This is a genomic window from Rhodococcus sp. Z13_19A (genome assembly GCF_058133575.1).
Genome location: NZ_JBYUNN010000001.1, coordinates 167,017 through 224,687, shown reverse-complemented (window position 1 = coordinate 224,687; position 57,671 = coordinate 167,017). Strand labels below are relative to the sequence as shown.

Genomic DNA, 57,671 nt, shown 5'->3' with positions numbered 1-57,671 from the left:
CTTCGGCGGCGTGGTGCCCGAGGTCGCCTCGCGGGCCCACCTGGAGGCGATGGCCCCCACCGTGCACCGCGCGCTGGCCCAGGCCGGCGTGCGGCGCCCGGACGCGGTGGCGGTGACCGCCGGCCCGGGCCTGGCCGGCGCGCTGCTGGTCGGCGTGGCCGCGGCCAAGGCCTACGCCGCCGCCTGGGACGTGCCCTTCTACGGCGTGAACCACCTGGGTTCGCACGTCGCGGTGGACACCCTCGAGCACGGCCCGCTGCCGCCCTGCCTGGCGCTGCTGGTCTCCGGCGGGCACTCCAGCATCCTGGAGGTCACCGACCTCGCCCAGCCGGTGCGCCCGCTCGGCTCCACAGTGGACGACGCCGCGGGGGAGGCCTTCGACAAGGTGGCCCGGCTGCTCGGCCTGGGCTTTCCCGGTGGGCCGGCCCTGGACCGGATGGCACGGGAGGGCAACCCCGACGCGGTGGCGTTCCCGCGGGCGATGATGGGCCCCCGCGACTCCCGCCACGACTTCTCCTTCTCCGGGCTGAAGACCGCGGTCGCCCGGCACGTGGAGGCCCTGGAGCGGGCCGGCACGCCGGTGCCGCGCGCCGACGTGGCCGCCTCCTTCCAGGAGGCGGTGGCCGACGTGCTGACCCGCAAGGCGATCCGGGCCGCCAGGGACGTCGGCGTGGACACGCTGATGATCGGCGGCGGCGTGGCCGCCAACTCCCGGCTGCGGGCGATGGCCGAGTCGCGCTGCGCCGATGCCGGCCTTCGGCTGCGGGTGCCCCGGCCGGGGCTGTGCACCGACAACGGCGCGATGGTCGCCGCGCTCGGCGCTCACCTGGTGGCGGCAGGCGCCCCGGCGTCGCGGCTGGACATCGCCACCGACCCTGCGCTGGCGGTCACCACCAGTCTGCGGTGAGCGAGCGGGGAGCAGTGGCCATCGCACGTGCGCCCAGCGGGTTGGGCACCAGCAGCTCGGTGTTGTGGTCCGCCGGCGCCCCCATGCGCTCGGGGTCGGCGTGGAGGTCGTTGAACGCCAGCTCCCGGTACAGCGAGGCCAGCCCCTGCGGGGAGCCGTCGGTGTAGCTGGCCTGGTACGGGCTCTCCGCCTCCACCAGCGTGGTGAAGAGGGACAGCGTGCCGTCGGCGTTGTCCACCACCTCCAGCAGGCGCGCGTGCTGCGGGTAGTCGATGTGCGAGGCGGTGTTGATCTCCCAGAAGCTGCGCTCGGGGTCCGGACCCCGCCGTGCGGTGATCAGGTTCTGGTGGCTGTGGCCGTTGACCCAGGCGAGCACGTTGGGGAAGCGCTGCAGCAGCGCCACCAGCTCCGCCCCGCTGTGGCGCGCCTCCAGGAGGTTCTCCGGGTCGGGCAGCAGGTTGTTCATGGTGGTCGAGGTGTGGTGGCTGAACAGCACGAAGTAGGTGTCGCTCACCGAGTGGCGGGTCTCGTTGCCCGCGGCGTCGAAGTAGCGGCTGCTGCCGGCGACCAGGGTCCGCTCGATCCAGCGCAGCTGTGCCTCCCCCAGGGACCCCTCGGTGAAGCCGATGCGGTTGGTCGAGTCCATCGTGATCCCCACGACGCCCGGGGCGATCTCGAACGTGTAGTAGGCGATGCCGCTGACGTCGCTGCCCGGGGTGAAGCCGTGCCCCACCGGGCCGTGCCGGCCGGCGTTGGCGGGGTCGAGGTGGGCCCGGATGTACTCCCGCGGGGTGAACGGCCGCCGCCGCGCGTCCGGAGTGACCGTGCGGACCAGGCCAGCGGTCTCCGGGACCATTCCGGCCACTGCCTGCGGGTCCGTCTCCATCGCGGACACCAGCTTCTGCGCCGCCGCCATGGAGCTGGGGCCCATGATCTTCTGGTTGCCGGTGAAGGCGTCGTCGAAGAACGGGATGCCGGGGGGCAGGGTGCCCTGCACGCTGTTGTCGTGGTTGCCGAACACGCTGTACCAGGGCAGGTCGATGCCCTCGGTGGTGAAGGGACGGATGGCGGCGTCGAGCAGCCCGGGCAGCTGGGGGAAGCCCTTGTCCTTGTAGAGGTCGGGTGACGGCGAGGCCGGGTTCCAGTACAGCGGCACCCCGGAGCTCTGCACGCCCTCGTAGCGGGTCAGGTCGCCAGTGGTGGGGGTGATGGTCCCGCCGTTGTAGGAGGTGAGGAACCAGTCCAGCTCCACCTGCTCGTAGTTGTCGGTGTTGTCCCCGGTGGACACCAGGCAGTCGAACGGGCGGCCGGTGAACGGGCCGCCGGTGCGCGCCAGCGAGTTGATCCGGCGGACCAGGGCCGAGGTGCCCTGAGTCCCCAGCGTCTCCTGTGGACGGTGGGCCGAGCCGTTGAAGGGGTGCACGTACTCGAAGCGCACCGGGCTCTCGGTGTCGATCACGTGCACGTCGGTCAGCTGCACGAAGGACGCCAGCGGAGTGCGGGCGTCGTCGCGGCCGGCGCCAGCGGGGGCCAGGTCCGTGCGCACCACCAGCGGCCAGCCAGGCCCGGCGGTCAGGCGGGTGTAGCCGGTGGCGGAGACCCGGGTGGCCACCGCCTCCAGGGTGGTGCCCGCGGTGGTCACCGCGCGCGCCGCGGTGCGCCGGACGGCGCGGTCGACGGCCTGGGCGGGGCCCGCTGTGCCGACCGCCCACAACGCCCCCGCTGCGCCCGCGGCACCGAGGAACTTTCTTCTGCTCCAGCCGTTCTGCCCGTGCTGACTCACCGCTGCTCCTCGTCCGACACCTGCGTCGTGCTGCTCCGCCGCCATCCTGCCCGCTGGCGCGCCGGATGTGGTGACGGACACAGCGGGCGACACGACGCTGCTGGGCGCACCGTTCACCGCCGCCCGCGCGGCTGTTGTTGAGGGCTGGCACTCGCACGTATAGAGTGCCAACCAACACCCGGCCGGCATCGGCTCCCGCGACGACGACGCCGTCGGGTTGTTGCACTGAGCTGTGATCACCCCAGTGCCGGGGATGGCCCCGGCACGTTTCGACCCCTGAAAGTGGAGGTCTACCGTGGCGAACATCAAGCCGCTCGAGGACAAGATCCTCGTCCAGGCCAACGAGGCTGAGACGACGACCGCCTCCGGCCTGGTCATCCCTGACACGGCCAAGGAGAAGCCCCAGGAGGGCACCGTCGTCGCAGTCGGCCCCGGCCGCATCAGCGAGAAGGGTGACCGCATCCCCGTGGACGTCGCCCCCGGCGACGTGGTCATCTACAGCAAGTACGGCGGCACCGAGATCAAGTACTCCGGCGAGGAGTACCTGATCCTCTCGGCCCGCGACGTGCTGGCCGTCGTCAGCAAGTAAGAAGCCTCCACGCCCCGCCCCGGCGGCCCGGTTCACTGAGCCGAGCCCCGGGGCGGAGCGCATTGATCACGTCACGCACGGATCTCCACCGGTGCGGGGTGGTCCCCGCACAGAATCCACCAGGCGCCAGCGGCGCCGAACTTCCCGGACAGGGAGCATAGGAACAACATGGCGAAAGAGATCGAGTTCAACGAGACCGTCCGCCGCGCGATGGAGCGCGGCGTCGACAAGCTCGCCGACGCAGTCAAGGTCACCCTCGGCCCGCGCGGCCGGCACGTGGTGCTGGCCAAGAGCTTCGGCGGACCGACGGTCACCAACGACGGTGTGACCATCGCTCGCGAGATCGACCTCGAGGACTCCTTCGAGAACCTCGGCGCGCAGCTGGTGAAGAGCGTCGCGACCAAGACCAACGACGTCGCCGGCGACGGCACCACCACCGCGACCGTGCTGGCCCAGGCCATGGTGCGGGCGGGGCTGCGCAACGTCGCTGCCGGTGCCAACCCGATGGCCATGGGCAAGGGCATCGAGGCCGCTGCGGCCAAGATCGCCGAGACCCTCATCGAGCGCGCCACCCCGGTGGTCGGCGCCGAGGCCATCGCCCAGGTCGCCACCGTCTCCTCGCGCGACGAGGGGATCGGCCACATGGTTGGCGAGGCCATGACCGTGGTCGGCGTGGACGGCGTCGTCACCGTGGAGGAGTCCTCCACCCTGGCCGACGAGCTCGTGGTGACCGAGGGCGTGCAGTTCGACAAGGGCTACATCTCGCCCTACTTCGTCACCGACACCGAGTCGATGCAGGCTGTGCTCGAGGACGCCTACATCCTGCTGCACCGCGAGAAGATCAGTGCCCTCGCCGACCTGCTCCCGCTGCTGGAGAAGATCGCCGAGAGCGGCAAGCCGGTCCTCATCATCGCCGAGGACATCGAGGGCGAGGCCCTGTCCACCCTGGTGGTCAACTCGATCCGCAAGACCGTCAAGGCCTGCGCGGTCAAGGCGCCGTTCTTCGGCGACCGCCGCAAGGCGTTCCTGGACGACCTGGCGGTCGTCACCGGCGGCACGGTCATCACCGCCGAGGTGGGCCTGACCCTCAAGGACGCCGGTCTGGACTCGCTGGGCCGCGCCCGCCGCATCGTGGTCACCAAGGACGACACCACCATCGTGGACGGTGCCGGCACCGAGGACGACATCGCCGGCCGGGTGGCGCAGCTGCGTCGCGAGGTCGAGGAGACCGACTCCGACTGGGACCGCGAGAAGCTCGAGGAGCGCCTCGCGAAGCTGGCCGGTGGCATCGCCGTGGTCAAGGTCGGTGCGGCCACCGAGACCGCGCTCAAGGAGCGCAAGCACCGCGTGGAGGACGCTGTCGCGGCCGCCAAGGCTGCGGTGGAGGAGGGCATCGTCCCCGGCGGCGGCTCCGCGCTGGTGCACGCCTCCCAGGTGCTGTCCGACAACCTCGGCTTCACCGGCGACGAGGCCACCGGCGTCGGCGTCGTGCGCACCGCGCTGTCGGCCCCGCTGTTCTGGATCGCCAGCAACGCCGGCGAGGAGGGCTCGGTCATCGTCAGCAAGGTCGCCGACCTGCCGCAGGGCCAGGGCTTCAACGCCGCCACCCTCACCTACGGCGACCTGATCGCCGACGGCGTGGTGGACCCGGTCAAGGTCACCCGCTCCGCCGTGATCAACGCCGCCTCCATCGCCAGGATGGTGCTCACCACCGAGAGCGCCGTCGTGGAGAAGAAGGAGCGCGAGCCCGAGGAGGCCGGCAACCACGGGCACGGCCACGGTCACGGTCACTGACCCACCGGGCACCAGATTCACCAGGTAGGCACTGACGGTGCCGACCAGAGGGCCGCTCTCCCGTCTCGGGGGAGCGGCCCTCGTCCGTCCGGTCGGACTTCGGCGACCTCGCGAGGACGGACGCCCGCACACCACCAGGCAGGGGACACAGTGGACAGCGTGATCGACAACCCGGACACCGTGCTGTGGCAGGCGGCCTTCGGCGGCTGCCCGGAGCGCGCCGTGCTCCCGGAGCCCTCCTCCCAGCACGGTCGGTGGTGGCGAGCGGTCGCGCTGGGCGGGCAGGGCCGGTACGCGGCTGCGGAGGCTGAGCTGCGGCTGGTGACCGCCGGGGCCGGCACCGACTCGTTGGCGTCCCTGGCCAGCAGCACCCGGGCGTCGCACCTGCGCCAGCTGGGCGGCCACACGGCGGCCAAGCCCTGGGACGGGCGTGCCCTGCTGCTGGCTGGGTCGGCACCGGAGTCCGCGGCCGCGCGCTGCGACGCGCTGCTGGGACTGGCCGCGGACGCCCTCGGCAGCGCTCAGGTACGAGTGTCTCAGCGGCTGCTCGCCCGCTGTCGGGACGAGCTGGACGTTGCCGAAGAGCTGGGTGCCGAGCTGGCCTCTGCCGAGGCGGGAGCAGGGTGGCGCGCCCGCCTGCGGTGGCACTGGGTGAGCGCCGAGACCGCGCTCTGCGCCGACGACACCGCCGGGGCCCGCGAGCACGGGGAGCTGGCCGACGCGCTGGCGCAGCGGTGCCCGTCGGTGCGGCACCAGGTGAAGTCGCGGCTGGTGCACGCCGCGGCGCGTGGCACGGACGGCGGTGCGCCGCTGGCCGCGGAGGTGCTCGCCCAAGCCCACCACCACGGGCTGCTGCCGCTGGAGTGGGCGGCCGGGATGCTGCTGCGGGCGCTGCAGCCGACCGGGTCGGCGCGCGCCGAGGCCCTGGGGGTGGACCTGGCCGCCGCCGAGCAGCGCCTGGCCCGTCGGGGCGGCCCGTTGCGCTGAGCCTCGCCGGTGCTTGTCTGGCCAAGGTCGTGATTCCGGAGGGCCCCAACGACTACGGTGTGAACAGCGGAGAAGATCCGGGCTCCGACCGCTGTCTCCACCACGTAGCGCGTGGAGGTGTAACGCTGGAGATAACAGACGCGATGGACATAGCGGGAGACAGGTTGGATGCCGACGCCTCCGCTGCCGCGCGCGGCGACCGGGTCGCTCTGGCTCGTCTCCTGGAAACGATCCGTCCCATTGTCGCCCGGTACTGCCGGGCGCGAGTGGGCTCTTCGCAACGGGGCTACGTCTCGGCGGATGACGTCGTCCAGGAGGTGTGTCTCGCCGTGATCACAGCGCTCCCGCGCTACCGCGACGAGGGCCGTCCGTTCTTGGCGTTCGTCTACGGGATCGCCTCGCACAAGGTCGCCGATGCTCACCGCGGCGTCGCTCGAAACAAGTCGGAACCGGTGGCCGACGTACCTGACACCCCGACTGAGCTGGACGGTCCGGAGCAGCGGGCACTGGACTCCGAGGCTGCCCGGCGGATGACGGTCCTGCTGGACACGCTTCCGGAGCGCCAGCGCGAGATACTGGTGTTGCGGCTGGTGGTGGGAATGTCCGCCGAGGAGACCGCGGCAGCGGTGGGCAGCACCGCCGGTGCGGTCCGCGTGGCCCAGCACCGAGGACTGGCCAAGCTCAAGACGACGCTAGCGGCAACGACGGAAGGAGATGACCTGCGATGAGCGACGAGCCACGACGCCCCGACGACTTCCAGGCATCGGACCTTCCGGTGCCCGAGAACCTTGCCGACCTGCAGGCGGACGAGGACCTGATCCAGTCCCTGCAGCGGTTCGAGACCCGACCCGGCGACGACACCCTGGCCCAGATGGTCCTCGCGTGGCGGCGCGACGTCGAGTCCGAGCCGCTGCCCGTGCAGCCTGACCTGTTCACCGCGGAGAGCGCGCTGGCCACGGTGCAGCGCCCGGCCCACCGCCGCCGGCTGCTCACTCCGGTCACCGCCGCTGCTGCAGTCGTGGGCATCGCCCTGTCCGGCGTGGCGCTGCTGGCCCACGACGCACGGCCCGGCGACACGTTGTGGGGCGTCACCCAGGTGGTCTACGCCGAGCACGCCAAGTCCGTGGTGGCGGCCGACCAGGCCCAGAGCGACCTGCAGGTCGCGGCCCGGGAGATCCGCGCCGGCTCACCCGCCGCCGCGGCGGAGGCGCTGAGTCGTGCCGGCGAGGCGCTGCGCTCGGTGGGTTCCGGAGAGGGCCGCGAGCTGCTCGCCACCCTCTACGTGGCACTGTCGGCGCAGGTGGCCCACACCGGTGCGCCGGCCGTCCCCGCCCCGGCACCGCCGAGCACCACCCCACCGAGCCCGGCCACCACCACCCCGCCGGACCCCACCACCAGCACCACACCGGGCGCAGGGTCCTCCACCACACCGCCCAGGACGACCACCGAGCCGACCGCCACCCGTGGCACCACCAGCCCGCCGTCGCCGTCGCCCTCGCCGGCCAGCCCCACCCTGACCGAGACGGTGGTCGTGCCGCCGCCGGCCACCGTGCCCCCGCCGGAGGTTGTGCCAGCTCCGGGGACCACCACCACCGAACCGCCGCTCCCGTCACCGCCTCCGCCGGTCACCACCGACGAGCCACTGCCGCCGTCGACGATCCTGGACACCCCGGCCGCGCCGGACACCAGCGAGCTCACCCCGAGCGGCGCCACGCCCAGCGGGATGACCTCCAGCAGCACCGCGACCACCGGCTTCACCACGGTCCAGCCCGGCGGTTGAGCGGCGGTTCGTGGCGATTCTGGTCACTCTGTGACGAGGTAGTCACTGAGCCGCGACAAGGCAGCACAGTGCGCCCCCACCCGCTGGGTGGGGGCGCACTGTCGTGGTGCTGGCAGCCCCGGACTGCTCCTCCGAGGGGAGCCGCCGGCTAGGAGCCGATCGGGTCGTTGCCGGTGACCGCGTCGGCGTAGCCGCGGCAGTAGTCCCAGGTGACGTAGGAGTCAGGCTGCGGATCGTAGGCGGGCTCGTGCGGGCGCACCGTGCCGTCCACGAGCAGCTGCAAGAGGTTGGCGCGCAGCATGTCCCAGTCGTGGTAGTGCTCCTGCTGGCAGTCCTCGCAGGAGACCACCAGGCCGCGCACGCCACGGTGGCCCAGCAGGGCCTCGTAGACGGCGAGGTCGGCGAGGTCCTCCTCCACCGCGTGGCGCTCCTCGTCGTCCAGCGGCTCGCCGGGCTCCAGCGCATCCAGGGCAGCAGAGGGGTCCGCCGGGTCGCCTGCGAAGGGGTCGGGCGGCAGTCCAGGAGGCAGTTGATCACGCACGCCTACACGGTACGCAGGAGAAGGCCCGAACTGCTAGCCGATACGATGCAGGTCTAGCACTTCGGCCCCGATGGGGCCGGCTGGGCGAGCGTGGGCAAAGCAGGAGGCCGAACTGATGAGCAGTGCAGCAGGACCCGTTCACACCGGGGGAGACGACCCGGGCAAGGTCGCGATGCTGGGGCTGACCTTCGACGACGTGCTGCTGCTGCCGGCAGCGTCGGAGATCATGCGCAACGAGGCGGACACCTCCACCCAGCTGACCAAGGGGATCCGGATCAGCGTCCCGCTGATCAGCTCGGCGATGGACACCGTCACCGAGTCGCGGATGGCCATCGCGATGGCCCGCGTTGGCGGCATGGGAGTGCTGCACCGCAACCTCTCGTGGCAGGACCAGGCCACCCAGGTGGAGACGGTCAAGCGCTCCGAGGCCGGCATGGTCACCGATCCGGTGACGTGCTCGCCCGAGGACACCCTGGCCACGGTCAACGCGATGTGTGCGCGCTTCCGCATCTCCGGGCTGCCCGTCACCGACGACGCCGGCGCGCTGGTCGGCATCATCACCAACCGCGACATGCGCTTCGAGCCCGACCAGAACCGCAAGGTCGGCGAGGTGATGACCCGGGCGCCGCTGATCACGGCGCAGGTCGGGGTCACCGCGGAGGCCGCGCTCGGCCTGCTGCGCCGGCACAAGCTGGAGAAGCTGCCGATCGTGGACGGTGACGGTGCGCTGCGCGGACTCATCACGGTCAAGGACTTCGTCAAGACCGAGAAGTACCCGGACGCCACCAAGGACCGCGACGGCCGCCTGCTCGTCGGTGCCGCGGTCGGCATCGGCGACGACGCCTGGCAGCGCTCGATGGCCCTGATCGACGCCGGGGTGGACGTGCTCGTGGTGGACACCGCGCACGGGCACAGCCGTCCGGTGCTGGACATGGTGGCCAAGCTGAAGTCCGAGGTCGGTGACCGCGTGCAGGTGATGGGCGGCAACGTCGCCACCCGCGAGGGCGCCGCAGCGCTGGTCGAGGCCGGCGCGGACGCGGTCAAGGTCGGGGTCGGTCCCGGCAGCATCTGCACCACCCGGGTGGTCGCTGGCGTGGGCGCCCCGCAGGTCACGGCCATCCTGGAGGCGGCTGCTGTGTGCCGGCCTGCTGGTGTGCCGGTGATCGCCGACGGTGGCCTGCAGTTCTCCGGCGACATCGCCAAGGCGCTCGCCGCCGGGGCGAGCAGCGTGATGCTCGGCTCCCTGCTGGCCGGCACCGCCGAGTCACCGGGTGAGCTGGTGCTGGTGGGCGGCAAGCAGTTCAAGACCTACCGAGGCATGGGCTCGCTGGGCGCCATGCAGAGCCGGGGGCAGACCCAGTCCTTCTCCAAGGACCGCTACTTCCAGGACGACGTGCTCTCCGAGGACAAGCTGGTTCCGGAGGGCATCGAGGGCCGAGTGCCCTTCCGGGGCCCGCTGGAGCAGGTGACGCACCAGCTCATCGGCGGTCTGCGCTCGGCCATGGGCTACACCGGCTCGGACACCATCGAGCAGCTGCAGCAGGCCCGCTTCGTGCAGATCACCGCAGCAGGGCTCAAGGAGAGCCACCCGCACGACGTCACCATGACCGTCGAGGCGCCCAACTACGCCAGCCGCTAGCCGGCCAGCCGCGCTGGACCGCCCGACGCTCGTCGGGCGGTCCACCTCCCTGAGCACCAGTCCCTGAGCACCACCTGACACCCCAGAAAGGGGCGCACGTGCGCGACCTCGTTGAGATCGGCATGGGCCGCACCGCCCAACGCACCTACGAGCTGAACGACGTCAACATCGTTCCCTCCCGCCGCACCCGCTCCTCCAAGGAGGTGTCGACGGCCTGGCAGCTCGACGCCTACCGGTTCGAGGTGCCCGTGCTGTCCCACCCCACCGACGCAGTGGTGTCGCCGGCGATGGCCATCGAGCTGGGTCGCCAGGGCGGGCTGGGGGTGCTCAACGCGGAGGGGCTGTGGGCCCGGCACGCCGACGTGGAGTCGCAGCTGGAGCGGGTCACCGACCTGGCCGCACGCGCCCACGACCCCTCGGAGGTCATCCGCCTGCTGCAGGAGCTGCACGCCGCGCCGCTGCAGCCGGACCTGCTGGCCGAGGCCATCGCCAAGGTGCGCGCCGCCGGGGTCACCACCGCGGTGCGGGTCAGCCCGCAGAACGCCGCGTCGCTGACCCCCACCCTGCTCGCCGCAGGAATCGACCTGCTGGTGGTGCAGGGCACCATCATCTCCGCCGAGCACGTGGGCCGGGAGTCCGGCAAGCCGGACGCGCTCAACCTCAAGACCTTCATCGCCGAGCTGGACATCCCCGTGGTGGCCGGCGGCGTGAGCGACCACCGCACCGCGCTGCACCTGATGCGCACGGGTGCCGCGGGCGTGATCGTCGGCTACGGCGCCTGCGAGGGTGCCACCACCACCGGTGACGTCCTGGGCATCGGCATCCCGATGGCCACCGCCATCGCCGACGCCGCCGCGGCGCGCCGGGACTACCTGGACGAGACCGGCGGGCGCTACGTGCACGTCATCGCCGACGGCGACATCTACGGCGCCGGGGACATGGCCAAGGCGATCGCCTGCGGTGCCGACGCCGTCATGCTGGGCGCTCCGCTGGCCGCGGCTGCCGAGGCGCCGGGAGCCGGCTGGTACTGGCCCTCCGCCGCCGCGCACCCCTCCATGCCCCGTGGCGCGGTCATGCCGGTGGCGGTGGCGCAGAACCGCCCCCCGCTGCAGCAGGTGCTCGCCGGCCCCTCGGACGACCCGTTCGGCACGGTCAACCTGGTCGGTGGACTGCGTCGCTCCATGGCCAAGGCCGGCTACTCCGACCTCAAGGAGTTCCAGCGGGTTGGGCTGTCCGTCCGGGCCTGACCCGGCTGCCGGACCTCCCGTGCCCTTCCGGACGAACGTTTCCGGTGGCCGGGTTAAGGTGACACCCGTTCACAGGTAACTGACGTTCGAGCGGGTAGGAGCACGGGTGAGCAAGCCACCGGGACAGCAGACGGACTACGACGTGCTGGTGGTCGGGTCCGGCTTCGGCGGCAGCGTCGCTGCCCTGCGGCTGACGGAGAAGGGCTACCGCGTCGGCGTGCTCGAGGCCGGCCGCCGCTTCGCCGACGAGGACTTCGCCACGACCTCCTGGGACCTGCGCAAGTACCTCTGGGCGCCCCGGCTCGGCTGCTTCGGCATCCAGCGGCTGCACCTGCTGCGTGACGTGCTCATCCTGGCCGGATCCGGTGTGGGCGGCGGATCGCTGGTCTACGCCAACACGCTGTACCAGCCGGGTGAGCCGTTCTTCCGGGACAAGCAGTGGGCGCACATCACCGACTGGCGGGCCGAGCTCACCCCGTTCTACGAGCAGGCGCAGCGGATGTTCGGCGTGATCTCCAGCCCGAACATGACGCCGTCGGACCACGTGATGAAGGCCGTCGCCGAGGAGATGGGGGTGGGCGACACCTTCGGCCCCACCCCGATCGGGGTCTTCTTCGACAAGCCCGGCGAGCGCACGGCCGATCCCTACTTCGGCGGCGTGGGACCGGAGCGCACCGGGTGCACCGAGTGCGGTGCCTGCATGACCGGCTGCCGGGTGGGCGCCAAGAACACCCTGGTGAAGAACTACCTGGGGCTGGCCGAGCGGGCCGGCGCCGAGGTGCTGCCGCTGACCACGGCGACCGCCGTGCAGCAGCGCGCCGACGGCACCTGGGCCGTCACCACCGAGCGCACCGGTGCCTGGGCCCGCAAGCACCGACGCACCATCACCGCTCAGCAGGTGGTGCTGGCGGCGGGCACCTGGGGCACCCAGAACCTGTTGTTCGCGATGAAGGACTCCGGCGTGCTGCCGAAGCTCTCGCCCAAGCTGGGTGAGCTCACCCGCACCAACTCCGAGTCGATCGTCGGTGCCGGGCGCTACACCGTCGACCCTGATCGCAACTTCAGCACCGGCGTGGCCATCACGTCCTCCTTCCACCCCGACGAGATGACCCACATCGAGCCGGTGCGCTACGGCAAGGGGTCCAACGTGATGGGCCTGCTGCAGACGCTGCAGACCGACGGTGGTGGCCGGGTGCCGCGGTGGGCGAAGTTCCTGGGCTCGGTGGCCCGCCACCCCGTCCTGTTGCTGAAGATGCTGCCGGTGAAGCGGTGGAGCGAGCGCACCATCATCGCGCTGGTGATGCAGAACCTGGACAACTCCATCACCACCTTCACCAAGCGGGGCCTGTTCGGCCGCAAGCTCAGCAGCAGGCAGGGCCACGGCGAGCCCAACCCCAGCTGGATCCCGGCCGGCAACGACGCCGTGCGCCGGATGGCCAAGCAGATCGACGGCATCCCGGGCGGCACCTGGGGGGAGATCTTCGACATCCCCCTGACCGCCCACTTCCTGGGCGGCTGCGCCATCTCCGACTCCCCGGAGAACGGCGTGATCGACCCGTATCACCGGGTGCACGGCTACCCGGGCCTGAGCATCGTCGACGGTGCCGCGATCTCGGCGAACCTCGGCGTGAACCCGTCGCTGAGCATCACCGCCCAGGCCGAGCGCGCCTTCTCGCTGTGGCCGAACAAGGGTGAGGTGGACCGCCGGCCGAGCCAGGCCGCGCCCTACCAGCGCCTGGCGCCGGTGGCTCCGGTGCGCCCGGTGGTGCCCGCCGACGCCCCCGCAGCCCTGCGGCTGCCGCTGACCGTGGTGAACCCGGCCACCAAGACCGACACGGCCGTGAAGGCGAGCTGAGCCGGTCTCTAGGCTGGGGCCCGTGCCCGAGAACTCCGAGAACCCCGAACAGCTGCTGGACGACGCCCACCCGGTGCTGGTGGTCGACTTCGGCGCCCAGTACGCGCAGCTGATCGCGCGCCGGGTCCGCGAGGCGCAGGTCTTCTCCGAGGTGATCCCGCACACCACCTCCGTGGCGGACATCATCGCCCGCAAGCCCGCGGCCGTGGTGCTCTCCGGCGGGCCCTCCAGCGTCTACGTCGAGGGCGCGCCGCAGCTGGACGCGGAGCTGTTCGACGCCGACATCCCGGTGTTCGGCATCTGCTACGGCTTCCAGGCCATGGCCGGCGCGCTGGGCGGCACCGTCGCCCACACCGGCACCCGGGAGTACGGCCGCACCGACCTGGCCGTGGCGCCCGAGCCCGGCCTGCTGCACGCCGGGCTGCCCACCACCCAGCCGGTGTGGATGAGCCACGGCGACGCCGTCACCGCCGCCCCGCCCGGCTTCACCGTCACCGCCACCAGCTCCGGCGCCCCGGTGGCCGCGTTCGAGGACCGGGCCCGGCGCCTGGCGGGCGTGCAGTACCACCCCGAGGTGCTGCACTCACCGTTCGGCCAGGAGGTGCTGCGGCGCTTCCTGGTGGACGTGGCCGGCATCGAGGCGTCCTGGACCCCGGCCAACATCGCCGACGCCCTGGTGGCCCAGGTGCGCGCCCAGGTGGGCGACAAGCGCGCCATCTGCGGTCTCTCCGGCGGGGTGGACTCGGCGGTGGCCGCCGCGCTGGTGCAGCGCGCCATCGGCGACCAGCTCACCTGCGTGTTCGTCGACCACGGCCTGCTGCGCGCCGGTGAGCGTGAGCAGGTGGAGAACGACTTCGTCGCTGCCACCGGCGCCAAGCTGGTGACCGTGGACGCGGTGGACACCTTCATGGCCGCCCTGGCCGGCACGTCCGACCCGGAGACCAAGCGCAAGGCCATCGGCCGGGAGTTCATCCGCAGCTTCGAGGGTGCCACCGCCGAGGTGCTCGGCGACGCCGCTGAGCACGGCGAGAGCGTGGACTTCCTGGTGCAGGGCACGCTGTACCCCGACGTGGTGGAGTCCGGCGGCGGTACCGGTGCTGCCACCATCAAGAGCCACCACAACGTGGGCGGGCTGCCCGACGACCTCGAGTTCCAGCTGGTGGAGCCGCTGCGCCTGCTGTTCAAGGACGAGGTGCGGGCGGTGGGCCGCGAGCTGGGCCTGCCCGAGGAGATCGTCTCCCGCCAGCCCTTCCCCGGGCCGGGCCTGGCCATCCGCATCGTCGGCGAGGTGACCCTGGACCGCCTGGAGACGCTGCGCGCGGCCGACCTGATCGCCCGCGAGGAGCTCACCGCGGCCGGGCTGGACAAGGAGATCTGGCAGTGCCCCGTGGTGCTGCTGGCCGACGTGCGCAGCGTCGGCGTGCAGGGCGACGGCCGCACCTACGGCCACCCCATCGTGCTGCGTCCGGTGAGCAGCGAGGACGCCATGACCGCGGACTGGACGCGCCTGCCCTACGACGTGCTGGAGCGCATCTCCACCCGCATCACCAACGAGGTGGCCGAGGTCAACCGGGTGGTCCTGGACGTGACCAGCAAGCCGCCGGGCACCATCGAGTGGGAGTGACACCCGGCCGCTGAGCCCTGGGCTCAGTGCTGGTGGTGCTTCTTGCGCATCGGCGCGGCCACCAGCAGCACACCGACGCCGACCACGACGGCGACGGCGACCCACCGGCCCACACCGGCGTCGGGGCGGTTCTCCAGCACCCAGGGAATGAGCCCGGTCAGCGCGGCCACGCTCACCAGCAGCGCCACGACACCCGCCAGCAGCAGCACCACCGACGGCCGGCGTGCCTCGGTGCCCACCTCGGTGGCGCTCGGGTCTGGCTGGTCCACGGTGTGCGCTCCTGGGTGGTCAGGGATCGGGTCAGTGGTGCTGGGCTCGACGGTCGGCAGCGGCTGTTCGGCCTCGCGGGGGAGCTGGTCGCCTGGGTAGTCCTCGTGCTCAGCCACGGTGCACCTCCACGTTGCCGATGCCGGAGCGGATGGAGACGTCCAGGGTCGGGCCCTGCAGGCCCTCGTTGGACGGGGTGTCGCAGCGGGTGTCGCCGATCCCGGACTCGCACGTCAGCGTCACCGGCACGTCGCGGGGCAGCAGCACCGTCACGTTGCCGATGCCGCCGCGGACGTTCACCTCGCTGTTGCCGGTCAAGGTCAGGCTGGTGAGGTCGAGCAGGGCGTTGCCCACCCCGAACTGGTAGCTGTCCTGCAGCTGCTCGGGCGTCTGCACCACCAGGTTCTGGTTGCCGACGCTGTGCAGCGGGCCCACGTGGTCCACCGCCGAGGCGATCACCACGAACGCGATCAGCGGCCCGGTCAGCGGCAGCAGCCCCCAGCCGCGGCGGCGGAATGCCCCGACCACCAGGCCGGCGCCGATCACCGCCAGGCCGATGGCCCCGATGCGCGCCGGAGTGAGCCACTCGGTGTCCGCGGCCAGCCGCACCGCGATGGCGGCGCCCACCAGGATCAGGGCGAGTCCCAGCGTCACCGGGGTGTGCCGGGAGCGCCGCCTGGGCGGTGCCGGGGGTGCGGGCTCGGGCAGGTCCCAGGCGAACGGCGCGGCCCCCAGCGGGTCCCAGCTGGGCGGCGCCTGTTGCCCGCTGCCCGCGGCCGCGGCCGGCTTGGTCAGGTCGACCTTGGGCGCGGGCGGTGGCGGCGGGACGGGCTGGCGGCGGTGCATCAGGCACAGCGCGCCGAGCATCAGGGCCAGGCCCAGCACGCCGCTGCCCCCCACGTCCTGCCAGAACGGCGCGCCCACCACCCCCGACCAGGTGAAGACGCAGGCGACGACCAGGACGATGGCGTGGTGGCGCGACATCGAGCTGCGCCCCTTGCCGGCCATCGCCTCGGCCGCGGACACCTCGTCGCCGGCCGCGGGCAGCAGCAGCCACAGCGCCAGGTACAACGGGATGCCGGCGCTGCCGAAGAGGGCGGACACCACGAACGCCACCCGCACCAGGACCGGGTCGACGCCGTAGCGGTACCCGATGCCGGCGCAGACCCCGCCGATCTTCCCCTCGGCGCGCAGCCGGTGCGGACGGGTCCGCCACATCTCCTGCAGCAGCGAGCTCAGCTGGGGTGCCTGGGTGCCTGGTGTGGTCATGTCGGCAAGCGTGCGCGCTGGTGACCCCCCTGCACATCAGTGATCACCCTGAACTTCACCGCGCCAGATGTCGGGGCTGAGCCCGGGTCCCCACCCGGGGTGCCCGTGTGAGGATGGTGACGTGCCCACCGCCACCTCCACCTCCACCCCGGCGCTGCGCCGCCGCACCGGTGCGCGGGTGATCGGTGGTGTGGCGGGTGGGGTGGCTGAGCACCTGGGCGTGGACGTCTTCCGGGTGCGCGTGGTGTTCGTGCTGCTGGCTGCGCTGGGTGGGGCCGGCGTCGTCGGCTACGGCCTGCTCTGGATCTTCACCCGCCCTGGCGACGACGTGGCCCCCGCCCCGCCGGGGGAGCGGCGGCGGGCGCTGGGGCTCGCCGTCATCGGCCTCGCCCTGGCCGGCGTGATGTCCATGCTGCTCAGCGGCAGTGCCGGGGCACTGGCGCCACTGCTGGTGATCGCCGTCGGCGCGGCCCTGGTGTGGCAGGAGGCGGACGCGGGCCGGGGGTTGCGCACCCGCCCCAAGATGCTGACCCTGGCGCGGGTGGTCGCGGGCGTGACCCTGGTGGTGGTCGGGTTCGCGGTGGTGGTCCTGGGCCAGCTCGACCTGGGGGCGCTGCGTGCCGGCGTGCTGGCGGTGCTGGCGACGCTGCTCGGGGTGGCCCTGCTCAGCGTGCCGTTCTGGCTGCGGCTGGCCCGCGACCTCGCCGAGGAGCGCCGCGTGCGCATCCGCAGCGAGGAGCGCGCCGACATCGCCTCGCACCTGCACGACTCGGTGCTGCAGACGCTGGCCCTCATCCAGAAGCAGGCGCACAGCCCCACGGAGGTGAGCCGGCTGGCACGCGCCCAGGAGCGGGACCTGCGCAGCTGGCTGTTCAGCGAGGAGAGCTCCGACGACCCGGCCGCGCCCACCCTGGCGGCCTGCCTGCGCGCCGTCGCGGCCGAGGTGGAGGACGACCACGGCGTCACCATCCGACCGGTGCTCGTGGGCGACGCCGACCTCACCGCGGAGCTGCGCGCGCTGTGCGCCGCGGCCCGGGAGGCGATGGTGAACGCGGCCAAGCACGCCGGGGTCCAGGAGGTCGACGTGTTCGCAGAGGTGGAGGAGCAACGGGTGAGCGTGTTCGTCAGGGACCGGGGCAAGGGCTTCGACCCGGAGGCGGTGGCCGCCGACCGGCACGGCCTGCAGCGGTCGGTGCACGACCGGATGGTCCGCCACGGCGGCACCGCCGAGGTGATCAGCGCCCCCGGTCGCGGCACCGAGGTGCGCCTGGGCCTGCCGCTGGGGACCAGCGATGACTGAGGCGCCGCCGGCCAGCCGGCTCCGGGTGTTCCTGGTGGACGACCACGCGGTGTTCCGGGCCGGCGTGCGCGCCGAGCTGGGCGTGGAGCACGACCTGGAGGTGGTCGGCGAGGCCGGCACCGTGGCGGAGTCGGTCGCCGGCATCAACCGGTTGCGCCCGGACGTGGTGCTGCTGGACGTGCACCTGCCCGACGGCGGCGGGCAGGCCGTGCTGGCCGCGCTGGACCCCGGGCCGGTGTGCCTGGCGCTGAGCGTGTCCGACTCCGCCGAGGACGTGATCGCGGTGATCCGCGGCGGTGCCCGCGGCTACGTCACCAAGGTCATCTCCGGGGTGGAGCTCGCCGCGGCCGTGCGCCGGGTGGCCTCCGGCGACGCAGTGTTCAGCCCGCGGCTGGCCGGGTTCGTGCTGGACGCCTTCACCGGTGCCGCGCCCGAGCCCGCCACGGCCAGTGACCCGGAGCTGGACGCGCTCACCCCACGGGAGCGGGAGGTGCTGCGGCTGCTGGCGCGGGGCTACACCTACCGGGAGATCGCCGAGGAGCTGGTGATCTCGGTGAAGACGGTGGAGACGCACTCCTCCAACGTGCTGCGCAAGACCCAGCAGTCCAACCGCAACGCGCTGACGCGGTGGGCCCACCGCCGCAAGATCGTCTAGCTGGTCGGGGTCAGCGCCCGGAGCGGGAGCTGACCAGGGTGTCGCTGTCGATCACCGGGGCGCCGTCGGGCCCGGTGGACATCTGCAGCCGGTGCGTCTCGGCCACCGTGCTGCCGTTGGGGCGGGTGAACACCACGTCCACCAGCACGGTGGCGCCGTTGTCCGGGGAGCTCGCGGAGGTCAGCGAGATGTCGCGAAAGCCCTTCCAGAAGGAGTTGAAGGACCCGAAGCCCTGGGCCTGCAGCCCGGGACCGAGGCGGCTCCACGCTGCCTGGGTGTCGGCGGGCAGCATCCCGTAGTAGTCGCGCACCAGGGCCTGCGCCGCATCACCTGAGGCCGCTGCCGCCGCGGTGGTGGCCGGCGGTGGGGTGGTCGTCGGTGCCGGGGTGGTGGTCGTGGGCTCGGGCGTGGTGGTGGTCGGCGTGCTGGACTCGGCCGTCGTCGTGGCCGCCTTGGTCGCCGTGGTGGAGGTGGCCGGCACTGGGGCGGGCGGGGCTGAGGTGGCTGCGGCCGCGGGTGCTGCGGTGGGGGACGCGCCGGTGCTGGTGTCGTCGGAGCCCAGCGACACGGCGAGGGCCACCCCGGCAGCGACGAGCACGGCGGCCACGGCCACCCCCAGCACGCGCCGCCCGCGGCGGGGACCGGGCTGCGCGGAGGTGCGTCCGTCCTGCGGGTCGGTGCTCACCGGGGCGTAGCGCGCGGTGGGCGGCGGGGGACTGCTGGGTGCAGCCGCGACCGAGGTGCGGGCCGACAGCACCGAGCGGGTGTCGCCGCCGCGGCCGGCCGCCACCCGGGCGAGCTCGTCCCTGGCCTGGGGCATGGTCGGCCGGCGGGCGGGGTCGGGCTCGAGCATCCACAGCAGGGTGGACGTCATCGCCCCGGCGTGGTGCGGCTGGTCGATCTCGCCGGCGGCAACCCGGTGCAGCAGGGCCATCGGGTTGGGGTCCAGCCCGAACGGCGGGGTGCCCTCGACGGCGGTGAACAGCGTCGCCGCCAGGGCGAACACGTCGCTGGCCTCGGTGGGGTCGTGTCCGCGCGCGACCTCCGGCGCCAGGTAGGCCGGGGTGCCGTTGATGATCCCGGTCTGGGTGAGCGCCACGTCGCCGTGGGCCCGGGAGATGCCGAAGTCGGTGATCTTCACCGTGCCCTCCGCCGGTCCAGCGTCGGCGATGAGCACGTTGCCGGGCTTGACGTCGCGGTGCACGATCCCGGCGCCGTGCGCGGCAGCCAGGGCGTCGGCCAGCTGGGCGCCGATCTGGGCCACCTCGTCGGCGGGCAGGGTGGCGCCGTTGGCGAGCACGGTGGCGAGGCTGCGGGAGGGCAGGTACTCCATCACCAGCCAGGGCTCACCGGCCTCCACCGCCACGTCGTACATGGCGATGGCGTGCGGGTGGGTGAGCCGAGCGGCGATGCGGCCCTCGCGCAGGAAGCGCTGCTTCTGCTCCTCGGCCTGGGGCTGGCTGCTGCCCGGGGTGGGGGTGATCTGCTTGAGGGCGACCTCGCGGGCGAGCAGCTGGTCGTTGGCCAGCCACACCGAGCCCATGCCCCCGCTGCCGATCCGGCGCAGCAACCGGTAGCGGCCGGCGACGAGGTACCCCGGCGCCGCGCGCCGGTTGTCGCCACCGTTGCCAGACATGGTTGCTGAGGCTAGTCGACCGGCCCGACGGCGAGGGACGGGCGGCGCTCCCGGCGCCGCCGACCCACGGCGCGGATCAGTGACCGAGGCGGCCGCGGCCGAGGTTCAGCAGCAGCATGCCCAGCTTGCGGCCCTCGGGGCCCAGCTCGCCGAAGCGCTCCAGCACCGCCATCTCCCGGACGTGCACCAGCTTGGTGCCGCCGGAGGCCAGCCGCGCGGCGCCGATCTGGCGGGACACCTCGGTGCGGCGCTTCACGGCGTCCAGGATCTGCCGGTCCAGCTGGTCGATCTCCTTGCGGAGCTCGTCGATGTCCGCCTGCGCCATGGTGGTCTGGGTGCTGCCGTGCGGGGCGCTGCTCGGGTTGGTCATGTTCGTGCTCCTCATGTGGGGTCCAACCGCCGCGGTGCACCCGGTGCCGCGGGCCGCTCACGGAACGAGCCCCGGATCCGGATGCGGACCGCGGGGCTCGTGGTGGTCGTGCTCAGGCCACGGGCACCGGAGTCCGGTACCCGTAGAAAAATCGCCAGGCGCTGTGCACCAGGTCAGTCTGCCACGCGGGCGCACGGGGTGGAAGCCGGTGGTCCCGCTCACCGGCGCATCCCGTGGCAGGCCCACCAGCGGGGCGAGGGCTCAGGACTGTCGTGGTCCGCCGGTAACGTGGTCAGGCGATGAACACCGTGCCCGCACTGCCCACTGACGCCCCCGCCTCCACCGACGAGCTGCTGGCCGGGCTCAACGCCCCCCAGCGCGAGGCGGTGCTGCACTCCGGCTCCCCGCTGCTCATCGTGGCCGGCGCGGGGTCGGGCAAGACGGCGGTGCTCACCCGGCGCATCGCCCACCTGCTGGCCGAGCGCGGCGTGCACCCCGGCCAGGTGCTGGCCATCACCTTCACCAACAAGGCGGCCGCCGAGATGCGCGAGCGGGTCGCGGCGCTGGTGGGGACCCGGGCGCGGGCGATGTGGGTGTCCACCTTCCACTCCACCTGCGTGCGCATCCTGCGCCGCGAGGCCCAGCACCTGCCCGGCCTCACCTCGTCGTTCTCCATCTACGACTCCGACGACACCCGGCGGCTGATCACCCTGGTGGCGCGGGACCTGGACCTCGACCCCAAGCGCTACCCGGCCCGCAGCCTGGCCACCCAGATCTCCAACCTCAAGAACGAGCTGGTCGACCCCGACACCGCCGCCTCCGACGCCGCCGACGACATGCAGCGGCGGGTGGCCGAGGTGTACCGCGACTACCAGCGCCGGCTGCGTGCGGCCAACGCGCTGGACTTCGACGACCTGATCGGCGAGACGGTGGCGCTGCTGCAGGCGTTCCCGGACGTGGCCGAGCACTACCACCGGCGGTTCCGGCACGTGCTGGTGGACGAGTACCAGGACACCAACCACGCCCAGTACATGCTGGTGCGCGAGCTGACCAGGGCCAGCTCCCCCGGCGAGGCGCACGCGGTGCCGCCGGCCGAGCTGGTGGTCGTCGGTGACGCCGACCAGTCCATCTACGCCTTCCGCGGCGCCACCATCCGCAACATCGTGGAGTTCGAGCGGGACTACCCCGACGCGCGCACCATCCTGCTGGAGCAGAACTACCGCTCCACCCAGACCATCCTCAGCGCCGCCAACGCGGTGATCGCGCGCAACACCGAGCGCCGGGACAAGCGGCTGTGGACCGACGCCGGCGACGGCGAGCTCATCGTGGGCTACGTCGCCGACAACGAGCACGACGAGGCTGCGTTCGTGGCCAGCGAGATCGACCGCCTGGTGGACAACGGCGACGCGGTCTTCGGCGACATCGCGGTGTTCTACCGGACCAACAACTCCTCCCGGTCGCTGGAGGAGGTCTTCATCCGCCTCGGCCTGCCCTACAAGGTGGTGGGCGGGGTGCGCTTCTACGAGCGCAAGGAGGTCCGCGACATCGTGGCCTACCTGCGAGTGCTGGCCAACCCCGACGACGAGGCCAGCATGCGGCGCATCCTCAACACCCCGCGCCGCGGCATCGGCGACCGGGCCGAGGCCTGCGTGGCCGCGCACGCCGAGCGCAACCGGGTCAGCTTCGCCCAGGCCCTGCGCGACGGTGCCCGCGGCGACGTCGCGCTGCTGAACACCCGGTCCCAGCGGGCCATCGGCTCCTTCGTGGAGCTGCTGGACGGGCTGCGCACCCTGCTCAACGGCGACGGCAACACCCCCGGCGTGGACATCGCCGCGCTCACCGAGGCGGTCCTGGACCGCACCGGCTACCGGGCCGAGCTGGAGGCCAGCAGCGACCCGCAGGACGAGTCCCGGCTGGACAACCTCACCGAGCTGGTCAGCGTGGCCCGGGAGTTCGCCGAGGAGGCCGGCGGGGTGGACACCGTCGACCTGGCGGCCGCCGAGGAGGGGCTGCCGCAGCCTGGCTCGCTGGCCGCCTTCCTGGAGCGGGTGTCGCTGGTGGCCGACGCCGACCAGCTGCCGGAGTCCGGCGAGGGCGTGGTCACCCTGATGACGCTGCACACCGCCAAGGGCCTGGAGTTCCCCGTCGTGTTCGTCACCGGCTGGGAGGACGGGCAGTTCCCGCACATGCGGGCGCTCGGCGACCCGCAGGAGCTGTCCGAGGAGCGGCGGCTGGCCTACGTCGGCATCACCCGGGCCCGCCAGCGCCTGTACCTCTCGCGGGCGATGGTCCGCTCCGCCTGGGGCCAGCCGATGACCAACCCCGCCTCCCGCTTCCTGCAGGAGATCCCGGAGCACCTCATCGACTGGCGACGCCTGGAGCCGCAGCGCACCTCCTCGGGCCGCTCCCTGGGCGGCGACCGCACGGGCAGCGACTCCGCCCAGGCCGGGCTCTCGGCGCGCGGCATGCGCAGCACCGGGTTCAGCGGCTGGGGCAGTGGCGGGGGCGGCAGCAAGCAGGGTCTGGTGCTGGCCGTCGGCGACCGGGTCAGCCACGACAAGTACGGCCTGGGCACGGTGATCGCCGCCGACGGGGTGGGCCCGCGCGCCACCGCCACCATCGACTTCGGCACCTCGGGCACCGTCCGGCTGATGCTCATCGGCGGCGTGCCCATGGTGAAGCTCTAGTCCGGGCCCCGCGAGCGAGGCCCTACCGCACGGACAGGCCGTGCAGCGCCAGCCACGGCAGCGGGTCAAGCTTCAGCGGACCCAGGTGGATCTCGAAGTGCAGGTGCGGCCCGGTGGACTGGCCCCGGTTGCCCATGGTGGCGATGAGGTCGCCGGCGCGGACCTGCTGGCCCACCGCCGTGCGGATCTCGTCCACGTGGCCGTAGACGGCGACCGTGCCGTCGGTGTTCTGCACCCGCACCCACAGCCCGAACCCGTTGGCCGCGCCGGCGTCGATCACCACGCCGTCGGCCACCGAGACGATGGGCGTGCCGATGGCGTTGGCGATGTCGATGCCGGCGTGCTCGGTGCCCCAGCGGTGGCCGTAGCCGGAGGTGAAGGTGCCGACCGCGGGCAGCACGTACAGCGGGCGACGAGCCTCGGCCTCGCGTGCGGCCCGGGCTGCGCTCATCCGCTCGCTCTTGACCAGCTGGTCCAGGGCGACGACGTCAGCGGCCTTGGCCACCGGCAGCACGTTGGGGGAGGCCGCCGCGTCCAGGCGCGTGCTGTCCAGGCTGGCGCTGCGCACGGTGGCGGCAGCTCCGGTGGTGCCGGCGAGCGGGGTGGCCGGTCCGGCGGCCAGCGAGACCGGCCCGGAGGCAGCGGTGGTGCTGGCGGCGACGGGAGCCTGGGTCAGGTGGCCCACGGCGACCGCGGCCCCGACGGTGAGGAAGGCGGTGGCCACCCGGCCCCGCAGCAGGGGCGAGGTGGCGGCCCGGTGACGGGCCACGCCGGTGCGCGGGTAGGCGGCGATGGCCTGCAGGATGTCGTGCGGTGTGGCGTCGACCGGGGGCGAACCCTGGGCCGAGCCGAGTGCTGGGGTGGAGCTGCGACCACCAGTGCTGCGGTGACCAGTACTGCGATGACGCGCCAAGACCTGCCCTATCGTCCGCGATGACGTCCAGGCACAGCCGGGGGCCAGTCAGACTCGGAGCGTCGGAACCTGGTGCCTCGGAACCTGCTCGTTGCCTGTCCGTGACCATCTCGTGATGTCGTGTGTCGTCACGCTAACTAGCAGTCACATTGGGCGCAAGCACCTCTCCCGGCGCAGCGGCCGGGGGTGAGTGATCCCACAGCGTGGGGGGAGCCCGGCGGTGTGGGAGGTGGGGCGGCGCTGGGCGAGCGGTTAGCGTCCCTCCCGTGTCAGCGCCCAACCTGGAGACCAACCACCCTGCCGCCGTGCGCGGACCCGACCTGGCGGTGGGCGTCGGGGGCACCGCGGTCGCCGCCACCACCGCCCTGATCGGCGGGGTGGCCGTCGCCTGTGCCCCGCTGCTGGAGGTGGTCACCTCGGTGGCCGCCCCGGCCGGTCCGCAGGGCCTGGCGGCCGCGGTCACCGCGCTGCTGGCCGTGGGGACGCCCCTGCTGGCGCTGTGGCTGCTGCGTGGCGGGCGCGTGGTGGGAGCGGTGGGAGTGCTGCTCGGCTGGGCCGGCGCGAGCCTGGCTGCCGCCGTGCTCGACCTGCAGCTGTTCACCGGCGCGATCGACGCCAACCGCCTCGAGCTCTTCCGGCCCACCGGCGCCGCAGCCCTCGAGGCGGGGGCGGGCGTGGTGGCCGTGCTGGTCGGCCACGTGCTGGCGGTGCTCGGCGGCGGGCTGGCCCTGTGGACGCTGCGCCGCACCGCCCTGCTGGACGACCCGGACGTCTTCGACATCGGGCTGCTGGGTGGCGGTGAGCAGGAGGCCCGCGGCACCTCGCTGGCGGGCAAGGCCGGGCGGGGCACCACCGCCCTGGTGATGGTGGCGGCGGCGGTCACGGCCGCCGCGGTGTTCGCCCCGCCGCTGCGCTCGACGGACCCGGTGATCCTGGTCGGCAGCGTCGTGGAGTCACCCGGCCCGGTGCTGCTGGGCTCTGCCCTGCTCGCGCTGGCGGTGCTGGTCACCGTGGCGCTCGCGCTCGTCTCCACCAGTGCTGCCGCCGGGGCCGGCGCGGTCGCCGGGGTCGCCCTGGGGGCGCTGGCCGTCCTCGCACCACGGCTGGTGGCCGGCACGCTGCTCGATCGACTCGGCGCCGGCGCCGGCTCGCTGGTGGGCACCGCGGGGGCTCTGCTGCTGGCTGGCTGCGCCCTGCTGCTGGTGCGCCGCAGCCGGTTCGGCACCCCACGCTCGGCCACGGAGCGGGCGGCCACCGAGGTGCAGCTCCCTGCGCTGTCGCGGCTGCACCGGCTGGCCGGCGGCAGCGCGGTGGCTGCCGGCGCGGTCGCCGTGGTGGCGGCGCTGCTGCCGGTGCTGGCGGTCCCCGCCGGCGTGCCGCAGCCGGACGTGCACGCGGTGCGGGTGCTGCTGCTGGCCGGGGTGCTGCTGGCCGCGGCCGGCGTGGCCATGCTGCCCAGCGAGCTCGGTGCGGAGGTGCGGCCGGTGGTCGCGGTGCTGTGGGCGGCGCCGCTGCTGGGGGCCGGCGGAGTGCTGGAGGCCGTGCGCGTGGCCGTGAGCGTGCCGGGTGTGGGCCTGGGCGCCGGCGCCTGGCTGACCGTGCTCAGCGTGCTGCTCGCCGGGGTGGCCGGTGCCGCCGCGGGCCTGGCGGGGGCGGTGGAGCGCGACGAGGTGGACCTCTCCCACCAGCGCGACCCGCTTCCCGGGGTGCGGACCTGCGCGGGCGTGGCTGCAGCTGCGGCGCTGCTCGGCCTCGGACTTCCGCTCTACTCCGGCGGAGAGGCGGAGGCGGCAGCGATCTTCTCCACCAGCTGGGGGTGGGACACCTGGACGCTGGCGGTGGTGGCGCTGACGGTGCTCAGCGCCCTGGGGGTGGCCACGAGCGCCCGGCTGCCGCGAGCGCTGGCCCTGCTCGCCGGGGTGGAGCTGGTGCTGGTGGTGCACCTGCTCAGCTGGCCGCTCACCGCCAGCCGGCTGCCCGACCCGACGGTCGGCCTCGGCGTGGTGCTCACCGGCCTGGCGATGGTGGTCACCGCGGTCCTCGCGGTGGCGCTCCACCGGCAGGGCACGCAGCGCCCGGTCGCGGAGGAGTCGTGATCCGGGTGCTGCTGGCCGGGCTCGGTCCCGAGCCCGAGACGGAGGGCGAGGGCGGGGGCCGCGTCTCGGCGGCGGCGGTGGCTCGGGCGCTCCGCAACGCCGGGTTCGAGGTCGTCCTCGCCGGCTGGGACCACGCCGTCGAGCACGTGCTGGGCAGCGCGCTGCAGGAGGACGTCGACGCGGTGGGGCTGCTGCAGGCCACCGTCGCCGACCGCGCGGAGCTCGTGGCTCGGCTCGCCGAGCAGGGAGCGGCGGACATCGGCGTGCTCGCGCTCACCCCGGAGGCAGCGGCGGAGTCCGACCTGGACGGTGTCCTGCCCGCGTCGGCCGACGCCGATGCCGTGCCGCGCTGGGTGTTCGAGCACGTCGGCCCGGCCTCCTGAGTGGAGCGGCGCCGAGCCGGATGACGGGTGACCTGGACCACTAGCGCGACCCGCCATCCCCGCTGCGGGGCCAGACGTCGATAATGTGCCCCGAGGATCCGGCCATCCCCTGGTCGGGCGTCAACGTAGACGAGATGGTGAGCTGATGGATCTCTTCGAATACCAGGCGAAGGACCTTTTCGCCAAGCACGGAGTACCGACCACCCCCGGCCGGGTCGCTGAGACCGCCGAGGAGGCCAAGACCATTGCCGAGGAGATCGGCAAGCCCGTCATGGTCAAGGCCCAGGTGAAGGTCGGTGGGCGTGGCAAGGCCGGTGGCGTCAAGTACGCCGCCACCGCCGAGGACGCGCACAAGGAAGCCCAGAACATCATCGGCATGGACATCAAGGGCCACGTCGTGCCCAACGTCCTGGTCGCCGAGGCGAGCGACATCGCCGCCGAGTACTACATCTCCTTCCTGCTCGACCGCACCAACCGCACGTTCCTCGCGATGTGCTCGGTCGAGGGTGGAGTCGAGATCGAGGTCACGGCCGAGGAGAACCCCGACGCGCTGGCCAAGGTGCCCGTGGACGCGAACAAGGGTGTCGACCTGGCCACCGCGCGCAGCATCGCCGAGAAGGGTGGACTGCCCGCCGAGGTGCTCGACTCCGCGGCCGAGTGCATCACCAAGCTGTGGGACGTCTTCGTCAACGAGGACGCGCTCCTCGTCGAGGTGAACCCGCTGGTGCGCACCCCGGACGACCGGATCCTGGCCCTCGACGGCAAGGTCACCCTGGACGCCAACGCGGACTTCCGCCACGCCGACCACGCCGACCTGGAGGACAAGGGTGCAGCTGACCCACTCGAGGCCAAGGCGAAGGCCAAGGGCCTGAACTACGTCAAGCTCGACGGCGAGGTCGGGATCATCGGCAACGGCGCCGGTCTGGTCATGTCCACCCTGGACGTCGTCGCCTACGCGGGCGAGGACTTCGGTGGCGTCAAGCCCGCCAACTTCCTGGACATCGGTGGCGGCGCCTCGGCGCAGGTCATGGCGGACGGCCTGGACGTCATCCTCGGTGACCCGAGCGTGAAGAGCGTCTTCGTCAACGTCTTCGGTGGCATCACCTCCTGCGACGCGGTCGCCAACGGCATCGTGCAGGCGCTGGAGATGCTCGGTGACTCGGCTACCAAGCCGCTGGTCGTCCGTCTGGACGGCAACAACGTCGACGAGGGTCGACGCATCCTCGCCGAGGCCGCGCACCCGCTGGTGCAGCAGGCCGACACCATGGACGGCGCGGCCAGCAAGGCTGCCGAGCTCGCGGCCGCGAAGTAAGGGAATCGATCACTGTGGCTATTTTCCTGACCAAGGACAGCAAGGTCATCGTCCAGGGCATCACCGGCTCGGAGGGCACCAAGCACACCCGCCGCATGGTCGCCTCCGGCACCAACGTCGTGGGCGGTGTCAACCCGCGCAAGGCGGGCACTGACGTCGACGGCATCCCGGTGTTCGCCAGCGTCGCCGAGGCCATGAAGGAGACCGGCGCCGACGTCAGCGTCATCTTCGTGCCGCCGGCGTTCGCCAAGGCTGCCGTCGTCGAGGCCATCGACGCCGAGATCGGCCTCGCCGTGGTCATCACCGAGGGCATCCCGGTGCACGACTCGGCCGGCTTCTGGGCCTACAACGTGGAGCAGGGCGAGAAGACCCGCATCCTCGGCCCCAACTGCCCCGGCATCATCAGCCCCGGACAGTCCAACGCCGGGATCATCCCGTCCAACATCGCCGAGTCCGGCAAGATCGGGCTGGTCTCCAAGTCCGGCACGCTGACCTACCAGATGATGTACGAGCTGCGTGACTTCGGCTTCTCCACCGCCGTGGGCATCGGCGGCGACCCGGTCATCGGGACCACCCACATCGACTGCCTCAAGGCGTTCGAGGAGGACCCCGACACCGCGGCCATCGTGATGATCGGTGAGATCGGTGGCGACGCCGAGGAGCGTGCCGCCGACTACATCAAGGAGCACGTGACCAAGCCCGTCGTGGGCTACGTCGCCGGCTTCACCGCCCCCGAGGGCAAGACCATGGGCCACGCTGGCGCCATCGTGTCCGGCTCCTCGGGCACCGCGCAGGCCAAGCAGGACGCTCTCGAGGCCGCCGGGGTCAAGGTCGGCAAGACGCCGTCCGCCACCGCGGACCTGATGCGCGAGATCATGAAGTCCCTGTAGCACTTCGTGCTGCACGGCTGATCATCAGCGCAGATCGTCGCTGAACGGGCCGACTCCCTCCGGGGGGTCGGCCCGTTCTCGTCCCGGATGAGGGTGACGATCCGTTACCGTGGGCGAGAATGATGCCGTTCCAGGCGGCTGCGGCGCGCAGAGATGCTCCGCAGCAACCTGTTCCGGCAGACCACTGCCTCTACAGACACGGAGAAGTGATGACCTACCAACCTTCCAGCGCGGGTCAGGGCTCGTCCGCCCCCGCGGGCGCAGGCCGGCCCGGAACGGGTGCTGACGTCGGTCTCGGGCGGCTGCTCGGCCTGGTGGCCGCCGGCCTCGGCCTGCTCGTCCTGCTGCTCGGCTTCCTGCCCCACATCAAGTCCAGCGCCAGGGGCTCGGACTCCAGCGGCAACTTCTACGAGGCGGGCAACGCTGGCCCGCTCGTGGTGCTCTTCATCGCCGGCCTGCTCCTGGCGCTCCCGCTGCTGCCCCGGCAGGAGCGGTACACCGGCCTGGCCGCCGTGCTCGGCGTCTCCGGCTTCATCTACCTGGTCTTCTCCACCATCGGTGCGGCGACCGCCAGCGACGGCACGGACCTGGCCTGGGGCAACTACCTCGAGCTCGTGCTCGGTCTCGTGCTCATGCTCGTGACCGTCGGTGCGCTGCTTCTCGAGCTCGGCGTGGTCAAGGCACCGCGGAAGTCCAGCCAGGGCGCCGGTGGCGCCGGCCAGTTCGGTCAGTCCGGGCAGCAGGGCCAGTTCGGCCAGTTCGGCCAGGGCGGCGCCCAGCAGCAGCAGTCCTACGGCCAGCCGCAGCAGGGCGGCTACTACGGCGAGGCGCCGCAGCAGCAGCAGCCTTACGGGCAGGCTCAGCAGCCCTACGGCCAGCAGCAGTCCTACGGCCAGCAGCCCTACGGCCAGCAGGGCCAGGAGCAGTCGTGGCCGCAGGACAACCCCGAGCAGGGGCAGCCGTCCGGGTCGTACGCGCCCCCGACGCAGGCGTTCGGCGCCACCCCCGCGGAGGGCTCCGGCCCGCACCCCCGTGACTCGCAGTACGGGCAGCCCAACCAGCAGTAGCTGCTACTGAACACTCGAACACCCGGACGGGGCACCACGCAGCACGCGTGGTGCCCCGTTCGGCGTTCGGCGCGCCTGCCCAGCGGTGCCCGGCCGCGGTGCAATCCTTGCAAGAGTGACTGCTCTGCTCGAACGCCCCGACCGCAACGACTCCGGCTCCAGGGGCGCTGAGCGGTCGAGGGGGGCCGAGCTGCGCGGCCTGCTCGCAGTCGCGGTGGGGCCCGCGGGTGCCTCCGCCGCCATCGCCGCCGCGCTGGTCCTGCTTACCTTGGTCACTGCGGGTGCCCAGCTGGGCGGGGTGGCCGCGTCCACCGCGATGACGTGGCTCGCCATGCACCAGGTCCCCGTCACCCTCGGCGGCGGCGTGCTCGGCGTGCTGCCGCTGCTGCCCACCGCGCTGCTGGTGTGGGCCACGGCCCGCAGCACTGCCGCGGCGCTGCGCCACGACCACGACCCGCGCCGGGCGCTGGGCGCGGCGGTGGCGGGCCCGGTGGTGCTCGCGGGCCTCGCCCTGGCCCTGGTGCGCACCCAGTCCGCTGACCTGCCGCTGGAGAGCCCCAACCCGGTGGTGGCCCTGCTCGCGGTCGCCGGGGTGCACCTGCTCGGCGCGCTGCTCGGTGCGGCCGCGCAGCCGCGGCTGCGCGAGTGGGCACTGGCCCCGCTGCCCGGCTGGTTGTCCGCGGCGCTGCTGCTGGTCCCGCGGGCGGTGGCCGAGCTGGTGCTCGGCGCCGCGGTGCTCACCGTCCTCAGCCTGCTGCTCTCCCTCGGCACGGTCGCCGACCTGGTCTCCAGCGGCGGGGGCTTGGTTGGCGGGCTGGGCCTGGTGGTGCTGTCCCTCGGCTACCTCCCCAACGTGGTCCTCGGTGCCGTCTCGGTGGCGGTGGGCCCCGGCGCGGTGCTCGGGCAGAGCACGGTGACGGCCTTCGGCTCGGTGGATGCGCCCCTGCCCGCCCTGCCCGTGCTGGCCGCGGTGCCCTTCGGCAGCGGCTCCTGGTGGTGGCCGGTGGTGCTGGTGGTGCCGGTGGTGGTGGCTGCCCGGCTGGGCGCCCGGGTGGTGCGCGCAGCCGGCGGGGACACCGGTGGTGGCCGGCAGCGATCGGTGCTCGCGGTGCTGGGCGCCACGGCGGTGCTCGCCGGACTCGTGGTGGCGCTGCTGGGGGCGCTGGCCGGGGGCACCCTGGGTTCCGGGACGCTGTCGCCGGTGGGTGTTCCGGTGCTCGCCCTGGGCGGGGCCACGGCGGCGTGGTTGCTGCTGGTGAGCGCCAGCGTGGCGCTGCTGCGCGAGCACGACGAGCCGGAGCGCGCCGAGCGGAAGGCGGCCAAGGCCGAGGCTGTCACGGTGCGGAAGGCGGCCAAGAAGGTCAAGCCGCACAAGGTCAAGCCGCACAAGGTAAAGCCAGTGAAGACCGCCGAGGAGAAGGCGAAGCTGCGGGCGAGTCGCCCGTCGCGGCGGGCTGGCAAGCCGTCCACGGCAGAGGCCGCCAAGGCGGCGCGGGTCGAGCGGTTGTCCAAGGCCGAGGAGAAGGGGCGCCGCGGCTCCCAGGACTGACCAGCCCCTTCCGGACCGACCTGGACGGAAGCGGCGTCCTGGGTGCCGTCTAGGCTGACGACCAGTCCGCGCCCGGGCTGTCCGTCGAGTAGCCAGGAGTTCTGCCCTGAACGCGCCCCGCGAGGATCAACCGCCGGTCGCCGGGGCACCGGCCCGCGTCGTCGTCCTCGTCTCGGGTGCCGGCAGCCTGATGCAGGCGCTGGTCGCTGCCGCCGGTTCTGCCGAGCACCCCTTCCAGGTGGTCGCCGTGGGCACCGACCGTGACTGCCCCGCTGTGCAGCACGCCACCGACGCCGGCCTGGCCGCCTTCACCGTCCGCCTCGGCGACCACCCGGACCGCGGGGCGTGGGACCACGCGCTCGCCGACGCCGTCGCCGCGCACGCCCCCGACCTGGTGGTCTCCGCCGGCTTCATGAAGGTGCTCGGCCCGGCGTTCCTGGCTCGCTTCGGCGGGCGCACCCTCAACACCCACCCCGCGCTGCTGCCGTCGTTCCCCGGCGCGCACGCGGTGTCCGACGCCCTGGCCTACGGGGTGAAGGTGAGTGGCTCCACCGTGCACCTGGTGGACGCCGGTGTGGACACCGGTCCGATCCTGGCGCAGGAGGCGGTGGCGGTCCTCGACGACGACGACGAGGCGAGCCTGCACGAGCGCATCAAGGTTGTGGAACGACGGCTGCTGGTGGACGTGGTGTCCGCCGTGGCCGCCAGAGGAATCAGCACCGACGGACGGAAGGCCCGAATCCATGAGTGAGGCAGCCCAGATGAGTGGTACGCGAAAGTCCGTCCGGCGTGCGCTGGTCAGCGTCTACGACAAGACGGGGCTCGCCGAGCTCGCGCAGGGGCTGCACGCCGCGGGAGTCGAGCTGGTCTCCACCGGGTCCACCGCCCAGCAGATCGCCGCCGCCGGTGTCCCGGTGACCCCGGTGGAGGAGCTCACCGGCTTCCCCGAGTGCCTGGACGGTCGGGTCAAGACGCTGCACCCCCGCGTGCACGCCGGCCTGCTCGCCGACACCCGTCGCCCCGAGCACCTCGCCCAGCTGGAGGAGCTCGGTGTCGCCGCCTTCGAGCTGGTGGTGGTGAACCTCTACCCCTTCACCGCGACCGTGGCCTCCGGGGCCAGCCCGGACGAGTGCGTGGAGCAGATCGACATCGGCGGGCCGTCCATGGTGCGTGCCGCCGCCAAGAACCACCCGTCGGTGGCCGTGGTGGTCGACCCGCAGCGCTACGCCGAGGTGCTCGACGCGGTGTCGGCCGGGGGCTTCACGCTGGGCGAGCGCACCGCGCTGGCCGCGGACGCCTTCCGCCACACCGCCAGCTACGACGTCGCCGTCGCCACCTGGATGGGCTCGGTGCTGGCGCCGGAGCCGGACCAGCTGTTCCCGGCGTGGAGCGGGCAGACCTGGGAGCGCTCGGCAGTGCTGCGCTACGGCGAGAACCCGCACCAGGCCGCGGCGCTGTACGCCCAGCCCGGTGCGCCCGCCGGCCTGGCCCAGGCCGAGCAGCTGCACGGCAAGGAGATGTCCTACAACAACTACACCGACTCCGACGCCGCCTGGCGGGCCGCCTGGGACCACGAGGGGCCGTGCGTGGCGATCATCAAGCACGCCAACCCCTGTGGCATCGCCGTGTCCGCCCTGGACGGTGCCGGGGCCATCGCTGAGGCACACCGCAAGGCCCACGCGTGCGACCCGGTGAGCGCCTTCGGCGGGGTGATCGCGGCCAACCGCGAGGTGACCGTGGAGATGGCCGAGCAGGTGGCGGAGATCTTCACCGAGGTGATCGTCGCGCCGTCCTACGCCGACGGTGCGCTGGAGGTGCTCAGCCGCAAGAAGAACGTGCGCATCCTGGTGGCACAGGCGCCGGAGCGCGCCGGCACCGAGCTGCGACCCATCTCCGGCGGCGCCCTGCAGCAGCAGCGCGACATCCTCGACGCTCCGGGCGACGACCCGCAGAGCTGGACGCTGGCCACCGGTGAGCCGGCCGACGCCCAGACGCTGGCCGACCTGGTCTTCGCCTGGCGTGCCTGCCGTGCGGTCAAGTCCAACGCCATCCTGCTCGCCGCCGACGGCGCCAGCGTGGGCGTGGGCATGGGTCAGGTCAACCGGGTGGACGCCGCCCAGCTGGCGGTGCAGCGGGCAGGGGAGCGGGCCACCGGGTCGGTGGGGGCCTCCGACGCCTTCTTCCCGTTCCCGGACGGGCTGCAGGTGCTCATCGACGGTGGGGTGCGGGCCGTGGTCCAGCCCGGCGGCTCGGTGCGCGACAACGAGGTGATCGCGGCGGCGCAGGAGGCCGGCATCACCATGTACCTCACCGGGGCACGGCACTTCGCCCACTGAGCTCGGGTCTTGCCCGATGGTTGTGACCCAGGTTACATTCGCGACTGGAACCGGTTCTAGTCCTGCTGGTCCCGCCCCTGTGGACCGAGCAGAGCTGGGTGGTCGTCGTGACCTTGGAGAAGCACCGCATCACCACTACGGCGCGCTCGTTCGCGTCGCTGCAGGAGCCGCTGCGGGCCTGGCTGGCGGATCGGGTCGGTGACGCCACGGCGGAGCTGACCGTCGCCGACCAGGACGACGTGATGGGCTTCTCCAGCGCCTCGGTGCTCTTCGACGCCAGCTGGACGGTGGACGGGCGCAGGCACAGCGGGTCGTTCGTGGCCCGCACCGCGCCGGAGTCCACCGCCATGCTGGTCTTCCCGCGCTACGACATGGCCCAGCAGTTCGAGATCCTGCGGCGGGTGGCCGCGCTCAGCGACGTGCCGGTGCCCGGGCTGTGGTGGCTGGAGACCGACCCGGCGGTGCTGGGGGCGTCGTTCTTCGTGATGGAGCGCGCCTACGGGCAGGTGCCACCGGACAACCTGCCCTACGTCTTCGACAGCTGGGTGCTCGACGCCACTCCTGAGCAGCGCCAGCGCCTGCAGGACAGCACGCTGCAGGTGCTGGCGGACATCCACGCCATCGGGGAGCCCGAGACCGTCTTCGACGACCTGTGCCCCGGCGACCCGGCCCAGGCGTTGCGTCGCCACGTCGACGACCAGCACGCCTACTACCGGTGGGCGCTGCTGGACGACGGCATCCGGGTGCCGATCATCGACCGGGCCTTCGCCTGGCTGGAGCAGCACTGGCCGGCCGAGCCCGGGCCCAACGTGCTGCTGTGGGGCGACGCCCGCATCGGCAACGTGATGTACCAGGACTTCGAGCCGGTGGCGGTGTTCGACTGGGAGATGGCCGCGGTCGGCCCGCGCGAGATCGACGTCGCCTGGTTCATCTTCCTGCACCGCTTCTTCCAGGACTTCGCCGACATGGCCGGGGTGCCCGGGCTGCCGGACTTCCTGCGTCGCAGCGACGTGGTGCGCAGCTACGAGCAGGCCTCCGGCGCCACGGTGGCCGACCTGGACTTCTACCTGGTCTACGCCGCCCTGCGCCACGCCATCGTGATGGCCCGCATCAAGCGTCGCAGCATGCACTTCGGCGAGGACACCCTGCCGGAGGACCCGGACGACTTCGTCATGCACCGAGTGGCGATGGAGAAGCTGCTGGCCGGCACCTACGGCTGGTCCTGACCCCCTCCTGCGACATCCCTCCTGCGACATCCCTCCTGCGACATCCCTCCTGACGGAAGAGACGACCCATGCCCTCTCCGCTCGACGAGCTCCCCATCCACCAGGCCCCGCTGACGATGGACCGCGTGGCCAGCAGCGACCGGAACTTCTACGACCGGTCCTACCTCAACGCGCACAACCAGGACGGCGGGATCTTCCTGGTCACCGGCTTCGGGGTGTACCCCAACCTGGGGGTCACCGACGCCTTCCTCACCGTGCGGCGCGACGACTGCCAGCACGTGGTGCGCTTCTCCGACGCGCTCACCGAGCGCAGCCTGGACCTGGCGGTGGGCGGGTACCGCATCGAGGTGCTGGAGCCGCTGAAGATGCTGCGACTGGTGTGCGAGCACGAGACGCTGAGCGCGGACATCACCTGGACCGGCGCGTTCCCGGCGGTGGACGAGGAGCCGCACCTGATGCTGAGCGGGGCGCGCCCCACCCTGGACGCGCAGCGCTTCGCCCAGCTGGGCACCTGGAGCGGAACCCTGTCCATCGCCGGGGAGGACGTCGCGGTGACCCCGGACGTGTGGTCGGGGACCAGGGACCGTTCCTGGGGCATCCGTCCGGTGGGGGAGGGCGAGCCCGCGGGCCGGGCCGCGGCCGAGCCGGCCGAGGGGTTCTGGTGGCTGTACGTGCCGCTGCGCTTCGACGACTTCGCGGTGGTGGTGATCATCCAGGAGCGCCCGGACGGCTACCGCACCCTCAACGACGCCAAGCGGATCTGGCCGGACGGGCGGGTGGAGCAGCTGGGCTGGCCGCGGCTGGACATCACCTACCGCTCCGGCACGCGCCACCCCGAGCGTGCTCGCCTGCACCTCACGGCGGGCGACGGCTCCCCGGTGACCATCGACGTGGAGACGGTGAACCACGTGGCGCTGCACGTGGGCGCGGGCTACGGCGGCGACCCGGACTGGACGCACGGACAGTGGAAGGGGGCGGGCTGGGTGCAGGCGCAGGCCTACGACCTCACCGACCCCGAGGTGGTCGCCCGGGTGCCCTGGGGCGTGATCGACCACGTCGCGCGGGCCACCTGCGACGGGGCCGTGGGGTGGGGGATGCTCGAGCACGCCAGCATCGGTCGGCACGACCCCAGCGGGTTCGTCGACTACTCCTCGGTGGCCGACTGAGGGATGGAGCGGCGGTCTGCGCGGGTCTGGCCGGCGGCATCCGCTGCGAGGATCTGCTCGACCAGGATGTCGGCGTGCCCCGCGTGGCGGGCGAGCTCCTCGATCATGTGCGCGCAGATCCAGGAGAAGCTGACCGCGCCGCGGCGGTAGTGGACGAAGAGGTCATCGTCGGCGACGGTCCGGGCGATCGCCCGCGACCGGGCGGCAGCGGCCTCGTACTCGGCGATCACCTGGGTCAGGGTCTGCTCCGGCGGCACCAGCCAGCCGCCGTCATCACCCCTGGCGTAGCCGTCGCACTGGCCCTCTGCCAACCCACCGATGGTGCGCTGGAACCACACCCGCTCAGCGGCGGCGCAGTGCTTGACCAGTCCTGCCGGCGTGGTCAGCGAGGGCACCAGCCGCCGGCGGCTCTGTTCGTCGGTGAGCGGCTGCACCGCTCGGACCAGGGCCGCGCGGTTGGACTCGAGGACCGCTTCCCACTCCGTGCGCAGCACCCGACCAGGCTAGGTGGGGCAGGGCCGCCCCACGACTCGGGTCCTGCTCCGCGGACATCTCGGCACGGCCCGAGCGCCTCGCCCTCGCCCTCGGTCGTGCTCCGGTGATCCGCCGGATCCGCACTTGACGGAGCGCCCTCCGAGGGGGTGTACTTGGTCCACGTTCGAACACACGTTCGAACAAGTGAGTCAGTGCAGTTGTTGGTGTGCGCCGTGCCTTCCCCGCGGTACCTGCCCAGCGGTTGGGGATGTGCGGAGGTGGTGTGGTGATGACGGCTGCTCTGACGGTGCCGGCAGGTGCGGGCGAGGCTACCCGCGAGGAGCGGCTCGCGGCGCTGCGACGGCTGGTGGCTGTGCCGGGGAAGGGCGCAGGTGCCAACGCCGCCGAGGTGTCGCGGCCCCGTCCGGTGCTGCCCGTGCCGGAGGCGCTGGCCGCCCTGCTGCCTCGGGGTGGGCTCACCCGCGGCACGGTGGTCTCGGTCAGTGGCGCCACCTCCTTGCTGGTCGGGCTGATCGCGTCGGTGACGGCGGCGGGCAGCTGGGCGGCGGTGGTGGGCCGGCCCAGCCTGGGTCTGCTCGCGGCGCAGGAGATGGGGGCCGACCTCGGCCGGGTGGCGCTGGTGCCCGAGCCCGGCGAGGACCCGGTGGACGTGGCCGCGGTGCTGCTCGACGGGATGGACCTGGTGGTGCTCGACCTGGGCGGGGCCACCGTGGCGCCCACCCGGGCCCGCGGGCTGGTGGCCCGGGCCCGGCACCGAGGCGGGGTGCTGGTGGTCACCGGGGGCACCTGGCCGGGTGCTGAGCTGCAGCTTCGGGCCCAGGTCAGCGGGTGCCGCGGGCTGGGTCGGGGGCACGGCCGGCTGCGCAGCCGGGAGCTGGCGGTGCAGGTGCGTGGACGCGGGCAGGCGGTGCGGGCTCGGGGCACCCACGTGGTGCTCGGGGCCGGGACCCCCTCCACGGTGCAGTGGCAGGGCGGTGCTCCCGCAGCCGCCCCTGGGCCCCTGCCCCCTGGATCCGTCCCGGTGCGGGCGGTGCGCGCGTGAGCGGACCGGAGGAGGTGACGCGGCGGCGGTCCCGGACGCTGGCGGTGTGGTGCCCGGACTGGCCGGCCGTCACCGCCGCCACCGCCGCCGGTCTCTCGGCCGCGGCGCCGGTGGCGGTGGTCTCGGCCAACCGGGTGGTGGCCTGCACGGCTGGTGCCCGGGCCGACGGGGTGCGCCGGGGGCTGCGTCGGCGGGAGGCGCAGGGCCGGTGCCCGGAGCTGCACGTGGTGACGGTCGACGCCGACCGCGACGCCCGGTTCTTCGAGCCGGTGGTGGCGGCCGTGGACGCACTCGCCCCCGGGGTGGAGATCCTGCGCCCGGGGTTGCTGGTGCTCGCCGCGCAGGGGCCGGCAGGCTACTTCGGCGGTGAGGAGGCGGCGGCCGAGCGGTTGGTGGACGAGGTGTCCGGGGTGGGGGTGGAGTGCCAGGTGGGCATCGCCGACGCGATGTCCACCGCGGTGGTGGCGGCCCGCACCGGCCGAGTGGTTCCGCCCGGCGGGGGTGCGGAGTTCCTGGCCCCGCTGCCGGTGGCCGAGCTGGCCCGCGAGCCGAGCCTGGCCGCCCCGGCCCGGGTGGAGCTGGTGGACCTGCTGCGCCGGCTGGGCCTGCACACCGTGGGGGACTTCGCCGCGCTCACCGCCACCGACGTGGCGTCGCGCTTCGGTGCTGACGCCGTGCTGGCCCACCGCAGCGCGCGCGGGCTGGCCGAGCGTCCCCCTGCCGCCCGCCGGGCCCCGGTGGAGCTGGAGGTGGAGCTGGACTGCGACCCACCGGTGGAGCGGGTGGACGCCGCGGCGTTCGCCGGCCGCGCGCTGGCGCAGCGGCTGCACGCCACGCTCTCGGCGGCCGGGGTGGCCTGCACCCGGTTGCTGGTGCGCGCCCGCACCGGCAACGGCGAGGAGCTGGCTCGCACCTGGCGCTGCGCGGAACCGCTCACCCCCGCGGGCACCGCTGACCGGGTGCGCTGGCAGCTGGACGGGTGGCTGACCGGGCGCAGCAGCTCCCGGCCGACCGCGGGAGTGGTGCTGCTGCGCCTGGAGCCGGTGGAGGTGGTCTCCGCCGGGGCCCTGCAGCTGGGGCTGTGGGGCGGGGTCGGCGAGGGCGACGAGCGGGCCCGGCGCGCCCTGGTGCGGGTGCAGGGCCTGCTCGGGGGGGACGCGGTGCAGGTGGGGGTGCCCAGCGGGGGCCGCGGGCCGGCCGAGCAGGTGACCCTGCTGCCCTGGGGTGACGAGCGGGTGCCCGCCGCCGACCCGGCCGCGCCGTGGCCGGGTCGCCTGCCCGCCCCTGCGCCGGCCACGGTTCCCCCGGAGCCGCTGGTGGTGGACCTGGTGGACGCCGCCGGGCTCCCGGTGGAGGTCACCGGCCGGGCGGAGGTCAGCGGGGAGCCGGTGGCCGCCCGCTACGACGGCCGGCTGCGGCCGGTGCTGGCGTGGGCCGGGCCCTGGCCGGTGGACGAGCGGTGGTGGGATCCCGCCGAGGCGCACCGGGCCGTGCGCGCCCAGGTGCTGCTCGGTGAGTCAGGTCCAGTCGAGTCAGGTCCAGGCGAGGCGGGCGCAGGGGAGCAGCTGGCGCTGTTGCTGCGGTGCTCGCAGGGCCGGTGGCAGCTGGAGGGTGTCTACGACTGAGCCGGCTGCTGGCCGGCCAGGCTCACTTGGTGTGCTTGGTCAGCTCGTCGGAGGAGCGCGGAGTGGGCTTGGCTCGCTTGGTGCGGCCCTTCTTGGTGCGGTCCTGGGCCAGCCGGTCCAGGTCGGCGAGCATCGCGTCGGCCCGGTCGCGCTCGGACTCGTAGTACTGCTCCGACCAGCGCAGCACCATCTCCGGGTAGGCCCAGCCGGGCTCCTCGGCGGCGCCCACCGCGTCGGCGACCGCCCGTACCCGCATCTTCTCCGACTGGTCGCGGTGCTCGGCCAGCACCTCGCGCAACCGGTCCGGGTCACCGAGGTGGCCCAGCCACATGCGCAGCATCACCCCGTGCTTGAGCACGGCGGGCTCCACCGGCGACTCGTTGGCCCAGTGGGCCACGGCCTCCCTGCCCTCCTCGGTGATGGAGTACAGCCGCTTGCCCCGCACGTCGTCCTTGCTCACCACGCGGGAGGTGGCGTAGCCGCAGTCCTCGAGCTTGCGCAGCTCGCTGTAGATCTGGCTGTAGGAGGGGGCCCAGTAGAAGAAGCGCAGGCTCCAGTCCGCCCACTTCTTGAGGTCGTAGCCGGAGAGCTCGGAGCCGAAGGACAGCAGACCCAGCACGGCCCAGCTCGTCGGCCGCAGCGAGGGGAACTCGGTCGCCGCGTCGTCATCTGCCATGGCACAGAACCTACCCGTTGGTAGCAACCGCCTGCCGGCGAACCGCCGCTAGACACTACTATTACTAATAGGTATAGTCCTCCGCGAACGTAAGCCCTCCTCGGGGGGCAGTCGGAACAACGCATCGGGGGATCACCCATGACCAGCACCGCTCCTGCGCCGCAGTCGGTCCACGACGTCCTCGTGGTGGGGGCGGGCTTCGCCGGCCTGTACGCCGTGCACCGCGCCCGCCAGGCCGGGCTGGACGTGCTGGCCGTGGAGGCGGGCACGGGCGTGGGAGGCACCTGGTTCTGGAACCGCTACCCGGGCGCCCGGTGTGACGTGGAGAGCGTCGACTACTCCTACTCCTTCGACGAGGACCTGCAGCAGAGCTGGATCTGGTCCGAGCGCTACGCCGGGCAGCCGGAGATCCTCGCCTACCTCGAGCACGTGGCCGACCGCTTCGACCTGCGCCGCGACATCGTGCTGGGCCAGCGGGTCACCAGCGCCCACCTGGACGAGGACACCGCGGTGTGGCACGTGGGCACCGACACCGGCCAGACCTACCTGGCTCGCTTCGTGCTGATGGCCACCGGCTGCCTGTCCGCGCTGAACAAGCCCGACATCCCCGGCACGGACAGCTTCGCCGGCGAGGTGTACTTCACCGCCGCGTGGCCGCAGCAGGAGCCTGACCTCACCGGAAAGCGGGTGGGGATCATCGGCACCGGCTCCTCGGGAGTGCAGTCGGTGCCGCTGCTGGCGGAGCGGGCCGCCTCGCTCACGGTGTTCCAGCGCTCGGCCAACTACAGCGTCCCCATGCCCAACCACGTGCTCACCCCCGCCGACCAGGAGCGCATCCGCGCCGAGTACCCCGCGCGGCGCAAGAAGTCCGCCTACGCACCGGCCGGGACTCCGCACGAGAGCTACCCGCACAACGCGCTGGAGCTCAGCGAGCAGGAGCGGCTGGCCGCGATGGAGGCGCGCTGGGCCGAGGGTGGGGTGCTCTTCGGCAAGACCTTCCCCGACCAGAACGCCAACCTCGCCGCCAACGACGTGGTCCGCGAGTTCGCCGAGGCCAAGATCCGCTCGGTGGTGGCCGACCCGGAGGTCGCCGACGCGCTGGTGCCCACCGACCACCCCATCGGCACCAAGCGGATCTGCACCGACATCGGTTACTACCAGACCTTCAACCAGCCCCACGTGCGGCTGGTGAACCTGCGCACCGACCCCATCGTGGAGATCACGCCCACCGGAGTCGTCACCGAGCACGACGTCCACGAGCTGGACGTGCTGGTCTACGCCACCGGGTTCGACGCCATGACCGGGGCGCTCCTGCGCATCGACATCCGCGGAGCCCGGGGCACCACCATCGCCGACGCCTGGGGTGCGGGCCCGATCACCTTCCTGGGCATGGCCATCCCCGGCCTGCCCAACCTGTTCAACCTCAGCGGTCCGGGCAGCCCCTCGGTGCTGGCCAACATGGTGCTGCACGCCGAGGCTCAGGTGGACTGGCTCGTCGACCTGGTGGCGAGCTGCCGGGAGCGGGGAGTGGCCACCGTCGAGGCACGGCGCGAGGCCGCCGAGGAGTGGACCGAGCACGTGGACGCCGTCGCGCAGGGGACACTGTTCCCGCAGGCCCGCTCCTGGTACATGGGAGCCAACATCGAGGGAAAGAAGCAGATGTTCATGCCCTACATCGGGGGCTTCGGCACCTACCGTCGGGCCTGCGACGAGGTGGCGGCCAAGGGCTACGAGGGCTTCACGCTCAGCTCGTGAGGCCCGTGTCGTCGCACGGGCGGTCGCCCGGGTGGATTGCGTCCTCGGGTGATTCAATGCCGGCATGAGTCCTGAGGGTCGGCCGACTCTGACCAGCCCGTTGCTGCCGGTTGCGACGACCTTGCCCGAGCTGTGCCGGCGGCGTGCCGTCACGCACGGGACGCGGCTGGCCGTGCGCGACACCGACCGCAGCCGCACGTACGCGGCGCTGGCCGAGCGGGCCGGGCAGATGGCCACCGCGCTCGCCGCCCGGGGCGTGCGGGCGGGGGACGCCGTGGTGGTGTGCGGGCGCAGCTCGGTGTCCTGGGTGGAGGTGGCGCTCGGCGTCGTCTTCGCCGGTGCCGTCCTGGTGCCGGTCGGCCACGCGGCGTCGAGCCGCGAGCGGCGGCTGGTGCTCGACCGCGTGGCACCCCGGCTGGTGCTCTCCGAGCAGCGGGACTGGGAGCCCGACGTGGAGGTGCACACCTTGGCCGGCCTGCAGGGCGCCGCCGACGGCTGCGCCGTGGCCGAGCCGGTGGCGGTCTCGCCCGAGGCCGTGGCGGTGGTGCTGCCCACCTCCGGGACCACCGGCACCCCCAAGCACGTGCCGATGACCCACGGCCAGCTGGTGCGCTGCTACACCGACATGGCTGCGGCAGTCGGGGTCACCGCCACCGACGTCCTGCTCGGCGCGGTGCCGCTGGCGCACTCCTTCGGCTTCAACGGGGTGCTGCTGCTGGCGCTGGTCCAGGGTGCGGCGGTGCGGCTGGTGTCGCCGCACGACCGCGGGCACCTCGCCGAGATCCTGCAGCGGGAGGGCATCTCGGTGGTGCTCGGGCCACCCACGATCTTCCACGACCTGGCCACCGCCGGGGCCGACCTCACCGGGGTGACGCGGCTGGCCATCACCGGGGGCGCGGACGTGTCGGTGGACCGGATGCAGGCGCTGTGCACCTCCCTGGGCATCACCACGCTGGTGAGCGGCTACGGGCTCACCGAGGCGTGCGGCAGCGTGGCGGTGGCCACCGTGGGCGTGGCCGAGGAGGGTGCCGCCGCGGGGCTCACGCCGCTGCCCGGCGTGGAGGTGGCCGTGGTGGACGACGCGGGGCGGCCGGTGCACGGGGCGGACGGCCGCGTGCTGGTGCGCGGCTACAACGTGATGAGCGGCTACCTGCACGACGCGGCCGAGACGGCACTGGTGCTGCGCCCGGAGGGGTGGCTGGACACCGGGGACGTGGGGCGGCTGGACTCCGAGGGCCGCCTGCACGTGGTCTCCCGGGCCAAGGACACCGTGGTGGTCAGCGGCTTCAACATCTACCCCCGCGAGGTGGAGCAGGTGCTGCTGGAGCACGACGGCGTGGCCGACGTGGCGGTGCTGGGGGTGCCCGACGAGCGCCAGGGCGAGAAGCTGGTGGCCTGCGTGGTGCCGCGGGCCGGCTGGCGGCTGGACCCCGCTGAGCTCACCAGCCACTGCCGGGACCGGCTCACGCCGTACAAGGTGCCGCGCACGCTGCTGGAGTACGACCTCCTGCCCACCACGGCCACCGGCAAGCGCTCCCGGGTGGCCCTGCGGGAGTCGGTGCTGGCGCGGGCGCACGGACGGGTGTCCTCCCGCCCCTCCGGCTAGCGCGCCTTGACGGCCACCCTCGCCTGCGAGTAGAACAAGTGTTCGAACGCGGGAGGTGGCGCGATGGGCTTCGGCAACCCGCCGGTGCCGTGGGCGGAGCTGGAGCGGGTGCTCTCCGGCCGGCCCCGGCACGAGGCGCAGCACCCCGGGGACGGTAGCGACAGCCCCGCCTGGTCGCGCAAGCGCGCCAGCTACCAGCCGCCTCCGGCCCCCCGCCGCGCCGGGCCTGCCCCCACGCCCTTCGCCGAGCTGCACGCACACTCCTCGTTCAGCTTCCTCGACGGCGCCAGCCAGCCCGAGGAGCTGGTGGAGGAGGCAGCCCGACTGGGCCTGGAGGCCATCGCGCTCACCGACCACGACGGCCTCTACGGAGTGGTGCGCTTCGCCGAGGCGGCACGAGAGCTCAACGTGCGCACCGTGTTCGGCGCCGAGCTGAGCCTGGGGCTGAGCGGGCCGCAGAACGGGGTGGCCGACCCGGAGGGCACCCACCTGCTGGTGCTCGCCCGGGGACAGGAGGGCTACCGGCGGCTGTCCCGGGAGATCTCCGCCGCGCACCTCGCCGGTGGGGAGAAGGGCCGCCCCCGCTACGACCTGGACCAGCTCAGCGCGGCCGCCGGCGGGCACTGGCAGGTGCTCACCGGCTGCCGCAAGGGCGCGGTGCGCCAGGCGCTGAGCACCGGGGGACCCGCGGCGGCCGAGGCGGCGCTGGCCGAGCTGGTGGAGCGCTTCGGCGCCGAGCACGTGGCGGTGGAGCTGACCCACCAGGGCCTGCCCACCGACGACGAGCGCAACGACGTGCTGGCCGAGCTGGCCCAGCGCCGCCGGCTGCGGGTGGTGGCCAGCACGGCCGCGCACTTCGCCACCCCGTCGCGGCACCGCCTGGCCGCGGCGATGGCCGCGGTGCGGGCCCGGCGCAGCCTGGACGACGCCGCGGGCTGGCTGCCCCCGGCCGGGGGCGCGCACCTGCGCTCCGGCGCCGAGCTGGCCGCCCGCTTCGCGCGGCACCCGGCCGCGGTGCCCACCGCTGCCGAGCTGGGCCGGGAGTGCGCCTTCGACCTGCGCCTGGTCGCCCCGCAGCTGCCGCCCTTCGCCGTGCCGGCCGGGCACACCGAGCAGTCCTGGCTGCGCGAGCTCACCCTGCGCGGGGCCGCCGAGCGCTACGGCCCCCCGGCGGCCAACCCCGCCGCCTACGCCCAGATCGAGCGCGAGCTCACCGTCATCGGCGAGCTGAGCTTTCCCGGCTACTTCCTGGTGGTGCACGACATCGTCAGCTTCTGCCGGCGCAGCGGCATCCTCTGCCAGGGCCGGGGCTCGGCAGCCAACTCCGCGGTCTGCTACGCCCTGGGCGTCACCGCGGTGGACGCGGTGGCCAACGGGCTGCTGTTCGAGCGGTTCCTGTCCCCGGAGCGCGACGGCCCGCCGGACATCGACGTGGACATCGAGTCCGACCGCCGGGAGGAGGCCATCCAGTACGTCTACGGCCGCTACGGCCGCAGCCACGCCGCGCAGGTCGCCAACGTCATCACCTACCGCGGCCGCTCCGCGGTCCGCGACATGGCCAAGGCGCTGGGCTACTCCCAGGGGCAGCAGGACGCGTGGGGCAAGCAGATCGACCGCTGGGGGCCGCTGGTCGGGCCGAGCGCCCAGGACAAGTCCCCGCAGGAGCAGGAGCACGACATCCCCGAGCCGGTGCTGGCACTGGCCGCCCAGCTGGAGGACTTCCCGCGGCACCTGGGCATCCACTCCGGGGGCATGGTGATCTGCGACCGGCCCATCGCCGACGTGTGCCCGGTGGAGTGGGCGCGGATGGCCGACCGCAGCGTGCTGCAGTGGGACAAGGACGACTGCGCCGCGGTGGGGCTGGTGAAGTTCGACCTGCTCGGGCTGGGCATGCTCTCCGCGCTGCACTACGCCATCGACTTCGTGGCCGCCCACGAGGGGATCCAGGTGGACCTGGCCCACCTCGACCTCGGCGAGCCGGCGGTCTACGAGATGCTGCAGCGGGCCGACACCATCGGGGTGTTCCAGGTGGAGTCGCGGGCGCAGATGGCCACCCTGCCGCGGCTGAAGCCCCGGGTGTTCTACGACCTGGTGGTGGAGGTGGCGCTCATCCGGCCCGGACCCATCCAGGGTGGCTCGGTGCACCCGTTCATCCGGCGCCGCAACGGGCTGGAGCCGGTCACCTACGAGCACCCCTCCATGGAGCGGGCGCTGGCCAAGACCCTGGGGGTGCCGCTGTTCCAGGAGCAGCTGATGCAGCTGGCGGTGGACTGTGCCGGCTTCACCGGGGCCGAGGCCGACGAGCTGCGGCGGGCGATGGGCTCCAAGCGCTCGCCGGAGAAGATGCAGCGGCTGCGGGCACGCTTCTACCGGGGTCTGCAGGAGACCAACGGCATCACCGGCGAGGTGGCCGACCGGATCTTCGAGAAGCTGTTCGCCTTCGCCAACTTCGGTTTCCCGGAGAGCCACTCGCTGAGCTTCGCCTCGCTGGTCTTCTACTCGGCGTGGTTCAAGCTGCACCACCCGGCGGCGTTCTGCGCGGCCCTGCTGCGGGCCCAGCCGATGGGCTTCTACTCCCCGCAGTCGCTGGTGGCCGACGCCCGCCGCCACGGGGTGGTGGTGCACGGCCCGGACGTCAACCGCAGCTGCGCGCACCCCACCCTGGAGCCGCTCAGCGACGACGACCGCACCCCCGCGGTGCGCCTGGGCCTGGGCGCGGTGCGCAGCGTGGGCACCCCCACGGCCGAGCGGATCACCGCCGAGCGCGACGCCCACGGGCCGTTCACCAGCCTGCTCGACCTCACCCGCCGGGTGGGGCTGAGCGTGGCGCAGACCGAGGCGCTGGCCACCGCCGGGGCGCTGGGCTGTTTCGACCTGCAGCGCCGGGAGGCCCTGTGGGCGGCGGGCGCGGCCGCCGCCGAGCGGTACGACCGGCTGCCCGGCACCGGGGTGGGCACCACCGCGCCGACGCTGCCGGGCATGAGCGAGGTGGAGCTGGCGGTGGCCGACGTGTGGGCCACCGGGGTCTCGCCGGACAGCTACCCCACCCAGTTCCTGCGTCCGCAGCTGGAGCGGCTGGGGGTGGTTCCCGCGGCGGAGCTGCTCACCGGGGTGCGGGACGGCAGCCGGGTGCTGGTGGGCGGGGCGGTCACCCACCGCCAGCGCCCGGCCACGGCGAGCGGGGTCACCTTCCTCAACCTGGAGGACGAGACGGGCATGGTGAACATCGTGTGCTCGCCGGGGTTGTGGGCCCGCTACCGCCGGGTGGTGCGCTCGGCGCCGGCGCTGCTGATCCGGGGCGTGGTGCAGAACGCCGAGGGGGCGGTGACCGTGGTGGCCGAGCACGTGCAGCGGATGGACCTGCGCGTCGCCTCCACCAGCCGCGACTTCCGCTAGCCCAGGTCGCGGGCCAGCGCCCGCCCGGCGGCGCGGCCGGAGAAGATGCACCCGCCCAGGAAGGTGCCCTCCAGCGCGTTGTAGCCGTGCACCCCGCCACCACCGAAGCCGGCGACCTCCCCGGCGGCGTACAGGCCGTCGAAGGCGCTGCCGTCGCCGCGCATCACCTGCGAGTCCAGGTTGGTCTCCAGCCCGCCCAGCGTCTTGCGGGTGAGCAGGTGCAGCCGCACCGCGATCAGCGGGCCGTGCGCCGGGTCGAGCAGCGCGTGCGGCTTGACCACCCGGGTGATCCGGTCGCTGAGGTAGCTGCGGGCGGCGCGGATGGCGGCGATCTGCAGGTCCTTGCCGAAGCGGTTGGCCAGCTCGCGGTCGTGGGCCAGCACCTGCCGCTCGATGTGGTCGAAGTCCAGCAGCGGCGTCTCGGTCAGCTCGTTCATCCCGGCCACCAGCTCGCGCAGGGTGTCGCGCACCACGAAGTCCACCCCGTGCTGCTTGAACGCCTCGATGGGCGGCGGCGCACCCTTCTTCACCCGGCTCAGCGCCATCTTCAGGCTCTTGCTGGTGATGTCGGGGTTCTGCTCGGAGCCCGACAGCGCGAACTCCTTCTCGATGATCGACTGGTCCAGCAGGAACCAGGTGTGCTCGTGGCCGGTGGTGAGGATGTGGCTGAGGGTGGACATGGTGTCGAAACCGGGGAACAGCGGCGTGGGCAGCCGGGTGCCGGTGGCGTCCAGCCACAGCGAGGACGGCCCGGGCAGGATGCGGATGCCGTGGTTGGGCCAGATGGGGTCCCAGTTGGTGATGCCCTCGGTGTAGTGCCACATCCGGTCACGGTTGACCAGGTTGGCGCCGGCGTTCTCGGTGATCTCCAGCATCCGCCCGTCCACGTGCGCGGGAACCCCGGTGAGCATGTGCCGGGGCGCCGCGCCCAGGCGCTTCGGCCAGTTCTTGCGCACCAGCTCGGCGTTGGCGCCGATGCCGCCGGAGGTGACCACCACCGCCTGGGCGTGCAGCTCGAACTCACCCACCGCGGTGCGCGAGGACGCCACCCCGCGCGGCTGCTCGGAGGCCTCCAGCACGGTGCCCCGCACCCCGCAGGCACGGCCGTCGCTGACCAGCACCTCGTCCACCTGGTGGCGGTGGCAGAAGGTGACCAGCCCGGCGCGCTCGGCGTCGAGCACCCGCTCCAGGAACACCCGCACCACCTCGGGGCCGGTGCCCCAGGTGAGGTGGAAGCGGGGCACGGAGTTGCCGTGCCCGGTGGCCGTGCCACTGCCGCGCTCGGCCCAACCCACCGTGGGCATCAGCCGCAGGCCCAGCTCGTGCAGGTACGCGCGCTTGTCGCCGGCCGCGAACTCCACGTACGCCTGCGCCCACTGTCGCGGCCAGAAGTCCTCGGGACGGTCGAAGGCGGCGGTGCCCATCCAGTCCTGCAGCGCCAGCTCGTAGGAGTCCTTGATGCCCAGGCGGCGCTGCTCGGGGCTGTCCACCAGGAACAGCCCACCGAGGGACCAGAACGCCTGCGCGCCCAGGTTCGCCCGATTCTCCTGCTCCACCACGGTGACGGTGCGCCCGGCCCTGGTCAGCTCGTAGGTGGCCACCAGCCCGGCCAGGCCGGCGCCCACCACGATCACGTCGACGTCCACGCTCATCTGCTTCTCCCGCTCCCGGCGCCGTGCACCGCGCCGAGGCCTGAGAGTGCCACAGGCCGAGCGTGGGTTCCGGTCTGAGCGTGCGGTGCTCGCAGGCGTCAGCCGGCAGGGGCGACGGCGACGAGGTCGGCGAACACCACGATGTTGTCCCGGTAGCTGCTCGCCTGCTCGTCGAACGAGCCGCCGCAGGTGATCAGCCGGAGCCCCGCTCGATCGAGGTTGCCGTAGACGAGACCGGTGGGGAAGGCGTCCTTGTCGTGCTGCTCCACCTGGCTGACCCGGAACGTCGCCACGGTGCCGTCGGCGCGGGAGATCGCGACCTCCGCGCCGGGCCGCACCGACCGCAGCTCGTGGAAGACCCCTGGACTGCCTGCCCAGTCCACGTGCCCGGCCAGCACGGCGGGGCCCTGCTCACCTGGGGTGGGGGCGCCGGTGTACCAACCGGCCGGGAAGCCGGTGGGGGGCACCTGCATGGTGCCGTCGGGCTGCAGGCCGAGGTCCATCAGCGCCGAGTCCACCCCGATCGAGGGGATCTGCAGCCGCACCGGGGCCGACCGGTCCAGCAGCAGCGTCGGAGCCACGGTGGCAGCGGGTGCGCTGGGGGTGGGCGTGGTGGGCACGGGCAGGGTGACCGTGGCCGCAGCGGGGGCCGGGGTGGCGTCGTCGAGCGCCCGGCTGCCCGCGGTGAGCGTGCCGGTGACCGCCACCAGCACCGCTGCGCCGAGAACCGTTGCGCTGAGAACCGCTGCCCGCAGCCGCGGAACCCGGCGGTGGGTGCGGGCCCTGCGGTGGCGCCCGGTCAGCGGGCGCTGCCGTCCCCGGCGTCGACGGACCCGACCGGCACCTGGCTGACCTGGTTGCCTCCGCCCATTCGCGTGGAGGTCGCCGAGCCGGTCGTCATCGAGCCGGAGTCGCCGCTGTTGCTGCCGCTGCTGGTACCCGGAGGGGCGATGGTGCCGCCCGCGCTGGTGCCCGGAGCAGGTGCGGCGCCACCCCCAGGAGATGTCGGGGTGGCGCCAGTCGTGGGCGCCGCGCTGGTGGTGGGCGCCGCGCTGGTGGTGGGGGTCGCGCTGGGAGTCGGGAGCGTGCTGGCTGTGGGGGCGGCAGTGGTGGTGGGCGTCACGGTGGTGGTGGGTGCAGTCGTGGTGGTCGGGCCGGCGCTGGAGGTCGGCGGGACGGTGCTTGACGGCGGGACGGTGCTCGTCGGCGGGACGGTGCTCGTCGGGGGCACGGTGCTCGTCGGCGGCGTCACCGCACAGCTGGGCACGGTGATGGTGTCGTTGATCAGCGTCACTGCCCCCGCGCCGGAGGCCTGCTGGCCGGCCAGCAGCCGTCCCTCCACCGTCACGCCGTCCTTCACCGAGATGTCGTCGTGCGCCATGATCGTGCCGCGGAAGGTGGAGCCGGCGCCCAGGGTGGCGGCGCTGCCCACCTGCCAGAAGACGTTGCAGGCCTGCGCCCCGTTGATCAGGGAGACGTTGCCGGTGCCGCCGGTGATCAGCGTGCTGTCGGTCTGGAAGATGAACACCGAGCCGGGCTTGTTCGCGCCGTCCAGGACCAGCGTGCCGGTCATGCCGAAGGTGCCCGACGCCGAGCCGTAGACCCCGGCGACCAGCTTCTGCCCGGCCAGCTCGGTGGGCACCTCGGTGGTGGGGCCCTGCCCGGCGGCGTTGGTGTAGGCGGTCCTCAGGTCGGCCTTGGCCCGGCCGGTCTCCGCGTTGGCGACGCGATGGTTGGTGCCCGTGAGCTCGACGCAGTCGGCGGCCCCGGGGCAGGCGACGAAACCGGTCTGGGCGGGGGTGGGCGAGGACCCCACGTCCCCGACGATGGTGCTCGCGCCGGTGTTGGTGATGCCCGAGCCGGCAAGGACCGCGAAGTCCGCCGCTGTGTTGAGGGGGACCACCGTGGCTGCGGCCTGGGCGGTGCCGGCGTTGGCCAGCAGCAGCCCGGCGGTGGCCACCGTGACCAGTGCTGCGACGGCGGCACCGCCGTAGCGCAGTGCGGGTCGGGTCGAGGGTCGCCTGTGTGTGCTCATGTGTCACCGGTGTTCTGGGCCGAGGAGGGGCGGCGCGGGTCGTGGAACGACCTCGGCAACGGCTCCCACTCTGGCCCGCAGCCTGCGGCTACAACGTGACCCGAGTGGTCCCACCGTTTCACGATTACTCTGTGTCCACAATAGATAACAGTGAGTTACATGAAGATTGTTCTTCTTCGCCCACGGACGGTGCCTGCGGCGCTCGCCCGTCGATGGGGCAGGATCGCCGGGCGGCGGGAGAACCCGGGCGCCGATCGGAGGAGGACCACGTGGCCGCTGGGCCGAACGACGAGACGTCCGCGCACGACGAGCAGGATGGCGCCGAGCTCATCGGGGAGAGCTTCGCGGACACGGTGCTGGCCAACGAGCGCTGGACCCGGCGCAGCTACACCGACTGCAGCTTCGTCGACGCCGACCTCAGCGGGTTGCGCACCGAGAACGTCACCTTCACCGGCTGTGACTTCACCGGCGCCGACCTGCGCGACTCCGTGCACCTGGGCTCGGCCTTCCGGTCGTGCAACTTCACCCGGGCAAGCCTGTACCACAGTACTTTTCGCTTCTGCACCCTGATGGGCTCGGTGTTCGAGCGGGCCCGGCTGCGGCCGCTGGTGCTCGAGGAGGTCGACCTGTCGCTGACCTCGCTGGGCCAGGCGGACCTGCGCGGGGTGGACCTCACGGCCGTGCGGCTGCGGGAGGCCAACCTGGTGGGCACCGACCTGCGCAAGGCGGTGCTGCGGGGCGCCGACCTCAGCGGGGCGCGCACCTCGGGTGCCCGGCTGGAGGAGGCCGACCTGCGCGGCGCGCGGGTGGATGCCGACCTCTGGGTGGGGGCACGGCTCACCGGGGTGCAGGTGGAGCCCGTGCAGGCGCTGTCCTTCGCCGCTGCACACGGCCTGCGCGTCGACCTGCAGCAGTAGCTGGCCGCCGCCCCAGGTCCCTGAGACCTGTGCCGCACGCGTTCTGGAACACTGAGCGCGTGACGGCAACCCTTCTGGACGGCAAGACCACCCGCGACGCGATCTACGCGGACCTGCAGACCCGGGTGCAGGGGCTCATCGAGGCGGGCATCACCCCCGGGCTGGGGACCGTGCTCGTGGGCGACGACCCGGGCTCGCACGCCTACGTCAAGGGCAAGCACGCCGACTGCGCGCGGGTGGGCATCACCTCCCTGCGCCGGGACCTGCCCGCCGACGTCAGCCAGGAGCAGCTGCTGGAGACGGTGGAGGAGCTCAACGCCAACCCCGAGTGCACCGGCTACATCGTGCAGCTGCCGCTGCCCCGGCACCTCGACGAGGTGCGCACGCTGGAGCGGATGGACCCGCTCAAGGACGCCGACGGCCTGCACCCGGTGAACCTGGGCCGGCTGGTGCTCGGCGAGCCCGCCCCGCTGCCGTGCACCCCGCGCGGCATCGTGGCGCTGCTGCGCCGCTACGACGTGCCGATCGACGGCGCCAAGGTGGTGGTGGTCGGGCGCGGCATCACCGTCGGCCGTCCGCTGGGGCTGCTGCTCACCCGGCGCACCGAGAACGCCACCGTCACCCTGTGCCACACCGGAACCCGCGACCTGGCCGCAGAGGTCTCCCGTGCCGACATCGTGGTGGCGGCCGCCGGGGTGCCCGGGCTGGTCACCGCGGACATGGTCCGCCCCGGCGCGGCCGTGCTGGACGTGGGGGTCACCCGCACCGAGGCCGGCCTGGTGGGTGACGTCGCCAAGGACGTGGCCGAGGTCGCCGGCTTCCTCTCGCCCAACCCCGGCGGCGTGGGCCTGATGACCCGCGCCATGCTGCTGGTCAACGTGGTCGAGCGGGCCGAGGCGATCCTGGCCTCGCAGCGCGGCTGATGGCGCTCGCGGCGCGGCTGCGCACCCTGCACTGGCCGTTCGTGACCGTGGTGCTGATGGTGCTGGTCGCCGGCGGGTTCGTGCTCACCGACCGCTGGCGCCGCGGCGCCATCGTGCTGGGTGCGGCCATGCTGGTGGGCGCCGCGCTGCGGGCCGTGCTGCGCGACGACCAGGTGGGCCTGCTGGCGGTGCGCCAGCGCCCGGTGGACGTGCTCACCTACGCGGCGTTCGGCGTGGCCGTGCTCGCCCTGGCCGGCTCGATCGATGCGCTGGGCACGGTCTAGCGCCGCCCAGGGCTAGTCCGCGGAGCGCGCCAGGGTCTCCTGGATGAGCTCGCTGACCGCATCGGCCTCCAGCAGGAACCCGTCGTGGCCGAACTCCGAGGTGATCACCCGCAGCCGGTCGCAGGTGGGCAGCCCCTCGGCCAGCTCGGCCTGCAGCCGCAGCGGGTAGAGCCGGTCGGAGTCGATGCCGCCGACCACCACCGGTCGGCGCACGCCCCGCAGCGCCGCGGCCACCCCACCCCGGCCGCGACCCACGTCGTAGGAGTTCATCGAGTCGGTCAGCCGCACGTAGCTGCCGGCGTCGAAGCGCTGCACCAGCTTGGCGGCCTGGTGGTCGAGGTAGCTCTGCACCGCGTAGCGCCCACCCTCGGCGGGGTCCTCCCCCTCCTGGGGCAGGTTGGCGAAGCGGCTGTCCAGCTCGTGCTCGGCGCGGTAGCTGAGGTGCGCGATGCGCCGGGCCAGGCCCAGACCGGTGCGCGGGCTGCGGCCGGTGCCGTGGTAGTCCCCGCCCTGCCAGTCCGGGTCGGAGGTGATGGCCAGGATCTGGGCGGACTGGGTGCCGATCTGGTCGGCGGTGGCCCGTGCCCCGGTGGCCAGCACCAGCGCCGCGCCCACTCGGTCGGGGTGGCCCACCACCCACTCCAGGGCGCGCATCCCCCCCATGGAGCCACCCATCACCGCGGCGAAGCGGGGGACGCCCAGCCGGTCGGCCAGGGCAGCCTCCATGGCCACCTGGTCGCGGATGGTGATGGCGGGGAAGCGCGAGCCCCACGCCGTGCCGTCCGGTGCGAGGGAGGACGGTCCGGTGGTGCCCCGGCAGCCGCCCAGCACGTTGGGGGCGATGACGCACCACTCGTCGGTGTCCAGCGCCGCGCCGGGGCCGACCAACCCGCTCCACCAGCCGGGGGAGGGGTGCTCCGGGCTGACCGGGCCGGTGACGTGGGAGTCACCGGTGAGGGCGTGCAGCACCAGCACGGCGTTGCTGGCGGTGGCGTTCAGGGTGCCCCAGCTCTGCAGGGCCACGGTCACCTCGGCCAGCTCGACGCCGCTCTCCAGCGTCAGCGGGCCGAGGTCGACCGTCGTCAGCGCCCCGTCCGGACGAAGCGCCCCGGCAAGGGTGGCACCGGCCGGACGGGAGGCCGACGGGTGCTCGTCGTGCAGCAAGCTCACGCCTGTGCTGCTGCTTCGAACCCGGTCCGCAGGTCACCCAGGATGTCCTCGATACCTTCGATGCCGACCGCCAGGCGCACCAGGCCCGGCGTGACGCCTGCGGAGAGCTGCTCCTCCGGGGAGAGCTGGGCGTGCGTGGTGGAGGCCGGGTGGATGACCAGCGAGCGGACGTCGCCGATGTTGGCCACGTGGCTGTGCAGCTGCAGCGCGTTGACGAAGCGCTTGCCCGCCTCCACGCCACCGGCGATCTCGAAGGCCAGCACCGCGCCGGCACCCTTGGGCAGCAGCTTCTGGGCACGGTCGAACCACGGTGAGCTGGGCAGGCCGGCGTAGGCCACCGACTCCACGTCCTCGCGGGCGGAGAGGAACTCGGCCACCTGCTGGGCGTTGGCCACGTGCCGCTCCATGCGCAGGCTCAGCGTCTGCAGGCCCTGGTTGATCAGCCAGGCGTTGAACGGCGACAGCGCTGCACCCATGTCGCGGAGCAGCTGCACGCGCATCTTCAGCGCGTAGGCCGGGGCGCCCAGGTCGGCGAAGACCACGCCGTTGTAGCTGGGGTCGGGGGTGGTGAAGCCGGGGAAGCGGCCGCTGGTCCAGTCGAACGTGCCGCCGTCCACGACCGCGCCGGCGATGGTGGTGCCGGTGCCGCCCAGGTACTTGGTGGCCGAGTGCACCACCACGTCGGCGCCCAGGGCCAGCGGCTGGATCAGGAACGGGGTGGCGACGGTGTTGTCCACGATCAGCGGGATGCCCGCGGCGTGGGCGACCTCGGCCACGCCGGGGACGTCGAGGACGTCGTTGCGCGGGTTGGCGATGGTCTCGCCGAAGAGCGCCTTGGTGTTGGGCTGGATGGCGGCCCGCCACTCCTCGAGGTCGTCCGGGTCGCTGACGAAGGACACCTGCACGCCGAGCTTGGGCAGCGTCTGGGTGAACAGGTTGTAGGTGCCGCCGTAGAGGCTCGGGCTGGCCACCACGTGGTCACCGGACTCGGCGACGTTGAGCAGCGCGTAGGTGGTGGCGGCCTGGCCGGAGGCCACCAGCAGCGCGGCCACACCGCCCTCGAGGGCGGCCAGCCGCTGCTCCACCACGTCGTTGGTGGGGTTCATGATGCGGCTGTAGATGTTGCCCGGCTCGGCCAGGGCGAACAGCGCCGCCGCGTGGTCGGTGTCGCGGAAGGCGTAGGCGGTGGTCTGGTAGATCGGCAGCGCGACGGCTCCGGTGGTGGGGTCGGGGGCCTGGCCCGCGTGGATCTGCTTGGTCTCGAAGCTCCAGGAAGCAGCGGGATCGGAAGTCGTGGGGTCGCTCATCGGGTCAGTCAGCTCCAAGAAGGTGCGGGCGTCGTCCACGCCCGGTGGGGGAAGGGAAGCGCGGCCAGCGGGCCGCGGGCGATCTCCTGGGTGGTCAACAGTCGCTACACATGGCGAGACCTCCGACAGACGGGGGGCCAGTCGTGCGACGGGCCCGCGCTTGACGACCGGACGTTGCTCCGATCGACCCGGTCATCACCCGGGGCACCCCACCGCGGATGGAGGGTTGCCGTCCAGCAAGCCGGGGCTACGCGCTGGCACTCATGACCTGGCAGAGATGTTAGCGGAGCCGTCGTCTCGCGCGTAACAGGTGTGGGGTGGGCGGGGCTCAGCCCAGCAGGCCCTGCTCGCGGACGGTGTCGCGCTCCTCGGTGAGCTCGGCGACGGAGGCGTCGATCTTGCCGCGGGAGAAGTTGTCGATCTCCAGGCCCTGGACGATCTCGTAGCGCCCGCCCGAGCAGGTCACCGGGAAGGACGAGATGAGCCCCTCCGGGACGCCGTAGGAGCCGTCGGAGGGCACCGCCATGGACACCCAGTCGCCGGCCTGGGTGCCGTGCACCCAGTCGTGCACGTGGTCGATGCCGGCCGAGGCGGCCGAGGCGGCCGAGGACGACCCGCGGGCCTCGATGATGGCCGCGCCGCGCTTCTGCACGGTGGGCAGGAAGTCGCTCTCCAGCCACTGCTGGTCGTTGACCACATCGGCGGCGATCTTGCCGTCCACCTCGGCGTGGAACAGGTCGGGGTACTGGGTGGCGGAGTGGTTGCCCCAGATGGACATCTTGGCGATGTCCAGCACCGGGACGCCGGTCTTCTTGGCCAGCTGGGCGATGGCCCGGTTGTGGTCCAGCCGGGTCATCGCGGTGAACCGCTCGTCCGGCACGTCCGGGGCGTTGCTCATCGCGATGAGGGCGTTGGTGTTGGCGGGGTTGCCGATCACCAGCACCCGCAGGTCGTCGGCGGCGTTGTCGTTGAGCGCGCGGCCCTGCTTGGTGAAGATGGCGCCGTTGGCGGAGAGCAGGTCGCCGCGCTCCATGCCCTTGGTGCGCGGGCGCGAGCCCACCAGCATGGCCACGTTGACCCCGGCGAAGGACTCGTTGGCGTCGTCGGAGATGTCCACGCCGCGCAGCAGCGGGAAGGCGCAGTCCTCCAGCTCCATGGCCACGCCCTCGGCGGCGCCCACGGCGTCGGGGATCTCCAGCAGGCGCAGTGCCACAGGGGTGTCCGGGCCGAGCATGGCCCCGCTGGCGATGCGGAAGAGCAGCTGGTAGCCGATCTGGCCGGCGGCACCGGTGACGGCCACCTTCACGGGGGTGTTGCTCACGACTGGCTCCTCACGAGTTCAGCGCCGAGGGCGAGGAACGCTCTGGCACACCGATGGCGGGCAGGGCTCGACGCTAGCAACTGCGGAGGACCAACGGTGATCGTGACCACCAGGGTCGCGCTGCCTGAGCAGGGCCGGCGCAGTAGCGTGCCTGCTGAGGCTCACGGACCGTGTCAGCCCCCGTACCAGTACGCTCGTCTTGCTTGGGTCACGTCAATCGCACAGGTGCGTGAGGCCCGGCGAGGAGCGAGAGGAGAGACCCACCGCATGAGCAAGATCAAGGTTCAGGGCACCGTCGTCGAGCTCGACGGCGACGAGATGACCCGCATCATCTGGCAGTTCATCAAGGACAAGCTGATCCACCCGTACCTGGACATCGACCTGGAGTACTACGACCTGGGCATCGAGCACCGGGACGCCACGGACGACCAGGTGACCGTGGACGCGGCCAACGCCATCAAGAAGCACGGCGTCGGCGTCAAGTGCGCCACCATCACCCCCGACGAGGCGCGGGTGGAGGAGTTCGGCCTGAAGAAGATGTGGGTCTCGCCCAACGGCACCATCCGCAACATCCTCGGCGGCGTGGTCTTCCGTGAGCCGATCATCTGCAGCAACGTGCCGCGCCTGGTCCCGGGCTGGACCAAGCCGATCATCATCGGCCGCCACGCCCACGGCGACCAGTACAAGTCGACCAACTTCAAGGTCCCCGGGCCCGGCACCGTCACCATCACCTACACCCCCTCCGACGGCTCCGAGCCGATCGAGCACGAGGTGGTGCAGATGCCCGAGGACGGCGGCGTCGTCATGGGCATGTACAACTTCACCAAGTCCATCGAGGACTTCGCGCGGGCCTCGCTGTCCTACGGCCTGCAGCGGAACTACCCCGTGTACCTCTCCACCAAGAACACCATCCTCAAGGCCTACGACGGTGCGTTCAAGGACATCTTCCAGCGCATCTACGAGGACGAGTTCAAGGCTGACTTCGACAAGGCCGGGCTCACCTACGAGCACCGCCTGATCGACGACATGGTCGCCGCCGCCATGAAGTGGGAGGGCGGCTACGTCTGGGCCTGCAAGAACTACGACGGTGACGTGCAGTCGGACACCGTGGCCCAGGGCTTCGGCTCGCTCGGCCTGATGACCTCGGTGCTGATGACCCCGGACGGCAAGACCGTCGAGGCGGAGGCCGCGCACGGCACCGTCACCCGGCACTACCGCCAGCACCAGGCCGGCAAGGAGACCTCGACCAACCCGATCGCGTCGATCTTCGCCTGGACCGGTGGCCTCAAGCACCGCGGCAAGCTGGACAACACCCCCGAGGTCACCCAGTTCGCCGAGACCCTCGAGCGCGTCTGCGTCGAGACCGTCGAGAGCGGCAAGATGACCAAGGACCTGGCGCTGCTCATCTCCAAGGACGCGCCGTACCTGTCCACCGAGAAGTTCCTCGCCGCGCTGGACGAGAACCTCAGCGCCGCAATGCAGAAGTAGCCTCCGGCTACCTGCGCGGCTGACACGACCGCGGCCCGGTCCCGCCTCTGGCGTGGCCGGGCCGCGGTCGTGTCACCATGGCCTCCCGCACCACTTCTCCTCGCACCAGGC

Annotated in this window: 47 protein-coding genes and 1 riboswitch (1 of these 48 running past the window's edge); of the genes, 32 read left to right on the top strand and 15 right to left on the bottom strand. The window is 72.9% G+C overall.

All coding sequences use genetic code 11. The annotated features are described in order from the left end of the window. Positions 1 to 907, top strand: the 3' portion of a protein-coding gene (tsaD, locus tag AC3YNX_RS01060) for a tRNA (adenosine(37)-N6)-threonylcarbamoyltransferase complex transferase subunit TsaD (RefSeq protein WP_127783938.1). The gene continues 128 nt to the left of window position 1, outside the view; 907 of the gene's 1,035 nt are visible here — the last part of the coding sequence; its start codon lies off the left edge, out of view; the stop codon is at positions 905 to 907. Here tsaD and AC3YNX_RS01055 read toward each other — a convergent pair. Further along, on the bottom strand, positions 888 to 2,735 hold the full coding sequence (locus AC3YNX_RS01055) for a TIGR03767 family metallophosphoesterase (protein WP_489994961.1): 1,848 nt from the start codon (positions 2,733 to 2,735) through the stop codon (positions 888 to 890). The genes tsaD and AC3YNX_RS01055 overlap by 20 nt on opposite strands. 250 nt (positions 2,736 to 2,985) lie before the next feature. On the opposite strand from AC3YNX_RS01055, the gene groES reads away from it, so the two are divergent. The 5 genes from groES to AC3YNX_RS01030 all read left to right on the top strand — a co-directional run bounded on the left by groES (position 2,986) and on the right by AC3YNX_RS01030 (position 7,840). Continuing rightward, complete coding sequence (gene groES / locus AC3YNX_RS01050) at positions 2,986 to 3,279, top strand: co-chaperone GroES (protein ID WP_127783936.1); 294 nt, start codon at positions 2,986 to 2,988, stop codon at positions 3,277 to 3,279. Between the two features lie 168 nt (positions 3,280 to 3,447). Then, positions 3,448 to 5,073, top strand: a complete 1,626-nt coding sequence (gene groL, locus AC3YNX_RS01045; RefSeq protein WP_489994358.1) for a chaperonin GroEL — start codon at positions 3,448 to 3,450, stop codon at positions 5,071 to 5,073. Positions 5,074 to 5,232: 159 nt separating this feature from the next. Further along, a complete protein-coding gene (locus tag AC3YNX_RS01040) occupies positions 5,233 to 6,060 on the top strand; it encodes a hypothetical protein (RefSeq protein ID WP_489994357.1) in 828 nt (275 codons plus the stop codon). 143 nt (positions 6,061 to 6,203) lie between these two features. Then, positions 6,204 to 6,788, top strand: a complete 585-nt coding sequence (locus AC3YNX_RS01035) for a sigma-70 family RNA polymerase sigma factor (protein ID WP_127783934.1) — start codon at positions 6,204 to 6,206, stop codon at positions 6,786 to 6,788. Next, the gene (locus AC3YNX_RS01030) at positions 6,785 to 7,840 is read left to right on the top strand and encodes a hypothetical protein (RefSeq protein WP_489994356.1); all 1,056 of its coding nucleotides are present in this window, start codon (positions 6,785 to 6,787) and stop codon (positions 7,838 to 7,840) included. The genes AC3YNX_RS01035 and AC3YNX_RS01030 overlap by 4 nt, the downstream gene beginning before the upstream one ends. A 148-nt stretch (positions 7,841 to 7,988) precedes the next feature. On the opposite strand, the gene AC3YNX_RS01025 is transcribed toward AC3YNX_RS01030, so the two are convergent. Then, entirely contained in the window at positions 7,989 to 8,381 is a 393-nt protein-coding gene (locus AC3YNX_RS01025) for a DUF5319 domain-containing protein (protein WP_127783932.1), read from the bottom strand. 115 nt (positions 8,382 to 8,496) lie between these two features. On the opposite strand from AC3YNX_RS01025, the gene guaB reads away from it, so the two are divergent. The 4 genes from guaB (at position 8,497) to guaA (ending at position 14,746) form a co-directional block, all read left to right on the top strand. Next, complete coding sequence (gene guaB / locus AC3YNX_RS01020) at positions 8,497 to 10,020, top strand: IMP dehydrogenase (protein ID WP_127783931.1); 1,524 nt, start codon at positions 8,497 to 8,499, stop codon at positions 10,018 to 10,020. 98 nt (positions 10,021 to 10,118) lie between these two features. Beyond that, positions 10,119 to 11,267: a GuaB3 family IMP dehydrogenase-related protein gene (locus AC3YNX_RS01015; protein ID WP_127783930.1), complete on the top strand. Its 1,149-nt coding sequence runs from the start codon at positions 10,119 to 10,121 to the stop codon at positions 11,265 to 11,267. A gap of 106 nt (positions 11,268 to 11,373) precedes the next feature. Continuing rightward, positions 11,374 to 13,122 (top strand): FAD-dependent oxidoreductase, encoded by a 1,749-nt coding sequence (locus AC3YNX_RS01010; protein WP_489994355.1) that lies wholly within the window; start codon positions 11,374 to 11,376, stop codon positions 13,120 to 13,122. A gap of 22 nt (positions 13,123 to 13,144) precedes the next feature. Continuing rightward, positions 13,145 to 14,746 (top strand): glutamine-hydrolyzing GMP synthase, encoded by a 1,602-nt coding sequence (gene guaA / locus AC3YNX_RS01005; RefSeq protein WP_277601701.1) that lies wholly within the window; start codon positions 13,145 to 13,147, stop codon positions 14,744 to 14,746. 23 nt (positions 14,747 to 14,769) lie between these two features. Here the strand turns inward: guaA and AC3YNX_RS01000 are convergent, their stop codons facing one another. After that, the gene (locus AC3YNX_RS01000; RefSeq protein WP_489994354.1) at positions 14,770 to 15,132 is read right to left on the bottom strand and encodes a hypothetical protein; all 363 of its coding nucleotides are present in this window, start codon (positions 15,130 to 15,132) and stop codon (positions 14,770 to 14,772) included. Then, positions 15,125 to 16,282, bottom strand: a complete 1,158-nt coding sequence (locus tag AC3YNX_RS00995) for a PspC domain-containing protein (RefSeq protein WP_489994353.1) — start codon at positions 16,280 to 16,282, stop codon at positions 15,125 to 15,127. The genes AC3YNX_RS01000 and AC3YNX_RS00995 overlap by 8 nt, the downstream gene beginning before the upstream one ends. Before the next feature lie 121 nt (positions 16,283 to 16,403). On the opposite strand from AC3YNX_RS00995, the gene AC3YNX_RS00990 reads away from it, so the two are divergent. Both AC3YNX_RS00990 and AC3YNX_RS00985 read left to right on the top strand, forming a co-directional pair. Then, positions 16,404 to 17,582: an ATP-binding protein gene (locus tag AC3YNX_RS00990; RefSeq protein WP_489994352.1), complete on the top strand. Its 1,179-nt coding sequence runs from the start codon at positions 16,404 to 16,406 to the stop codon at positions 17,580 to 17,582. Next, on the top strand, positions 17,575 to 18,237 hold the full coding sequence (locus AC3YNX_RS00985) for a LuxR C-terminal-related transcriptional regulator (protein ID WP_127783926.1): 663 nt from the start codon (positions 17,575 to 17,577) through the stop codon (positions 18,235 to 18,237). The genes AC3YNX_RS00990 and AC3YNX_RS00985 overlap by 8 nt, the downstream gene beginning before the upstream one ends. 10 nt (positions 18,238 to 18,247) lie before the next feature. Here AC3YNX_RS00985 and AC3YNX_RS00980 read toward each other — a convergent pair whose 3' ends face one another. Together AC3YNX_RS00980 and AC3YNX_RS00975 are read right to left on the bottom strand one after the other, a co-directional pair. Then, positions 18,248 to 19,873: a serine/threonine-protein kinase gene (locus AC3YNX_RS00980; protein WP_489994351.1), complete on the bottom strand. Its 1,626-nt coding sequence runs from the start codon at positions 19,871 to 19,873 to the stop codon at positions 18,248 to 18,250. 76 nt (positions 19,874 to 19,949) lie between these two features. Beyond that, the gene (locus AC3YNX_RS00975; protein ID WP_127783924.1) at positions 19,950 to 20,243 is read right to left on the bottom strand and encodes a chorismate mutase; all 294 of its coding nucleotides are present in this window, start codon (positions 20,241 to 20,243) and stop codon (positions 19,950 to 19,952) included. 299 nt (positions 20,244 to 20,542) lie between these two features. On the opposite strand from AC3YNX_RS00975, the gene pcrA reads away from it, so the two are divergent. Then, positions 20,543 to 22,930, top strand: a complete 2,388-nt coding sequence (gene pcrA / locus AC3YNX_RS00970) for a DNA helicase PcrA (RefSeq protein WP_127783923.1) — start codon at positions 20,543 to 20,545, stop codon at positions 22,928 to 22,930. 22 nt (positions 22,931 to 22,952) lie between these two features. Here the strand turns inward: pcrA and AC3YNX_RS00965 are convergent, their stop codons facing one another. Next, on the bottom strand, positions 22,953 to 23,843 hold the full coding sequence (locus AC3YNX_RS00965) for a M23 family metallopeptidase (protein ID WP_489994350.1): 891 nt from the start codon (positions 23,841 to 23,843) through the stop codon (positions 22,953 to 22,955). A gap of 266 nt (positions 23,844 to 24,109) precedes the next feature. On the opposite strand from AC3YNX_RS00965, the gene AC3YNX_RS00960 reads away from it, so the two are divergent. The 10 genes from AC3YNX_RS00960 to AC3YNX_RS00915 all read left to right on the top strand — a co-directional run bounded on the left by AC3YNX_RS00960 (position 24,110) and on the right by AC3YNX_RS00915 (position 35,868). After that, positions 24,110 to 25,939, top strand: a complete 1,830-nt coding sequence (locus AC3YNX_RS00960) for a hypothetical protein (protein WP_489994349.1) — start codon at positions 24,110 to 24,112, stop codon at positions 25,937 to 25,939. Next, positions 25,936 to 26,322 (top strand): hypothetical protein, encoded by a 387-nt coding sequence (locus tag AC3YNX_RS00955; RefSeq protein ID WP_489994348.1) that lies wholly within the window; start codon positions 25,936 to 25,938, stop codon positions 26,320 to 26,322. The genes AC3YNX_RS00960 and AC3YNX_RS00955 overlap by 4 nt, the downstream gene beginning before the upstream one ends. Positions 26,323 to 26,467: 145 nt before the next feature. Beyond that, positions 26,468 to 27,634: an ADP-forming succinate--CoA ligase subunit beta gene (gene sucC, locus AC3YNX_RS00950; RefSeq protein WP_127783920.1), complete on the top strand. Its 1,167-nt coding sequence runs from the start codon at positions 26,468 to 26,470 to the stop codon at positions 27,632 to 27,634. A 14-nt stretch (positions 27,635 to 27,648) separates the two neighbouring features. Continuing rightward, positions 27,649 to 28,524 carry a succinate--CoA ligase subunit alpha gene (gene sucD / locus AC3YNX_RS00945; protein ID WP_127783919.1) on the top strand — a complete coding sequence of 292 codons (876 nt, stop codon included), beginning with the start codon at positions 27,649 to 27,651 and terminating at the stop codon, positions 28,522 to 28,524. A 209-nt stretch (positions 28,525 to 28,733) separates the two neighbouring features. Next, on the top strand, positions 28,734 to 29,591 hold the full coding sequence (locus AC3YNX_RS00940) for a DUF5336 domain-containing protein (RefSeq protein WP_489994347.1): 858 nt from the start codon (positions 28,734 to 28,736) through the stop codon (positions 29,589 to 29,591). Between the two features lie 115 nt (positions 29,592 to 29,706). Then, positions 29,707 to 31,140, top strand: coding sequence for a cell division protein PerM (locus AC3YNX_RS00935; protein ID WP_489994346.1), 1,434 nt, complete (start codon positions 29,707 to 29,709; stop codon positions 31,138 to 31,140). Between the two features lie 106 nt (positions 31,141 to 31,246). Beyond that, positions 31,247 to 31,891 carry a phosphoribosylglycinamide formyltransferase gene (gene purN, locus AC3YNX_RS00930; protein WP_127783916.1) on the top strand — a complete coding sequence of 215 codons (645 nt, stop codon included), beginning with the start codon at positions 31,247 to 31,249 and terminating at the stop codon, positions 31,889 to 31,891. Positions 31,892 to 31,901: 10 nt separating this feature from the next. Next, positions 31,902 to 33,476: a bifunctional phosphoribosylaminoimidazolecarboxamide formyltransferase/IMP cyclohydrolase gene (gene purH / locus AC3YNX_RS00925; protein WP_489994345.1), complete on the top strand. Its 1,575-nt coding sequence runs from the start codon at positions 31,902 to 31,904 to the stop codon at positions 33,474 to 33,476. 107 nt (positions 33,477 to 33,583) lie between these two features. Further along, a complete protein-coding gene (locus tag AC3YNX_RS00920) occupies positions 33,584 to 34,702 on the top strand; it encodes a phosphotransferase family protein (protein ID WP_241248961.1) in 1,119 nt (372 codons plus the stop codon). Between the two features lie 68 nt (positions 34,703 to 34,770). Beyond that, on the top strand, positions 34,771 to 35,868 hold the full coding sequence (locus tag AC3YNX_RS00915) for an Rv3169 family protein (protein WP_127783914.1): 1,098 nt from the start codon (positions 34,771 to 34,773) through the stop codon (positions 35,866 to 35,868). Here AC3YNX_RS00915 and AC3YNX_RS00910 read toward each other — a convergent pair. Then, entirely contained in the window at positions 35,847 to 36,362 is a 516-nt protein-coding gene (locus tag AC3YNX_RS00910; RefSeq protein WP_489994344.1) for a DinB family protein, read from the bottom strand. The genes AC3YNX_RS00915 and AC3YNX_RS00910 overlap by 22 nt on opposite strands. A gap of 269 nt (positions 36,363 to 36,631) precedes the next feature. On the opposite strand from AC3YNX_RS00910, the gene AC3YNX_RS00905 reads away from it, so the two are divergent. Continuing rightward, entirely contained in the window at positions 36,632 to 37,405 is a 774-nt protein-coding gene (locus AC3YNX_RS00905) for a hypothetical protein (protein ID WP_489994343.1), read from the top strand. Then, the gene (locus tag AC3YNX_RS00900) at positions 37,402 to 39,030 is read left to right on the top strand and encodes a DNA polymerase Y family protein (protein ID WP_489994342.1); all 1,629 of its coding nucleotides are present in this window, start codon (positions 37,402 to 37,404) and stop codon (positions 39,028 to 39,030) included. Before AC3YNX_RS00905 ends, AC3YNX_RS00900 begins: the two co-directional genes overlap by 4 nt. Before the next feature lie 22 nt (positions 39,031 to 39,052). Here the strand turns inward: AC3YNX_RS00900 and AC3YNX_RS00895 are convergent, their stop codons facing one another. After that, positions 39,053 to 39,706: a PadR family transcriptional regulator gene (locus tag AC3YNX_RS00895; RefSeq protein WP_127783911.1), complete on the bottom strand. Its 654-nt coding sequence runs from the start codon at positions 39,704 to 39,706 to the stop codon at positions 39,053 to 39,055. 138 nt (positions 39,707 to 39,844) lie between these two features. Here AC3YNX_RS00895 and AC3YNX_RS00890 point away from each other — a divergent pair, with 138 nt between their 5' ends. The 3 genes from AC3YNX_RS00890 (at position 39,845) to AC3YNX_RS00880 (ending at position 46,463) form a co-directional block, all read left to right on the top strand. Further along, entirely contained in the window at positions 39,845 to 41,461 is a 1,617-nt protein-coding gene (locus AC3YNX_RS00890) for a flavin-containing monooxygenase (RefSeq protein ID WP_489994341.1), read from the top strand. A 64-nt stretch (positions 41,462 to 41,525) separates the two neighbouring features. After that, positions 41,526 to 43,067, top strand: coding sequence for a class I adenylate-forming enzyme family protein (locus AC3YNX_RS00885; RefSeq protein ID WP_489994340.1), 1,542 nt, complete (start codon positions 41,526 to 41,528; stop codon positions 43,065 to 43,067). A gap of 63 nt (positions 43,068 to 43,130) precedes the next feature. Continuing rightward, the gene (locus tag AC3YNX_RS00880; protein ID WP_489994339.1) at positions 43,131 to 46,463 is read left to right on the top strand and encodes an error-prone DNA polymerase; all 3,333 of its coding nucleotides are present in this window, start codon (positions 43,131 to 43,133) and stop codon (positions 46,461 to 46,463) included. Here AC3YNX_RS00880 and AC3YNX_RS00875 read toward each other — a convergent pair. The 3 genes from AC3YNX_RS00875 to AC3YNX_RS00865 all read right to left on the bottom strand — a co-directional run bounded on the left by AC3YNX_RS00875 (position 46,460) and on the right by AC3YNX_RS00865 (position 50,150). After that, on the bottom strand, positions 46,460 to 48,115 hold the full coding sequence (locus tag AC3YNX_RS00875) for an FAD-binding dehydrogenase (RefSeq protein ID WP_489994338.1): 1,656 nt from the start codon (positions 48,113 to 48,115) through the stop codon (positions 46,460 to 46,462). The two genes, AC3YNX_RS00880 and AC3YNX_RS00875, sit on opposite strands and share 4 nt — an antisense overlap. A 98-nt stretch (positions 48,116 to 48,213) precedes the next feature. Continuing rightward, positions 48,214 to 48,822: a class F sortase gene (locus tag AC3YNX_RS00870; RefSeq protein ID WP_489994337.1), complete on the bottom strand. Its 609-nt coding sequence runs from the start codon at positions 48,820 to 48,822 to the stop codon at positions 48,214 to 48,216. A gap of 92 nt (positions 48,823 to 48,914) precedes the next feature. Further along, entirely contained in the window at positions 48,915 to 50,150 is a 1,236-nt protein-coding gene (locus tag AC3YNX_RS00865) for an ice-binding family protein (protein ID WP_489994336.1), read from the bottom strand. Between the two features lie 269 nt (positions 50,151 to 50,419). Here AC3YNX_RS00865 and AC3YNX_RS00860 point away from each other — a divergent pair, with 269 nt between their 5' ends. The 3 genes from AC3YNX_RS00860 to AC3YNX_RS00850 are packed head-to-tail and all read left to right on the top strand — an operon-like array spanning position 50,420 to position 52,274. Further along, positions 50,420 to 51,067, top strand: a complete 648-nt coding sequence (locus AC3YNX_RS00860; RefSeq protein WP_489994335.1) for a pentapeptide repeat-containing protein — start codon at positions 50,420 to 50,422, stop codon at positions 51,065 to 51,067. Positions 51,068 to 51,126: 59 nt separating this feature from the next. Then, a complete protein-coding gene (locus AC3YNX_RS00855; RefSeq protein ID WP_489981847.1) occupies positions 51,127 to 51,990 on the top strand; it encodes a bifunctional methylenetetrahydrofolate dehydrogenase/methenyltetrahydrofolate cyclohydrolase in 864 nt (287 codons plus the stop codon). Then, positions 51,990 to 52,274 carry a DUF3017 domain-containing protein gene (locus AC3YNX_RS00850; RefSeq protein WP_127783903.1) on the top strand — a complete coding sequence of 95 codons (285 nt, stop codon included), beginning with the start codon at positions 51,990 to 51,992 and terminating at the stop codon, positions 52,272 to 52,274. Before AC3YNX_RS00855 ends, AC3YNX_RS00850 begins: the two co-directional genes overlap by 1 nt. A gap of 12 nt (positions 52,275 to 52,286) precedes the next feature. Here the strand turns inward: AC3YNX_RS00850 and metX are convergent, their stop codons facing one another. The 3 genes from metX to AC3YNX_RS00835 all read right to left on the bottom strand — a co-directional run bounded on the left by metX (position 52,287) and on the right by AC3YNX_RS00835 (position 56,072). Continuing rightward, a complete protein-coding gene (gene metX / locus AC3YNX_RS00845) occupies positions 52,287 to 53,360 on the bottom strand; it encodes a homoserine O-acetyltransferase MetX (RefSeq protein ID WP_489994960.1) in 1,074 nt (357 codons plus the stop codon). Between the two features lie 80 nt (positions 53,361 to 53,440). Beyond that, on the bottom strand, positions 53,441 to 54,751 hold the full coding sequence (locus AC3YNX_RS00840) for a bifunctional o-acetylhomoserine/o-acetylserine sulfhydrylase (RefSeq protein WP_489994334.1): 1,311 nt from the start codon (positions 54,749 to 54,751) through the stop codon (positions 53,441 to 53,443). 151 nt (positions 54,752 to 54,902) lie between these two features. Next, a riboswitch (SAM riboswitch) is annotated at positions 54,903 to 55,020 on the bottom strand. 59 nt (positions 55,021 to 55,079) lie between these two features. Beyond that, positions 55,080 to 56,072 carry a malate dehydrogenase gene (locus AC3YNX_RS00835; RefSeq protein WP_489994333.1) on the bottom strand — a complete coding sequence of 331 codons (993 nt, stop codon included), beginning with the start codon at positions 56,070 to 56,072 and terminating at the stop codon, positions 55,080 to 55,082. A 267-nt stretch (positions 56,073 to 56,339) separates the two neighbouring features. On the opposite strand from AC3YNX_RS00835, the gene AC3YNX_RS00830 reads away from it, so the two are divergent. Beyond that, entirely contained in the window at positions 56,340 to 57,560 is a 1,221-nt protein-coding gene (locus AC3YNX_RS00830) for an NADP-dependent isocitrate dehydrogenase (RefSeq protein WP_127783900.1), read from the top strand. Positions 57,561 to 57,671 lie beyond the last annotated feature (111 nt).

Bases quoted from the DNA above. Each gene is read 5' to 3' on its own strand.
- AC3YNX_RS01055 (WP_489994961.1), bottom strand. From the start codon at position 2,735: ATGGCGGCGGAGCAGCACGACGCAGGTGTCGGACGAGGAGCAGCGGTG.
- groL (WP_489994358.1), top strand. From the start codon at position 3,448: ATGGCGAAAGAGATCGAGTTCAACGAGACCGTCCGCCGCGCGATGGAG.
- AC3YNX_RS01035 (WP_127783934.1), top strand. From the start codon at position 6,204: ATGGACATAGCGGGAGACAGGTTGGATGCCGACGCCTCCGCTGCCGCG.
- AC3YNX_RS01030 (WP_489994356.1), top strand. From the start codon at position 6,785: ATGAGCGACGAGCCACGACGCCCCGACGACTTCCAGGCATCGGACCTT.
- guaB (WP_127783931.1), top strand. From the start codon at position 8,497: ATGAGCAGTGCAGCAGGACCCGTTCACACCGGGGGAGACGACCCGGGC.
- AC3YNX_RS00995 (WP_489994353.1), bottom strand. From the start codon at position 16,282: ATGACCACACCAGGCACCCAGGCACCCCAGCTGAGCTCGCTGCTGCAG.
- AC3YNX_RS00985 (WP_127783926.1), top strand. From the start codon at position 17,575: ATGACTGAGGCGCCGCCGGCCAGCCGGCTCCGGGTGTTCCTGGTGGAC.
- AC3YNX_RS00980 (WP_489994351.1), bottom strand. From the start codon at position 19,873: ATGTCTGGCAACGGTGGCGACAACCGGCGCGCGGCGCCGGGGTACCTC.
- AC3YNX_RS00975 (WP_127783924.1), bottom strand. From the start codon at position 20,243: ATGACCAACCCGAGCAGCGCCCCGCACGGCAGCACCCAGACCACCATG.
- pcrA (WP_127783923.1), top strand. From the start codon at position 20,543: ATGAACACCGTGCCCGCACTGCCCACTGACGCCCCCGCCTCCACCGAC.
- sucC (WP_127783920.1), top strand. From the start codon at position 26,468: ATGGATCTCTTCGAATACCAGGCGAAGGACCTTTTCGCCAAGCACGGA.
- AC3YNX_RS00940 (WP_489994347.1), top strand. From the start codon at position 28,734: ATGACCTACCAACCTTCCAGCGCGGGTCAGGGCTCGTCCGCCCCCGCG.
- purH (WP_489994345.1), top strand. From the start codon at position 31,902: ATGAGTGGTACGCGAAAGTCCGTCCGGCGTGCGCTGGTCAGCGTCTAC.
- AC3YNX_RS00915 (WP_127783914.1), top strand. From the start codon at position 34,771: ATGCCCTCTCCGCTCGACGAGCTCCCCATCCACCAGGCCCCGCTGACG.
- AC3YNX_RS00905 (WP_489994343.1), top strand. From the start codon at position 36,632: ATGACGGCTGCTCTGACGGTGCCGGCAGGTGCGGGCGAGGCTACCCGC.
- AC3YNX_RS00895 (WP_127783911.1), bottom strand. From the start codon at position 39,706: ATGGCAGATGACGACGCGGCGACCGAGTTCCCCTCGCTGCGGCCGACG.
- AC3YNX_RS00890 (WP_489994341.1), top strand. From the start codon at position 39,845: ATGACCAGCACCGCTCCTGCGCCGCAGTCGGTCCACGACGTCCTCGTG.
- AC3YNX_RS00885 (WP_489994340.1), top strand. From the start codon at position 41,526: ATGAGTCCTGAGGGTCGGCCGACTCTGACCAGCCCGTTGCTGCCGGTT.
- AC3YNX_RS00880 (WP_489994339.1), top strand. From the start codon at position 43,131: ATGGGCTTCGGCAACCCGCCGGTGCCGTGGGCGGAGCTGGAGCGGGTG.
- AC3YNX_RS00875 (WP_489994338.1), bottom strand. From the start codon at position 48,115: ATGAGCGTGGACGTCGACGTGATCGTGGTGGGCGCCGGCCTGGCCGGG.
- AC3YNX_RS00865 (WP_489994336.1), bottom strand. From the start codon at position 50,150: ATGAGCACACACAGGCGACCCTCGACCCGACCCGCACTGCGCTACGGC.
- AC3YNX_RS00850 (WP_127783903.1), top strand. From the start codon at position 51,990: ATGGCGCTCGCGGCGCGGCTGCGCACCCTGCACTGGCCGTTCGTGACC.
- AC3YNX_RS00840 (WP_489994334.1), bottom strand. From the start codon at position 54,751: ATGAGCGACCCCACGACTTCCGATCCCGCTGCTTCCTGGAGCTTCGAG.
- AC3YNX_RS00830 (WP_127783900.1), top strand. From the start codon at position 56,340: ATGAGCAAGATCAAGGTTCAGGGCACCGTCGTCGAGCTCGACGGCGAC.